The 47,259-nt window shown below is 40.6% G+C and carries 48 protein-coding genes; 12 read left to right on the top strand and 36 right to left on the bottom strand.

The annotated features are described in order from the left end of the window. Positions 1-84 precede the first annotated feature (84 nt). From NL42_RS13500 to NL42_RS13470, 7 genes are all read left to right on the top strand, one after another. Positions 85-432, top strand: coding sequence for a DUF4124 domain-containing protein (locus NL42_RS13500; protein ID WP_461313111.1), 348 nt, complete (start codon positions 85-87; stop codon positions 430-432). Between the two features lie 187 nt (positions 433-619). Next, on the top strand, positions 620-3,244 hold the full coding sequence (gene leuS / locus NL42_RS13495; RefSeq protein WP_461313110.1) for a leucine--tRNA ligase: 2,625 nt from the start codon (positions 620-622) through the stop codon (positions 3,242-3,244). Positions 3,245-3,271: 27 nt separating this feature from the next. Next, positions 3,272-3,781: an LPS-assembly lipoprotein LptE gene (locus tag NL42_RS13490; protein ID WP_086265027.1), complete on the top strand. Its 510-nt coding sequence runs from the start codon at positions 3,272-3,274 to the stop codon at positions 3,779-3,781. A gap of 18 nt (positions 3,782-3,799) precedes the next feature. Further along, positions 3,800-4,789 carry a DNA polymerase III subunit delta gene (holA, locus tag NL42_RS13485; RefSeq protein WP_461313109.1) on the top strand — a complete coding sequence of 330 codons (990 nt, stop codon included), beginning with the start codon at positions 3,800-3,802 and terminating at the stop codon, positions 4,787-4,789. Between the two features lie 107 nt (positions 4,790-4,896). Further along, positions 4,897-6,237 (top strand): MacA family efflux pump subunit, encoded by a 1,341-nt coding sequence (locus NL42_RS13480; RefSeq protein WP_461313108.1) that lies wholly within the window; start codon positions 4,897-4,899, stop codon positions 6,235-6,237. 2 nt (positions 6,238-6,239) lie between these two features. After that, positions 6,240-8,234 carry a MacB family efflux pump subunit gene (locus tag NL42_RS13475; RefSeq protein WP_461313107.1) on the top strand — a complete coding sequence of 665 codons (1,995 nt, stop codon included), beginning with the start codon at positions 6,240-6,242 and terminating at the stop codon, positions 8,232-8,234. Positions 8,235-8,256: 22 nt separating this feature from the next. Continuing rightward, positions 8,257-9,654 (top strand): efflux transporter outer membrane subunit, encoded by a 1,398-nt coding sequence (locus NL42_RS13470; RefSeq protein ID WP_461313115.1) that lies wholly within the window; start codon positions 8,257-8,259, stop codon positions 9,652-9,654. Positions 9,655-9,722: 68 nt separating this feature from the next. Here NL42_RS13470 and NL42_RS13465 read toward each other — a convergent pair whose 3' ends face one another. The 3 genes from NL42_RS13465 to orn all read right to left on the bottom strand — a co-directional run bounded on the left by NL42_RS13465 (position 9,723) and on the right by orn (position 12,116). Then, positions 9,723-10,526: an enoyl-ACP reductase FabI gene (locus NL42_RS13465; RefSeq protein WP_035366526.1), complete on the bottom strand. Its 804-nt coding sequence runs from the start codon at positions 10,524-10,526 to the stop codon at positions 9,723-9,725. A 137-nt stretch (positions 10,527-10,663) separates the two neighbouring features. Next, entirely contained in the window at positions 10,664-11,395 is a 732-nt protein-coding gene (locus NL42_RS13460; protein ID WP_009390706.1) for a Bax inhibitor-1/YccA family protein, read from the bottom strand. Positions 11,396-11,549: 154 nt separating this feature from the next. Continuing rightward, positions 11,550-12,116: an oligoribonuclease gene (gene orn, locus NL42_RS13455; protein WP_003654932.1), complete on the bottom strand. Its 567-nt coding sequence runs from the start codon at positions 12,114-12,116 to the stop codon at positions 11,550-11,552. A 124-nt stretch (positions 12,117-12,240) separates the two neighbouring features. On the opposite strand from orn, the gene rsgA reads away from it, so the two are divergent. The 4 genes from rsgA to secB all read left to right on the top strand — a co-directional run bounded on the left by rsgA (position 12,241) and on the right by secB (position 14,567). After that, positions 12,241-13,302: a small ribosomal subunit biogenesis GTPase RsgA gene (gene rsgA, locus NL42_RS13450; protein WP_461313106.1), complete on the top strand. Its 1,062-nt coding sequence runs from the start codon at positions 12,241-12,243 to the stop codon at positions 13,300-13,302. 99 nt (positions 13,303-13,401) lie between these two features. Next, positions 13,402-13,818, top strand: coding sequence for a rhodanese-like domain-containing protein (locus NL42_RS13445; RefSeq protein WP_003654928.1), 417 nt, complete (start codon positions 13,402-13,404; stop codon positions 13,816-13,818). Positions 13,819-13,829: 11 nt separating this feature from the next. Further along, a complete protein-coding gene (gene grxC / locus NL42_RS13440) occupies positions 13,830-14,087 on the top strand; it encodes a glutaredoxin 3 (RefSeq protein ID WP_016139274.1) in 258 nt (85 codons plus the stop codon). A gap of 27 nt (positions 14,088-14,114) precedes the next feature. After that, entirely contained in the window at positions 14,115-14,567 is a 453-nt protein-coding gene (gene secB, locus NL42_RS13435; RefSeq protein WP_016139275.1) for a protein-export chaperone SecB, read from the top strand. 56 nt (positions 14,568-14,623) lie between these two features. Here secB and NL42_RS13430 read toward each other — a convergent pair whose 3' ends face one another. From NL42_RS13430 to NL42_RS13270, 33 genes are all read right to left on the bottom strand, one after another. Then, a complete protein-coding gene (locus NL42_RS13430) occupies positions 14,624-15,292 on the bottom strand; it encodes a 4'-phosphopantetheinyl transferase family protein (RefSeq protein ID WP_461313105.1) in 669 nt (222 codons plus the stop codon). Positions 15,293-15,316: 24 nt separating this feature from the next. Beyond that, positions 15,317-15,751 (bottom strand): hypothetical protein, encoded by a 435-nt coding sequence (locus tag NL42_RS13425; RefSeq protein ID WP_004794675.1) that lies wholly within the window; start codon positions 15,749-15,751, stop codon positions 15,317-15,319. Positions 15,752-15,762: 11 nt separating this feature from the next. Then, the gene (locus NL42_RS13420) at positions 15,763-16,989 is read right to left on the bottom strand and encodes a beta-ketoacyl-ACP synthase (RefSeq protein ID WP_461313104.1); all 1,227 of its coding nucleotides are present in this window, start codon (positions 16,987-16,989) and stop codon (positions 15,763-15,765) included. Next, positions 16,989-17,714, bottom strand: a complete 726-nt coding sequence (locus tag NL42_RS13415; protein ID WP_461313103.1) for a 3-ketoacyl-ACP reductase FabG2 — start codon at positions 17,712-17,714, stop codon at positions 16,989-16,991. The genes NL42_RS13420 and NL42_RS13415 overlap by 1 nt, the downstream gene beginning before the upstream one ends. Before the next feature lie 23 nt (positions 17,715-17,737). After that, a complete protein-coding gene (locus NL42_RS13410) occupies positions 17,738-18,163 on the bottom strand; it encodes an ApeP family dehydratase (protein WP_461313102.1) in 426 nt (141 codons plus the stop codon). Next, entirely contained in the window at positions 18,163-19,365 is a 1,203-nt protein-coding gene (locus NL42_RS13405; RefSeq protein WP_461313101.1) for a beta-ketoacyl-[acyl-carrier-protein] synthase family protein, read from the bottom strand. The genes NL42_RS13410 and NL42_RS13405 overlap by 1 nt, the downstream gene beginning before the upstream one ends. Continuing rightward, positions 19,362-19,907: a DUF3261 domain-containing protein gene (locus NL42_RS13400; protein ID WP_461313100.1), complete on the bottom strand. Its 546-nt coding sequence runs from the start codon at positions 19,905-19,907 to the stop codon at positions 19,362-19,364. Before NL42_RS13400 ends, NL42_RS13405 begins: the two co-directional genes overlap by 4 nt. Positions 19,908-19,909: 2 nt before the next feature. Then, a complete protein-coding gene (locus tag NL42_RS13395) occupies positions 19,910-21,205 on the bottom strand; it encodes an NAD(P)/FAD-dependent oxidoreductase (RefSeq protein WP_461313099.1) in 1,296 nt (431 codons plus the stop codon). A 29-nt stretch (positions 21,206-21,234) separates the two neighbouring features. Further along, positions 21,235-23,550 carry an MMPL family transporter gene (locus tag NL42_RS13390; RefSeq protein ID WP_461313098.1) on the bottom strand — a complete coding sequence of 772 codons (2,316 nt, stop codon included), beginning with the start codon at positions 23,548-23,550 and terminating at the stop codon, positions 21,235-21,237. After that, a complete protein-coding gene (locus tag NL42_RS13385) occupies positions 23,525-24,154 on the bottom strand; it encodes a LolA family protein (protein ID WP_461313097.1) in 630 nt (209 codons plus the stop codon). Before NL42_RS13385 ends, NL42_RS13390 begins: the two co-directional genes overlap by 26 nt. Continuing rightward, entirely contained in the window at positions 24,154-24,582 is a 429-nt protein-coding gene (locus tag NL42_RS13380) for an acyl-CoA thioesterase (protein WP_000542808.1), read from the bottom strand. The genes NL42_RS13385 and NL42_RS13380 overlap by 1 nt, the downstream gene beginning before the upstream one ends. Positions 24,583-24,591: 9 nt before the next feature. Continuing rightward, complete coding sequence (locus NL42_RS13375; protein WP_461313096.1) at positions 24,592-26,127, bottom strand: HAL/PAL/TAL family ammonia-lyase; 1,536 nt, start codon at positions 26,125-26,127, stop codon at positions 24,592-24,594. A 1-nt stretch (position 26,128) separates the two neighbouring features. Then, positions 26,129-27,055, bottom strand: a complete 927-nt coding sequence (locus tag NL42_RS13370; RefSeq protein ID WP_461313095.1) for an LpxL/LpxP family acyltransferase — start codon at positions 27,053-27,055, stop codon at positions 26,129-26,131. A gap of 2 nt (positions 27,056-27,057) precedes the next feature. Then, on the bottom strand, positions 27,058-27,798 hold the full coding sequence (locus NL42_RS13365; RefSeq protein WP_461313094.1) for a glycosyltransferase family 2 protein: 741 nt from the start codon (positions 27,796-27,798) through the stop codon (positions 27,058-27,060). Between the two features lie 2 nt (positions 27,799-27,800). Next, a complete protein-coding gene (locus tag NL42_RS13360; RefSeq protein ID WP_461313093.1) occupies positions 27,801-29,459 on the bottom strand; it encodes an AMP-binding protein in 1,659 nt (552 codons plus the stop codon). Between the two features lie 9 nt (positions 29,460-29,468). Continuing rightward, entirely contained in the window at positions 29,469-30,023 is a 555-nt protein-coding gene (locus NL42_RS13355) for a COG4648 family protein (RefSeq protein WP_461313092.1), read from the bottom strand. After that, on the bottom strand, positions 30,020-30,274 hold the full coding sequence (locus NL42_RS13350) for an acyl carrier protein (RefSeq protein WP_080649511.1): 255 nt from the start codon (positions 30,272-30,274) through the stop codon (positions 30,020-30,022). Before NL42_RS13350 ends, NL42_RS13355 begins: the two co-directional genes overlap by 4 nt. Positions 30,275-30,279: 5 nt before the next feature. Beyond that, a complete protein-coding gene (locus tag NL42_RS13345; protein WP_000067033.1) occupies positions 30,280-30,540 on the bottom strand; it encodes a phosphopantetheine-binding protein in 261 nt (86 codons plus the stop codon). 1 nt (position 30,541) lies between these two features. Beyond that, positions 30,542-31,345 (bottom strand): lysophospholipid acyltransferase family protein, encoded by an 804-nt coding sequence (locus NL42_RS13340; RefSeq protein ID WP_252610394.1) that lies wholly within the window; start codon positions 31,343-31,345, stop codon positions 30,542-30,544. Next, positions 31,330-31,944: a beta-ketoacyl synthase chain length factor gene (locus tag NL42_RS13335; RefSeq protein ID WP_461313091.1), complete on the bottom strand. Its 615-nt coding sequence runs from the start codon at positions 31,942-31,944 to the stop codon at positions 31,330-31,332. Before NL42_RS13335 ends, NL42_RS13340 begins: the two co-directional genes overlap by 16 nt. 196 nt (positions 31,945-32,140) lie before the next feature. Further along, a complete protein-coding gene (der, locus tag NL42_RS13330; protein ID WP_003654885.1) occupies positions 32,141-33,550 on the bottom strand; it encodes a ribosome biogenesis GTPase Der in 1,410 nt (469 codons plus the stop codon). 187 nt (positions 33,551-33,737) lie between these two features. Beyond that, positions 33,738-34,883, bottom strand: coding sequence for an outer membrane protein assembly factor BamB (gene bamB / locus NL42_RS13325; protein WP_461313090.1), 1,146 nt, complete (start codon positions 34,881-34,883; stop codon positions 33,738-33,740). Then, positions 34,883-35,581, bottom strand: coding sequence for a YfgM family protein (locus tag NL42_RS13320; protein WP_461313089.1), 699 nt, complete (start codon positions 35,579-35,581; stop codon positions 34,883-34,885). Before NL42_RS13320 ends, bamB begins: the two co-directional genes overlap by 1 nt. 28 nt (positions 35,582-35,609) lie before the next feature. Further along, positions 35,610-36,902: a histidine--tRNA ligase gene (gene hisS, locus NL42_RS13315; protein WP_461313088.1), complete on the bottom strand. Its 1,293-nt coding sequence runs from the start codon at positions 36,900-36,902 to the stop codon at positions 35,610-35,612. Then, positions 36,899-38,014: a flavodoxin-dependent (E)-4-hydroxy-3-methylbut-2-enyl-diphosphate synthase gene (gene ispG / locus NL42_RS13310; protein ID WP_199965884.1), complete on the bottom strand. Its 1,116-nt coding sequence runs from the start codon at positions 38,012-38,014 to the stop codon at positions 36,899-36,901. Before ispG ends, hisS begins: the two co-directional genes overlap by 4 nt. Positions 38,015-38,035: 21 nt before the next feature. Beyond that, the gene (locus NL42_RS13305; protein WP_461313087.1) at positions 38,036-38,827 is read right to left on the bottom strand and encodes a helix-turn-helix domain-containing protein; all 792 of its coding nucleotides are present in this window, start codon (positions 38,825-38,827) and stop codon (positions 38,036-38,038) included. Then, positions 38,818-39,615, bottom strand: a complete 798-nt coding sequence (pilW, locus tag NL42_RS13300; RefSeq protein WP_461313086.1) for a type IV pilus biogenesis/stability protein PilW — start codon at positions 39,613-39,615, stop codon at positions 38,818-38,820. Before pilW ends, NL42_RS13305 begins: the two co-directional genes overlap by 10 nt. Positions 39,616-39,629: 14 nt before the next feature. Then, on the bottom strand, positions 39,630-40,865 hold the full coding sequence (rlmN, locus tag NL42_RS13295; RefSeq protein WP_461313085.1) for a dual-specificity RNA methyltransferase RlmN: 1,236 nt from the start codon (positions 40,863-40,865) through the stop codon (positions 39,630-39,632). Positions 40,866-40,988: 123 nt separating this feature from the next. Further along, complete coding sequence (gene ndk / locus NL42_RS13290; protein ID WP_003654870.1) at positions 40,989-41,420, bottom strand: nucleoside-diphosphate kinase; 432 nt, start codon at positions 41,418-41,420, stop codon at positions 40,989-40,991. A gap of 113 nt (positions 41,421-41,533) precedes the next feature. Continuing rightward, positions 41,534-41,734: a Fe-S cluster assembly protein IscX gene (gene iscX, locus NL42_RS13285; protein WP_003654869.1), complete on the bottom strand. Its 201-nt coding sequence runs from the start codon at positions 41,732-41,734 to the stop codon at positions 41,534-41,536. A gap of 99 nt (positions 41,735-41,833) precedes the next feature. After that, entirely contained in the window at positions 41,834-42,385 is a 552-nt protein-coding gene (locus tag NL42_RS13280; RefSeq protein WP_289781517.1) for a phosphatase PAP2 family protein, read from the bottom strand. 24 nt (positions 42,386-42,409) lie between these two features. Next, the gene (locus NL42_RS13275) at positions 42,410-43,699 is read right to left on the bottom strand and encodes a glycosyltransferase family 4 protein (RefSeq protein WP_461313114.1); all 1,290 of its coding nucleotides are present in this window, start codon (positions 43,697-43,699) and stop codon (positions 42,410-42,412) included. Positions 43,700-43,836: 137 nt separating this feature from the next. Then, on the bottom strand, positions 43,837-46,020 hold the full coding sequence (locus NL42_RS13270; protein ID WP_461313084.1) for a carboxy terminal-processing peptidase: 2,184 nt from the start codon (positions 46,018-46,020) through the stop codon (positions 43,837-43,839). 192 nt (positions 46,021-46,212) lie between these two features. Between NL42_RS13270 and nagZ the strand changes: the two genes are divergently transcribed. After that, positions 46,213-47,232, top strand: a complete 1,020-nt coding sequence (gene nagZ, locus NL42_RS13265) for a beta-N-acetylhexosaminidase (protein ID WP_461313083.1) — start codon at positions 46,213-46,215, stop codon at positions 47,230-47,232. Positions 47,233-47,259: the final 27 nt, after the last annotated feature.

Below are 47,259 nucleotides of genomic sequence, written 5' to 3'. Positions count from 1 at the left end.
TTTTTATATAAAACCATACATTGTAAATTGCTTATTTATGAACTTTATTTAAATATAGTCAGCTTTCTTTGGGGAAGATCTAATATGAATTTATCTTATTTAAAAACAAGCTTATATACAGCAGTTACAACAGCGATTCTAGTTTGCTCAAGCCAAAGTCAGGCACAGCAATATTATAAATGGATGGATAAAAGTGGCTCCACCCATTACACCACAACTCCCCCACCTAAGAGTGCAAAACATTTGAACAAAGTTTCGACTTACGGCAGTCAACCATCCGTAAAAAATTCGACACCGACCTCAGAACAACAACCTCAAGATAAAAAAGATCAAGTAGTGCAAGAGGCAACTAACGTCGCACAGGAAAAAAATGCACCCGCAGCAGCTGTTCCAGCTGCTACACCTATCCCACCCGCTACAGCACCACGATAAGTAAAATGAGAGTGGTGAATATTTTCATCACTCCTCTATTATTTAAAATAAAGAAGAATAGATTGAGAAATGTTTATTGCTCATATTAAAAGATAAAATCCTGATCTAAAAACTGACATTTCCTGTTATTTTGCGCTATGCTGTGCAGCAATCTTTCATTTCAATTTTCGTTGTATAGCTTACGTCTATGACTATTTCTCACATTGACCCCGAATATCAAGCAAATACGATTGAACCATCAGTTCAACAAGATTGGGAAAATCGTAAAGTCTTTAAAGTTGCCGACACTGTCGAAGGTAAACATCGCTACATCCTGTCAATGTTTCCTTACCCAAGTGGCAAGCTGCATATGGGGCATGTGCGTAACTATACAATTGGCGATGTAATTAGCCGTTTTTACCGTTTAAAAGGTGAAACTGTATTACAACCTATGGGTTGGGATGCATTCGGTTTACCTGCTGAAAACGCAGCAATTGCCCATAAAGTTGCTCCAGCAAAATGGACATTTGAAAACATCGCTTACATGCGTGATCAATTAAAAAAATTAGGTCTATCTGTAGACTGGGATCGCGAATTCGCGACTTGTACACCAGAGTATTATCACTGGGAACAATGGTTATTTGTTCAGCTTTATAAAAAAGGCCTGATCTACCGTAAACTTTCAACAGTAAACTGGGATCCGGTTGACCAAACAGTTTTAGCAAACGAGCAAGTTGAAAATGGTCGTGGTTGGCGCTCAGGTGCATTGGTTGAAAAACGTGATATTCCAATGTACTACTTCCGTATTACGGACTATGCACAAGAATTATTAGACGATCTTGATACTTTACAAGACGGCTGGCCTCAACAAGTGTTGACCATGCAACGTAACTGGATTGGTCGCTCTACAGGCATGGAAATTACTTTCCCGTCGAGCAATACAGAAATCTACGCAGATGCATTAACAGTTTATACAACACGTGCTGACACGCTTATGGGTGTGACTTATGTTGCCGTTGCAGCAGAACACCCTCTTGCGCTTAAAGCTGCTGAAAATAACCCTGAATTGGCTGCATTCATTGAAGAATGCCGCATGGGTTCAGTTGCAGAAGCGGACTTGGCGACAGCTGAGAAAAAAGGCATGGCAACAGGCTTGTTTGTAAAACATCCTGTAACTGGTGAAGAGCTTCCTGTCTGGATCGCAAACTACGTATTAATGTCTTATGGTTCTGGCGCAGTAATGGCTGTACCAGCACATGACGAACGTGATTTTGAATTTGCTAACAAGTTCAATTTACCAATTAAACAAGTGATTGATGCCAAAGGTGCTGACGATGCAGATTACTCTGCAACTGAATGGCAAGAATGGTACGGTTCTAAAGAAGGTAAACTTGTTAACTCTGGCGAGTTTGACGGCTTAGAATTCCAAGCTGCTTTTGATGCTTTCCTTACAAAATTAGAACCACACAATTTAGCAAATTCTAAAGTTCAATTCCGCTTACGTGACTGGGGTGTTTCTCGTCAACGTTACTGGGGTTGTCCAATTCCAATGATTAACTGTGATACTTGTGGTCAAGTCACAGTTCCTGAAGATCAGCTTCCAGTTGTATTACCAACAGACGTTGTTCCAGATGGTTCAGGTAACCCGCTTAATAAAATGCCTGAATTCTACGAAACTAAATGTCCTTGTTGTGGTGGCGATGCTCGTCGTGAAACAGATACTTTAGATACTTTCGTAGAGTCATCTTGGTACTATGCACGCTATGCATCTCCAGACTTTACTGGCGGTATGGTTAAACCTGAAGCTGCTCAAAACTGGCTTCCTGTAAACCAATACATTGGTGGTGTTGAGCACGCAATTCTTCACTTACTTTATGCACGTTTCTTCCACAAATTAATGCGTGACGAAGGCGTTGTACAAGGTAACGAACCATTTACCAACTTGTTAACGCAAGGCATGGTGCTTGCAGATACGTTCTACCGTGAAGCAGAAAATGGTAAGAAAACTTGGTTTAACCCAGCTGATATTGAGCTAGAGCGCGATGAAAAAGGTCGTATTCTTTCTGCAAAATATTCAGGTGACGGCCAAGAAGTTGTAATCGGCGGACAAGAGAAAATGTCTAAGTCGAAAAATAACGGTATTGACCCACAAGCGATTATTGATCAATACGGTGCAGATACTGCTCGTGTATTCATGATGTTTGCTGCACCACCAGATCAATCTTTAGAATGGTCTGATGCAGGTGTTGAAGGTGCAAACCGCTTCTTGAAACGTGTATGGCGCCTTGTTGCTGGCTTCCTTGAAAAAGGCAACTCAGCTTCTACGATTGATGCAGCTAATTTATCTAAAGACGCTCAAGATTTACGTCGTAAAACACACGAAACCATTCAAAAAGTAAGTGATGATATTGAACGTCGTCATGCATTCAATACTGCCATTGCTGCTTTAATGGAGTTGTTAAACGCAAGCAATAAGTTTGAAGCAAAAGATGACAATGACATTGCTGTAGAACGTGAAGCGATCACCACACTTTTAACTTTGCTCGAACCTTTTGCACCGCATTTAAGCCAAACTTTATTGGCTCAATTCGGCACAGACGTTACGGAAGCAACTTTCCCTGAAGTTGATGCTTCTGCGTTAACACGTAATACACAAACGATTGTTGTACAGGTTAACGGTAAACTTCGCGGTAAACTTGAAGTTTCTGTTGATATTTCTAAGGAAGATCTCTTAGCTCAAGCTAAAGCTCTACCAGAAGTTCAACAATTCTTAACCGGACCAACAAAAAAAGAAATTGTGGTTCCAAATAAACTCGTTAACCTCGTGGTTTAATTAAAGTTATTAATGAGAGGATCAAGCATGCACTTTGCCAAACGTTTAGCCGCTGTTGTTTTAACCTTAGGCCTTAGTGCAGGCTTAGTCGGGTGTGGATTTCATTTAAAAGGAACCAACCCGACTGCGACTCCGCTTGTTTATAAAAAATTAAGCCTTGAGTTACCAGCTAAAACTGATGATTTGGAAACGCAGTTAAAAGTGTATTTAGCTGCCAATGGTGTTCAACTCAGCAATGATAATGACGCCTATGTACTTCGTGTTTTAGAGTACACACCACGTCGTCAGCTTTTAAATGGAAAACTAACTGAAGTATTATTACGTTTGACCGTAACCTTCCAGATTGAAGATCGTCAGGGTAATAAAATTACTGAGCCACGCTCATTAACTGCATCTCGTAGTTATCAATATGACTTGGCAACAGTCAACACTGAAAATCAGCAAGAAAGTTACTTACAACGCATTGTAATTGATGATATTGCACAGCAAATTACTCGTCAGATTTCAGCAAATCGCTTACCAAAAGCTCAGCCTTAATCTGTATTTTTGCCAGCAATGAAAATTGACTATTTACAAGCCTTAAAACGTACTCCGGAAGCTCGGGGTGCGTGGATTTTGCATGGGCAAGAGCCTTTATTAGAACAAAATTTATTAGATGCCTTTCGCAAAAGCTGGCAACAACAAGAAGTTGAAAGACAGCGCTATGATATTAGTAGCGTAAGCGACTGGAAAAATGTGTTTAACGCACTTAATAGTTTATCTTTATTTTCTCAGCAGCTTGCTATTGAAGTACACGGCAATATAAAACCTGATGCGAATGGCTTAAAACAACTCAAAAGCTATATACAACATAATGAACATAACCTGCTCTTAATTGTTTTACCCAAACAAGATAGTAGTAGTTTAAAGTCTGCTTTTTTTCAAGTTGTTGAGGCAAATGGGGTTGTAGTCGCCCTAACGGCAAATTATCCACAAGACCGTCAACGTATTTTAAATGTAGAAGCAGAAAAGCTTGAGATCCAGCTCGACAACGATGCTTGGCAATGGTTAATGCAGCATCATGAGCACAATTTGCTTGCAGCTAAAAATAGCTTAATGCGTGTAAGAGATACCTTCCCAGACCAAAAACTGATTCAAATTGAACAATTATATGCCTGCCTACAAGATCAATCACGCTATACCACTTATGATTTAAGTGATGCGTTATTAGAAGGTAACCTTGGACAATCTATTAAGATTTTTCAATATTTAATTGCAGCAGGCGAACCAGATAGTCTGATTTTATGGACTTTAAGTAAAGAAATGCGTTTGTTGATGCAATTGTTTGAACAACCCCATAATGCCTTACAGCTCGGTATCTGGAAAACAAAAGTCAGCTTATATCAACAAGCATTAAGAAGACTAAATCCACAACAGTTTTTAGGCTGGTCTACCCTTCTATTGCAAATTGATGCAGCAATTAAAGGAATGTCGAACGAAAATGCAGAACATCTAATGCAGCAAGCGATTGCTGAATTATGTGGGAAAACATTATTTATACAGTAATTCGGCTGAATCATTTTTCTTCATTCCTGAAATATCATAAAAATTCACGTTTTATCCTCATTTCGCTTTTATACTAAATTAAATTTTAAACTTTTCGACCTCTCGCCATGCCAAAAATAAAGCCAATCAAACTTGTTATTATCATCATCTGTATAGTCATTATCGCTCTATTAGCTTGGAAGTTTTTCAAGCCAAAACAGCAACAGCCACAATATATTACTGCCGAGGTAACACGCGGGGATATTGAAAATAATGTACTTGCAACGGGTACACTTGATGCAACCAAACTGATTAGTGTTGGTGCGCAGGTATCTGGTCAGGTTAAAAAGATGTATGTGCAGCTTGGCGATCAAGTTAAGCAAGGTCAACTCATTGCACAGATTGATTCAACGACCCAAGAAAATAGTTTAAAAACATCTGATGCAAATATTAAAAATTTAGAAGCACAGCGCCTTCAACAAGTTGCTTCTTTGAATGAAAAACAACTTGAATACCGCCGTCAGCAACAAATGTATGCCCAAGATGCAACACCACGCGCAGATTTAGAATCGGCTGAGGCAAGCTATAAAACAGCTCAAGCACAAATCAAAGCGTTAGATGCACAAATCGAATCTGCAAAAGTCACAAAATCTACGGCGCAAACCAATATTGGTTATACGCGTATTGTTGCTCCAACAGATGGTACGGTTGTCGCAATTGTGACTGAAGAAGGTCAAACAGTAAACGCCAATCAAAGTGCACCAACAATTGTCAAAATTGCAAAACTACAAAATATGACGATCAAGGCTCAAGTCAGTGAAGCTGACATTATGAAAGTTGAGAAAGGACAACAGGTTTATTTCACTACATTAGGTGAAGACACTAAGCGTTATGCAACTTTACGTCAGATTGAACCTGCTCCAGATTCTATTTCTAGCGAATCAACAAGTACGACAAGCTCAACAACGAGTTCAGCTGTTTACTATAATGCCTTATTCGATGTGCCAAATACCGATGGTAAATTGCGTATTGATATGACTGCACAAGTTTATATCGTATTAAACTCAGCTAAAAATGCCCTACTCGTTCCATCATCAGCACTGAGCTCTAAACAATTTTCAGGTCAAAGAAAATCAGGCCAATCATCTGATAAAGCAAGCTCTACACCTGAAGCTGCTAAAAAATCTCAAGGAAATGGAGCTCGTCTGGAGCGTCTTAACCTGACTGCTGAGCAAAAACAGTTAATTGAACAAGGTAAATTAACGTTAAGTGTTGTACGCATATTACAAGCCGATGGCTCAACTAAACCAACTCAAATTTTGGTTGGCATCAACAACCGTGTAAATGCGCAAGTTCTTGCGGGCTTAAAACAAGGTGATCAAGTTGTCATTGCCGATAGTGCAGATACTTCTGCTGCATCAGCAAATAGTAGTAATAACCGTCGCCGTAGTGGCCCAATGGGAATGTAAGCATGACAAAACAAGCTTTGCTTGAAGTCAGCAATCTGGTCCGGGAATTCCCTGCTGGCGAAAGCACAATACAAATTTTAAAAGGGATTGACCTTACCATTTATGAAGGCGAACTGGTTGCCATTGTCGGCCAGTCTGGTTCAGGTAAGTCAACGCTCATGAACATTTTGGGCTGCTTAGACCGCCCTACCAGTGGTAGTTACAAAGTCAGTGGACAAGAGACTGGTAAGTTAGAGCCAGATCAGCTCGCTCGATTACGCCGTGAATATTTTGGTTTTATTTTCCAGCGCTACCATTTGCTTGGTGACTTATCGGCTGAAGGCAACGTTGAGGTTCCAGCAGTTTATGCAGGTGTTACGCCTTCTGAGCGTAAACAACGCGCAACAGCTCTACTTACCGAATTAGGGTTAGGCACTAAAACACTTAATAGACCAAGTCAGCTTTCTGGTGGTCAGCAGCAACGTGTTTCTATTGCTCGTGCCCTCATGAATGGCGGTGACGTTATTCTGGCAGATGAACCGACGGGGGCACTCGACTCTCATAGTGGTGTTGAGGTAATGCGTATTTTGCGTGAACTCAATGCCGCTGGTCACACTATTATTTTAGTCACCCACGATATGCAAGTTGCAAAAAATGCGACGCGTATTATCGAAATCAGTGACGGAGAAATTATTAGCGACCGTCCTAATGTTCCGGATCAAGCAGCAGAACCAGTCAAGTCCGATCCTGATGCCGCTCCTGCTTTACAAGGTAAACAGAAGAAAGGTAAAAGTATTTCTGCATGGCGTTCTACTTTAGACCGTTTATCAGAAGCCTTCCAAATGGCTTTACTGTCAATGAATGCCCATCGCATGCGTACTTTTTTAACCATGCTTGGGATCATTATTGGTATCGCATCTGTTGTTACAGTGGTCGCTCTAGGTAAAGGTTCTCAACAACAAATTTTAAGCAATATTAGCGGCCTCGGCACCAATACGATTACGGTGTTTCAGGGGAAAGGATTTGGTGATAACTCTAAAACAGCCAATTTTAAAACATTGGTGCCTGCTGATGCAGATGCATTAATGACGCAGCCTTATGTGAGTGCGGTCAGTCCAATGGTCAGCACATCCAAAACCATTCGTTATCAACAAAATGAAGCAAACGCGACCATTAACGGTGTGAGTAACGATTATTTCGATGTAAAAGGTCTAGTCTTTAAAGATGGCCAAACTTTTGACCAACGCAGTGTTCGCGATCGTTCACAAGATGTGGTGATTGATACCAATACTCAAAAACAATTCTTTAGTGATGGCACTAACCCAATTGGACAAGTGGTGTTACTTGGTAGTGTACCTGCTCGAATTATCGGAATTGTAGAACCGCAAACCAGTGGTATGGGTTCAGATGACACGCTCAATGTATATATGCCTTATACAACCGTAATGAGCCGTATGTTAGGTCAAGCCCATGTCCGCAATATTGTGGTTCGTATTAATGATAAATATTCAACTACAGCCGCAGAAAATGCGATTGTAAACTTATTAACCCAGCGCCATGGTGCACAAGATATTTTCACTATGAACAGTGACAGTATCCGTCAAACCATTGAGAAAACAACCAGTACGATGACTCTTCTGGTTTCAGCAATTGCCGTAATTTCATTGGTCGTTGGCGGTATCGGGGTAATGAATATTATGTTGGTTTCTGTGACTGAACGTACTCAGGAAATTGGTGTGCGTATGGCTGTAGGTGCTCGTCAAAGTGATATTTTGCAGCAATTCCTTATTGAGGCAATTTTAGTGTGTTTAATTGGTGGTGTGCTTGGCGTCTTGCTGTCGCTCGGCCTTGGACAACTCATTAATAAATTTGCCGGCGGAAACTTTAGCGTGGCTTATTCAAGCACTTCTATTATTGCAGCATTTGTGTGTTCAACACTGATTGGTGTCGTTTTTGGTTTCTTACCAGCCAAGAATGCCGCAAAACTCGACCCAGTTGCAGCACTATCACGAGAATAAGGAAAATTGCATGTCTTTCTCTATGACTAAACTCAGCACAGCACTTCTCCTCACAAGCTCCCTTGTTGGATGTGCTGCTGTGGTAAAAACACCTTATGAAACACCTGTGGTACAAGTTCCGGGTAGTTTTCAGTATGACGCCACAAAAGCAAAAACCATGTCTGCCGATCAATATTCTGACCGTTGGTGGACACTTTTTGGTGATGCACAGCTTAATCAGCTCGTAAATAATGTATTAGAACGTAACAGTGACTTAGCTGTCGCAGGGATTACCTTAAAACAAGCCCGTCTACAAGCTGATCTAACTGCAAACCAACAAGGGCTTCGTGTTACAAACACGGGAATCTCAACAGGCCATTCTTTCGATTTAAATTCGGGAGATGACAGTTCTAAAGGCCTATCAATGAGTGCAGGCGTAAGCTATGAGATTGATTTGTTTGGTAAGCTTGCACGCCAAACTGAAGCAAGTAAATGGGAAGCTTTAGCGACTGAACAAGATCTACAAGCCACTGGACAAAGTTTAATTGCCACCACTGCCAAACTTTATTGGCAACTTGGTTATTTAAATGAGCGTTATACAACTGCACAGCAGAGTCTAGCAACTTCTCAGAAGCTTTATGACTTGGTACAGATTCAATATAAAGCTGGCGCAGTTTCAGGTGTAGATCTAACTCAAGCAGAACAATCGGTACAAAGCCAAAAAGCGAGCTTAAGTCAAATTGAGCAACAACTGGTTGAAACACGAACTGCCATTGCCGTGCTCTTACATGAACCATTGCAACAGTTAAACATTCAAGAGCCCAAACGTTTGCCACGCAATGCACTACCAGCAATTGGTGCAGGTTTACCTGCCGATATTTTATCGCGCCGTCCCGATTTACAAGCCTCTGAGCTTCGTTTGAAAAAGGCGCTCGCGACTAAAGATGCTACTAAGGCGAGCTACTATCCATCGATTAGCTTAACCAGTAGTTTGGGTTCAACAAGTACATCGTTGACAGAACTGTTACGTAACCCTGCCCTAACTTTAGGTGCAAGTTTAAGCTTACCGTTTTTGCAATATAACGATATGAAGAAAGATATTGCGATTAGCAATCTGGATTATGAAAAAGCGATTATTCAATATCGCCAGACGCTTTATCAGGCTTTTGCTGATGTAGAAAATGCTTTATCAAGTCGTACAGAACTCGACAAACAAGTAGCGTTACAAGAGCGTAATGTTGAACTTGCGGAAAAGACCGAACGGCTAACTGAAGTCCGTTATCGTTATGGTGCTGTCGCATTAAAAACACTTCTTGATGCTCAGCAAACTACACGTACTGCACGTTTAAGCCTCGTTGAAACTAAGCAAAACCAATACAATGCTTATGTCACCCTCATGCAAGCTTTAGGTGGTTCACCTGTAAAAGAACTTCCTCAATAACTTGCACCAATTAAAAAAGCCGTAGTCCTTCAACTACGGCTTTTTTATGTCCGAATAAATTTTAAAACTTATTCATCATCCATCATAGATTGGCTCATACCTACAGTATTGAAACCAGCATCTACATATAGAATTTCACCAGTAATACCTGAAGCCCATGGCGAACAAAGGAATAATGCTGCATTACCCACTTCGTCAATGGTCACATTACGTTTTAACGGAGCAACTTTTTCATTAGCATCTAACATCTTACGGAAAGATTTGATACCAGAAGCAGCCAATGTGCGAATTGGACCCGCAGAAATCGCATTTACACGAATACCGTCAACACCCAAGCTTGAGGCTAAGTAGCGAACACCTGCTTCTAAAGAAGCTTTTGCCATACCCATAACGTTATAGTTAGGCATTACACGCTCAGAACCTTGGTAAGTCAAAGTCAATAAACAGCCTTGGCGAGCTTGTAATAATGGTTTTGCAGCGCGAGCCATCGCAATAAAGCTGTATGCGCTGATGTCATGAGCAACTTTGAAACCATCACGGTCAGTCACGTCAGTAAAGTCACCATCAAGCGTATGTGCAGGAGCAAAGCCAATAGAGTGAACTACGCCATCTAGACCGTCCCAATGTTTTGCAAGTTCTGCAAATGCATTGTCAATTTCACTATCAACTGCTACATCACATGGAAACACAAGCTTAGAACCGAATTGCTCAGCAAAGTCATCCACACGTTTTTTTAATTTTTCGTTTGGATAAGTAAACGCAAGCTCTGCACCTTCGCGGTGTAATGCTTGGGCAATACCAAAAGCAATTGATAATTTACTAGCAACGCCTGCAATCAAAAAGCGCTTACCTGCTAAAAGTCCTTGTGTCATGCCGATCTCACTCAAAACAATTTAAAGCATAATGCCAATATTCAACGGTTTTCGAAATTGCATAATGCATCTTTTTTCAAAAATCGCACGAAAAAAAATCGCCCCTCATGAGGAGCGACTTCTAGATGAATATAATCTTAGTCGTCAGATAACAAACCAATCAAACGTAAAAAAGAGATATACATCCAAACTAAAGTTGAGAGCAATGCAATTCCACATAACCACTCCATAAACTTTGGAGCGCGGTAAGCTGCATTTGTTTCAATTAAATCGAAATCTAAAATCAGGTTAAGTGACGCAATCACAGCAATAAATGCAGCAAAGCCAATGCCTAACCAGTTACTTTCAAAAATATAAGGAATGCTTGAACCAAACGCTAAACGCATGATCATCTGAACAATAAATACAAGAAAAATAGCCAAAGACGCAGATATCACAACTGACTTGAATTTTTCAGTTGCACGTACAATCTTGAATTTATATAGACCAAACATGACCAATGTTGTCACAAAAGTTGCAAGTAATGCTTGTAAAGGCACACCTGGGTATTTCATTTGAAAAGTAAAAGAAATACCACCTAAAAATGCACCTTCAAATAGTGCATAAGGAATTGCCAAGGTTGGTGCAGTCGTCGGTTTAAATGTGGCAATTAAAGCTAAAACCAATCCACCAATTGCACCAACAATTGAAGCGGCGTAAGCAATACCAACATTTGCAGTAAAAGCTGCGTATAAAAATAAAGCAATGCCCACAGTCGCTGCAATGACTGTCAGCATAATAGATTTTTGAATCGCACCTTGCACAGTCATCGGTTGACTATAGTCACTGACCGTTTCAACACGGGTCAGTATCGGGTTATTACTTTGCATAAATGCTCTCTTTTTATAATAAAAATTTAAAACATCATTTTAAGCAAAATGAATATGAAAGCCAAATCAAGCGATCGGCATTATTGTAACAATCCCCTTTAAACAATAAAAAAGGAGGCAATAGCCTCCCTTTCATATCACTCGGGCAAAATTATTAATCTTTACCGTCAGTGTTCATAATAAAGAAATATTCACGGTAATATTTCAACTCCGAAATCGAGTCACGAATATCATCCATTGCCAAATGCGATGCATTCTTTTTCAGACCGCTCATGATTTCAGGACGCCAGCGTTTTGAAAGTTCTTTTACCGTAGATACATCAAGATTACGATAGTGGAAATATTGCTCAAGTTCAGGCATAAGACGATGTAAGAAACGACGATCCTGACAAATCGAATTACCGCACATTGGTGAAACTTTTGGATTAACCCATTTTTTTAGGAATTCTAAAGTCTGTAGCTCAGCATCACGAGCTGTCAATTTGCTACGACGAACTCGTTCAACTAACCCAGATTGTCCATGTTGGCGAGTATTCCACTCATCCATTGCATTTAAAATACGATCAGGTTGATGGACAGCCAAGACCGGACCTTCGGCAAGTACATTTAAATTATCATCTGTAATAATTGTTGCGATTTCAATAATTTGGTCATTATCGGTATCTAAACCAGTCATTTCCAGATCAATCCAAATTAATCGTGTATTTAAAGTACTGCTCATGTATGTACGTTCTAAATGCCGTAAAAACATCAATAGTAGCAAATTTCTTGCATCTGCGCTGTAATTCTATAGCCGCTTCATGCTATTTTTGCCATCTTCAAACAGTGGTTTTTTTGGGATATGAATGGCTTTAATTCGTAAGCGTCGTTTAACTGAACAACAGCAACGTCGTATTGAAAAACAGCACAAAACTCGCCAAGAAGAGGCAGATACTTCACAAGATCTGGACGGACTCGTTGTACAACATTATGGCCGCCAACTCGAAGTACAGGCACTCTCTGTACCTGAGCATCACCCAGAAAAACCTCAAGTTGCCGAAGGAGAGCCAGAACCATTCTGGAAACCTATCGAGCTCAAAAGCGTATGGCGCTGTCATACTCGAACTAACCTTGAGTTACTTGTGACTGGTGACCGAGTTAAATGGCAGGCTGACCCAAACACGGGTTTAGGCATTATTACTGCCATTCATCCACGCAACTCGTTACTTACCCGTCCAGACCGTTATCACAAGGTTAAACCCGTTGCAGCAAATATCAGTTTGATTGTAATTGTATTTTCTCCCCTTCCTGAGCCAGCTCCGACATTAATCGACCGTTATTTAGTGGCTTGCGCAGACGCTAACATTCCTGCACTTTTAGTCTTAAATAAATCAGATTTACTCACTGAAAATGACCCAATTCTCACGCTATTAGAAGAATATAAAACTTTGGGTTATGAGGTGATGATTTGTCAGTCTAAAAAGGGAGATATCTCTGCTTTATCTGAACGTTTAGATGGCGAAACGGTAGCTTTCGTTGGTCAATCGGGTGTAGGGAAAAGTTCTTTAATTAATGTATTAATTCCAGATGCAGAGCAGAAAACAAATATTATTTCTGAAAACTCTGCGCTCGGTCAGCACACAACAACGTCTACACGTTTAATGAATTTCGGTAAAAATGGTGCGTTAATCGATTCACCGGGAATTCGTGAGTTTGGACTTTGGCATCTTGATTTAGAAAAAATTCGTATGGGCTTTCCAGAAATTGAAGCACATTTGGGTTCTTGCCAATTCCGTAATTGTACCCATACTCATGAAAAGAACTGTGGGTTAAAACAAGCTGTAGAATCTGGTGAAATTTTACCACGGCGCCTAGATAGCTTTTTGCGTTTAAATGATGAGATTCAAGAAGCACAGCAAAAAAACTAATTTTCTGTCCGCTTTGCCCTTGAAGTGGTGATTTTGATCACCATCTATATACGCTATACTCTAGGTCAATTTTGTTTTTAATTTTTTTTTAGGTGACTTGTGGAACGCTGGTTAGAGTTTATGGGGAATCACCCCATTTTGTTTGGTACGCTCGGAGTCTTGGTCGTGTTGTTCTTCATTTTTGAAGGTCAACGTAACGGTCGTAAAATTTCACCACAGTCGCTTGGTATTTTAGTGAAAGCGAAAAATGCCATACTCATCGACTTGCGCGATAGTAAAGACTTCCGTGAAGGTCATATTAGTGGCAGCCGCAATATTCCTTTCAGCCAAATTGCAAGTCATGCTGATGAATTAAAAGCAAGTGAGCGTCCATTAGTATTTATTTGCAACCTCGGGCAAGTTGCTGGTAGTGCTTTGCAAAAAGTTGCTCACCATGACAGCTATCGTCTTGATGGTGGTATTAGTAACTGGAAAGCACAAGGCTTACCTCTTGTTAAAAGCAAACCAAAAGCTTAAGGAGAATTATTATGACTGCAAATGTCATTGTTTACTCAACTTCTGTATGCCCGTATTGCGTTCGTGCTAAACAGTTACTTGAGCGTAAAGGTGTTGCTTACAAAGAAGTAAATCTTTCTGTTGAAGCACCAGAAGTACGTGTTGAATTAATGCAACGTACTAATCATCGTACTGTCCCACAAATTTTTATTAACGATCAGTTTATTGGCGGTTTTGACCAACTTTATGCTTTAGAGCGTGAAGGTAAACTTGACGAATTATTGGCTTAATCTCGCATCCATATTAAGGAAAAAACAATGAGCGAAGAACAACAAGTTCAACCACAATTAGCTTTAGAGCGTATTTATACAAAAGATATTTCTTTTGAGGTTCCTGGGGCGCAGGTTTTTACTAAACAATGGCAACCTGAACTCAATATCAATCTTTCTTCTGCTGCAGAAAAAATTGATCCAACTCATTTTGAAGTTTCTTTAAAAGTTGTGGTACAAGCCGATAACGACAACGAAACAGCGTTCATTGTAGATATCACTCAATCAGGTATTTTCTTGATTGATAACGTTGAAGAAGATCGTTTACCTTATATTTTAGGCGCTTATTGCCCAAATATTTTGTTCCCGTTCTTACGTGAAGCGGTAAATGATTTAGTGACTAAAGGTAGCTTCCCACAGTTACTTCTTACTCCAATCAATTTTGATGCAGAGTTCGAAGCGAATATGCAACGTGCTCAAGCTGTTGAAGGTCAAGCTTAATTTTTTAGCTTGCTCTAAACTAAAAAACCGCGTAATTCGCGGTTTTTTTATGTGTGCTATTTGGTGAATTCACCATCAAGTGAATGAAGCTGAATTGTAGGAAACTGAAAACCACGGCACGATAATTCTGAACGCCATGCCACTGTTAGAATCATATTGCCTACAACGAAGTTTTGATAAGCAAATGTCCCAATAAGTTCATGCGAGCATATTCCGCCACGGTCTGTAGGATGTGCTTGAGTATTTAAAGTATTTAAATCTAGGCGGATGCCGAGACCTGAAGCTTTTAGAACAGCCTCTTTAGTCGTCCAGACTTTAAACCAATATTCTCTATCTTGTTCTAGACTTTGCCATGTTGCATATTCATCAGGATGAAATGCATGCTGGGCTAAAGCTTCCAAACGAACTTTACGGTCTAATTCTTCAACGTCTACGCCTATATCTTTAACCTGCTGACTCATCGCTAAAGCATAATATTGTTGGCTATGAGAGTGATTAAAATCTAAATTATGATTCAATAAATATGGCTTACCATGCTCATGCTTTGCAAACTCCAAATCCGTTATTGTAATTTGTAATTTCTGTGCTAGCAGCTCATTTCTAATATTATGTATTTGCTGTTTTTTATAATGATTAAATGTACGGAAATCTGGAAAATCTTGTTTAGATTTTAAAAGAAGCTGGGACAATGTCTGTGTATAGACTTCGATATTACGTTTAGACATTATCCCGACCTTATTTAAAATTAATTAGAATTTAACCACGTCGCCTTTTAAGGTAACACCCGCCATCATGGCACCTTTATAGCAATCGTAAGTTGTCGTACTTGTAGTTTCATTAGCTTTAAAATAGCTCACAATGTTGGTAACAGCGTTTGCACCTTGTGCTTTAGCATTGTTTTGCATTTGGATCAGTGCTGAACGCAAAACCCAGTCACAAGACGTTGCTGCTGACTTACCAAAACCATTGGTCTTTTTATTAGTCACCGCATCTTTTTGAATAATTTTACCGCCAGACTTTGTACCCTTTAAATAAAACTTTACTGAACCATCTAAAGTACCATCTGCAACTGCACGGTCTACAGCTTCTTTAAAGTTTAACTGATGTACTTCATCTCCAGCCTGAACAGTGGCAGTAAAACCCGCACTTAGCATTGCTACAAATAAAAGTTTTTTATTTAACATTGTTGTGTTCCTTATTGTTTAACACGTTTAAAAATAAGTGAAGTATTAATTCCGCCAAAAGCAAAGTTATTGCTCATAATAATGTCAGCATCCAAAGTTCTCGGTTGCTGAACGATATAATCCAGATCGCCGCACAGTGGATCGACTTCATCTAGATTTAAAGTTGGAATAAAACGGCCACGATTCATCATTTCAATGCTCAGCCAAGCTTCAATAGCTCCACACGCCCCCAGCGTATGTCCAAAGTAACTTTTTAAAGAGCTGATCGGCTTACGTCCCAAAACTGCTGCTGTCGCCTGACTTTCAGCCACATCACCTTGATCAGTTGAGGTGCCGTGCGCATTCACATAAGCAATGTCTTTAGCTTCTACAGATGCATCTTTAAGTGCCAATTGCATACAGCGCCCCATCATTTCTGCCTCGGGGCGAGTTACATGTTGACCATCGGTATTGCTACCGTAACCAATCACTTCTGCATATATATGAGCCCCTCGAGCTTTGGCATGTTCATATTCTTCTAAAATTAAACAGCCTGCGCCTTCGCCAATTACCAATCCATCTCGCTTAGCATCAAATGGCCGTGGTGTTTTTTCTGGTTGGTCATTCATTCCACTGGTCGCGAACAATACATCAAAAACCGCAGCACCTGCTGCACTGAGTTCTTCTGCACCACCAGCAATCATGACCTGTTGTTTGCCATACTTAATCGCTTCATAGGCCTGCCCAATAGCCATAGAACCAGAGGTACACGCACTTGATGTCGGTAAAGTTAACCCTTTTAGACCAAAATATACGGTCATGTTCACCGCACTTGTGTGGGCCATCATGCGAATATAGGTTGTTGCATTAATCTTACTCATGCTCTGATGAAGCAACATGCTGGCAAACTCACCCACGGCCTCTACGCTCCCCGCAGAAGAACCAAAGGCAACACCCGCTTCGCCACTAGATAAAATTTCGTGTCCAAGCAATCCTGCATTTTCTAAAGCAGTTTCCGCACAAACCACAGACATGAGCGCAACACGCCCCATACCACGGGTGACTTTACGGTTAAAGTGTTTTGGAACTTGAAAATTTTCAACAGGTCCAGCAAGCTTGGTCCGAAGGTCAACATATTGCTCCCACTCCGGCATGTAGCGTATACCGCTTTTGGCAGCTTCAAATCGAGCAAAGATCTCATCGGAGGTTTCACCTAAAGAGGTAATTCCTGCCATTCCCGTTACAACCACACGTTTCATTAGATGAGCCCCCCATTCACAGAGATAACCTGCCGGGTTATATAAGAGGCTTCATCTGAACATAAGAATTTTACTACGCTCGCCACTTCATCGACCTGTCCCATGCGTTGCAATGGAATCATTTTAAGCGCATGCTCTTTGACTTCATCAGTAACCATTTCAGTTTCAATCAGTCCAGGTGCTACACAGTTCACGGTAATTTTTCGCTTCGCCAACTCGAGTGCCAAAGCCTTGGTCGCACCAATCAACCCTGCTTTTGCAGCACTATAGTTGACCTGTCCACGGTTACCCATAATCCCAGAAACCGAAGATAAAGTGACAATACGACCACCTTTACGCAAATGAATCATTGGCATAATGAGCGGTTTTAAAACGTTATAAAAACCATCTAAGGACGTCGAAATAACTTCATCCCAATCTTGATCGGTTAATGCTGGAAAAGCACCATCATGGGTAAGACCTGCATTGAGTACAACACCATAGAATCCGCCGTGCTGTTCTACATCTTGTTCTAAAATTTGCTGAACCGTCTGGCGTTCAGTGACATCAAACATTAAATAATGGCTATTTTGCCCTAAAGCTTGAATCTCTTGTACGACTTGTTCTGCATCTGCCTGACGCGAACGGGCATGCACAGTTACATCAAAACCAGCCTTTGCAAGTTGTAATGCAATCGCTTTCCCAATTCCTCGACTTGAACCCGTTACTAAAATTCGTCTTGTCACAATGTATTCCTAATTCTTTGTGGTTATTCAAATGGTGTTTCTGTTGGCTCAAATACACTTAACGTTGCCTGAATGCAGTGTTCAGCATATTTGATTTCACAGGAAAATTGCCCAAGTCCTTCATGAAAATATTGTTGTTCTATTTGAATGATCAATCGTGAACCTAAAGCGAAATAAGGAATCGGTAAATTTAACTTACGCGTTCCCAATAAAAAACCGACTTTTGGCGCTTGTTTTGACTGCTCGCCTTGCCAGCCTGAATAAGCACTAATCGTTTGTGCCATAATTTCAATGCTTGCCCATGTCGGCAAACCTTCTGCTTCACAAAACATCAGCTCAGGTGTAATCGTGAGTTCTGCTTGCGCCCGCCCTTCTGCAACAGCTGTTAAATGGTCAATAAATACCATCGGTTGCTCATGAGGAATATATTGAATTGCATCCAGTTTCATCAGGGCTTCACTCCAAAAACAAGACTAATATTACTTCCCCCAAAAGCGAAAGAATTACTCATGACATAGCGGATGGGCTGTTTTAACTCGGCATCTTGCACATAGTTTTGGTCAGCCAAATCTGGTTCAACCTCAACATTTTGATGCACTGGCAACCAACTTTGATCTTTTAAAACTTGCTCACAAATAAAAGCTTCTATAGCGCCAGCTGCACCGAGGCAATGTCCGGTTTTATGTTTGGTGCTACTTAAAGCAACTTGATAATCACCAAAAACTTGTCGTACAGCTTTAATTTCCATTGCGTCATTTTGTGGAGTTGCTGTGCCATGCAAGTTGATATAACCAACCTCTTGAGCTGAAATATGAGCCATCTCTAATGCACGCTGCATAGCTAAAGCTGCACCTTTGCCTTCTGGATGTGGAGCCGAAATATGCCATGCATCCATCGATTCACCCGCGCCCATTAACATCACAGGAGCCGAGGCTTTACTTAAAACAAAAAACGCAGCGGCTTCACCAATATTAATACCATCACGATTTACACCGCAGGGTTGGCAAACATGTTCAGATAAACTTTCTAGGCTATTAAATCCATTTAGGGTCAACTTGCACAAGGTGTCGACGCCACCAACCAGCACAACATCTGCTAAATCTGCGTGAAGTAATCTCTGCCCTGCAGCTAATGCTTTAGCGCTTGAAGAACAAGCTGTTGAAATCGTATAAGCTGGCCCTTCCCATCCTAAATACTGTTGTAATGCTTTCGCTAAACAGCTCATTTCTTGGGGATAATGAGATATCGATAGATCGGTTTGCCCTTGAAAATATTGCTTAAGTAAGAGTTCATTATCTGCAATACCAGAGGTAGATGTACCTACCACAATGGCTAAACGTTTATTTTCAAAGGATGCCGTATAGGCTTTTAACTCTGTTTCAATTTTAGATAATGCGGTCAATGCAAAACGTAGATTACGTGAATCTACAGACTGTAAAGCATCGGATACTTGCGGACATAATGGATGCGTATATTGTCCCACCCAAACATCACGATCAGCGATTAAATCATTACGCAAACTCAAGGTTTGCTGTGGCTGTTGTAATGCTTGTTTTATTTGATTAAGTTCGCAGCCTAATGCAGATAAACCAACACTAAATTGTATGCCTACTGCCATTGGAGCTGCATTTTCTGAAGGTAGATGTTTCATGGCGTAGGACTTTCTTCTGTCTGTAAGGTGTTCTCAATCGAACTCAACGTCATGGTATAAGGGACTTGTTCATTAATCAATTCAATGCTTCCTTGCCCTTGTTTAAGCTGCAACACAGGTTGCTTTTCCATATAAACAATCTGCATGTCTGCTTGTTGTTTCATCTCTACAGCTTGCTGTCCTAAATGCGAAAATTGAGGGTATGTCGCAAATAAAAGGTCACGTACCACAAATTCAAAAGGCAATAAACGCATTTGATCAATACGTTGTTCAACATGAACCCGATGCCCATCAAACTGTAACTTAAATAATTGTTGACCTGTCAGGCTCAAAGCGACCATATCCAGTACAGCACCCTTTTGCTGTTGATATAACAAGAAGCTAAAACTTTGCTGCTTCCACTGAACTTCAACCTGATCTTGCCGCTGATAAGTCTGAGCCTGCCATAGTGGACTTTGCAGTCCTTTGGCATGTGGCATGACCTGACAACCATTTAAAAATATAAAGCTACTGAGTAATATCGTTGCCCATTTGCGTTGCATGGTTATCCCTCAAGTACCTGTTCTTGCGCCAAGCCTTCACGACAATATTCTGCCAAAGTATTAAGTCTACGTTTGGCATTTTTATGGATCGGATTTTTTTCATCCCACGCATAACCAGCCAATAATGAAGAAATCATACGGCGAATACCTTCATTCTGATTTTGCGAGAACACCACATCTTGGAACTCGCCTTCGTACCATGACTCAACATAGGCACGAAATACCTGAATACCGCGGCGTAATGGTTTTTCATATTCCTCTAACCAGTCGACTTGCTGACCTTGCAAAACTCGCTCAACCAAAGGAACAGCCAAACTGGAAGATTTAAGAGCAATCGTCACACCAGATGAAAAGACTGGATCAAGGAACTCACCCGCATTACCTAATAGTGCATAGTTGCGGTCTGCTAAGTGTTTTACATTCGCTGAGTAGCCTACCAAGGTACGTACAGGTGTATCAAACTTAGCTTGACGTAGTACATGAGACAAACTTGGTTCATCGGCTAAAATGCGTTTAAACATTGCCTCTGGTTCATTATCTTCAGCACGTCCAACTATGTATTTATCAAAAAAATCTTGTTCTGCAACGATACCAAAAGATGCTCGACCATCTGCAAATGGAATGAGCCAATACCATGCACGGTGATCTTTTTCATGCACCGTGATTAAAATTTTATTACGATCAAACTCTGGGTCATCTGTAATTCCATCTTCAATATGGGTGAATAGTGCACGTCGTACTGGAAAATTTGATGGACTCTCTAAATCTAATAACTTTGGCAAAATTCGCCCAAAGCCACTCGCATCTAACAAGAATTTAGTTTGAATCTGATAACGCTGTTGGTCTTCATCAATTACAGTAAGTACAGGCTGTTCAGATGCAACATTAACATCTAAGACTTCATGTCCAAAGCGTATGTCTGCGCCATAAACTTGAGCTTGTTTGGCAAGTAAATTGTCAAAATCGGCACGGCGAACCTGCCAAGTAGTCCCCGGACCATCCGTAAATTTTTCAGTAAAGTTATAAAAGCTATGTTGTTTACCACGTAAAAAAGCGGCCCCATTTTTAAATTGAAAAGCATATTGCTCGACATGCTCACGGACTGTTTCTAATAAACCAGCTTCTTCTAAAAATGCCATAGATTGTGGTAGCAATGACTCACCAATCGAAAAACGAGGAAAATGCTGTTTTTCAATGACCGTAACGGTATAGCCTTTTTTTCGAAGAAGTGCCGCAGCAGAACTACCTGATGGCCCAGCCCCAATAATCACGACGTCAATTTTTTCTATAGTGCTCATAGCACAATTTCCTTTTTAATTTATTCAAATTATGAATGGTCTTGTAAATTTACAATATGTTTTTCATCTGCGGGGGTTAACAAAGTCGCATAGATAAATGAGAAAATAACCCCGAATAAAACCGTTAAACCAAAACAATGGATTGCATAAGTATGGCTAAATGAAAGTAATCCAAAGCCAAGTAAAGTCGACATCATACATAAAAATAATGCCATTCCAACCACTTGCGGGTGATCATGTCCATGTCGATAGAAAATTGCATAATCAACGCCAATCCCAATAATCAGAAAAGTCGCCATAATACTAAACAGGTTAATCTCCACACCTAACCATGCCTGAACAGCAAAAGTGCTCAGTAATGCTAAACTTACTGGCAAAACCAAAGGCACTATTGAACTTAATCCATAAATAAGCGCCAAACCAACTGCCAGACCAATTAAGGCATAAATCAGAAGATGTTGAGCCTGCACTCGATGTTCAGCAAACATTTCCGACATTGCAGTAATGGGTTGCTGGAAATGTACATGATCATTATGAAGCTGCTTTAACACGTCAGGTTGTTTCACTCCTGTCACCATCACTAATCGTTCATTGGCTTGAGGCTGTAAAAAAGCTAAAGGGTGATCTTTAAATACTGAAAAATCTAATAGTGGTTGTGTTGCCAGTTGCTGTTGCCACTTTAAAACGTCATTAACATTTAGCCCCATACTTTGGGCATATTGCTGCAAAGTCGCTTTTGGAATATTTATTAATAGTTGTACATTGTGTTGCTGCTCTGCCAATGGTGGAATCCATTGTCCCAGAGCTTGAAATGCACTAATTTTCCCTTGTGACTGTAACTGTTGCAAGTATCCAATCAGTTGCTGCTCTTGTTGCTGCATTTCATTTGCAGAAGCTGCTCGTACTACAAAATAATCACTGCTTTGTTGCTGGCCAAATTGTTCACGAACCGCTTGATCCTGCTGCTTTAAACTCGCGTCCATACCTTGTAAGTTACGAATATCATCGTTACTTTTAAGATAGAAAAGACTCGCCGTACCTACTGCTAAAATGGTTGCAATCAAGCCATAACGAACTTTAGTTCGTTGCTGAAACCATAACCGTGCTTGTCCAATCCAAGACAATGCTTTTATTGCTGGCTGGGCATTGAGTGCAGGTAATCTTGGTAATAGCAGTACACTACTGATCCACGCAGCAGTTAATCCTACAATTGAAAAGACTGCAATCTGCTTGAACCCCGGAAATGGAGTAAAACTCAAAAAGATGTAAGCAACTAATGTGGTCATTAGGCCCATGAACAAGCTTGGCAATAATGGTTTTAAAATCTGGAACCCACCAAGCTTTCTATGCTGCGATTGCATCGCCATAAAATAAAATGAAAAATCGACACAAACACCAATTAGACTCGCACCGAATACCAACGTCATCAGGTGAATTTCACCAAACACCCAATGTGTGACCGCAAATGCTACAAAACTTCCAGTCGAAACTGCAATAAACTCGGTCGCCAAAGGTCGCAGTGAACGAAAGCCGAACCAAACCAGAAAAATTAAGCCCAATGTCGAGCCAACACCAATGGTTGATATTTCCTGTTTAGCCGATTGCGTCCCAAAATTTGAAAATAAAATAGTTCCAGTCCAATGAGATTTTAATCCCATTGCAGCTAACTTTTGCTTAGTTTGCTCAATCCAAGTAGAGGTCTTTTCTTGATAATCAATATTGTATGGGCTTTGCGTCAACTGTAATACGAAAAGCCGAGAGATACCTTGCTCATGATGAATGGTGGCAAAGCCCTGCTCCATTTCAATATCTTGTTGTGACGGCGTTGCCAAGTGCATGGCATAGCGAGGGAATAATAAGAGCGGGTCTTGCTTAAGTGACTCAGCAGTGACAAGCATACCTGGACTCATCATCTGCATCAGACTTTGTTCAGTCAGCGCCTGGTAATCCTGCTTTTGTAATAAGGCTTGATCTTGCGCACTCAACAAACCTGTTCGATGTTGATACAACTGTTTTGCAAATTGATCAAAATCAAGTTGTGGTTTGAGCGGTTGCCATAATGCACTTTGCTTAGCTTGTGCTGTTAGAAACTCGGTGGCGTGTTGTATCGCAGCTTCATCTTTGGCATCTACCACCACAAATACTTTATTGTTGAGTTGCTCATTCATGTACTGCTGAGTACGTGCAAGTTCTGGGTCTTGCTGAACTTTAGGCAATAACGCAAAAATATTAGTTTGAATCTGAATATCTTTATTCAGCCACGTCACGCCAAGCCCCACTGCAATGAGCAGCAGAGCAATTAACCAAAGCGCGGTGAACTTATTTTGCCAGTTGGAAAATCGCATGCTCAGCAGCCGTTAGAGTCGTCGGTTGAGAAGTCTGGTGACTAAAGCGAATGGTCGTTAAATTATTCGCTTTCTCGGTAATCACGATTTGGCTGACGTACTGTTGCCCTTGAGCATCAACACGCACAAATAACTTTTTAAACAAGCTACTTTTCGGAGTTAAGCTCATGCTCCAACCCGCTGGACTATAATTCGCACTTACCACATTAAAATTCTTTGCTAAGGCCTGTTCATTACCAGACATGAGCTGTAAGAATAAAGTCGCGACCGAACTATATGGCGATTGATCAACTTGTATTTGGCTAAATGTACGCTGAGTTTTCTGTACCAATTTGGTTGGAGTAACAATGAGGTCCGCCTGTACTGGGCGTTTGATTTGCCATGCCACACCATAAGATTTTGCAAATAACAAAGACCCGTTCGATACAAAAGTTTTATTCAACGATGGCAGCTTTTTTTGCTGTTCAAAATCAGCACGGACGGTTGGAGACTGTGACAATTGCTGAAAAATTTGCGTGATCTGTGTGGGCGCTGCATAGACCGCACTTAAACTGCTCATCCAAACAGCAGCACCTAAACCTAAAGTTTTGATGAATTGAGACATCACGCATTCCTCTTTGGTTGAAACTCAGACCATGCATTCAAGCGATCAAACAAAACCTGTGGCGATTGAAAACACATTTCACGAGCTTCAATATTCACCGCCACCTGTGTGGTATAACCCTTGGTTAAACGTTTCCCTGACTCAGCATCAAAAATCAAGTAATCAATTTTCAAACGGTTTTCCCATTCTTTTAAAATGGCCCGAACCCGAATCTTTTGTTCAAACTCAATACCGTATGCATAGCGAACATGGCTTTCAATCACAGGCCATGCATAGCCTGATTCTTTCATCTGCATATAGTTGTAATGAAATTGATCGAGCAACTTACAGCGCGCAATCTCAAAATATTTTAAATAGTGCCCATGCCAAACCACATTCATGGTATCGACATCATGAAATGGAATTTCAATGATTACATCTGCATGCATTGGCTCACCTTATCCCATAAATTCTGGTTGATTAAACAATTCAAGTTGGTCTAAACGATCAACAATCTGTTGTAATTCGGTTTGTAATGGTCGGTCTTCTTCGACAAATGCAAAGCTTTGTAAGGTCCATTGCATAAATGCCTGCAATGTTGGGCTTAACTGTGCTGTTAAACCTTTTAAATGAATTGCCTGCACACTAGCGCAGCAAAGTGCTGCAATGACTTGCTGGGTTAAGGTGATCACGCGGCTCGCATCACGTGCAGCAATAGTACCCATACTGACTTTGTCTTGGTTATGACATTCGGTTGAGCGTGAAAAAATCGATGCTGCCAAAGTATTTTTCAAAGCTTCTGCCGTCCATGCCGATACCCCAATTTGTACAGCCTTAAAGCCGTGATTGAGTGGTAAACGTTCAGCCGTTGCGCCCGTTAAATTACGTGGTAAACCATGATTCATTTTATGATCGACCAATTGTGCAATCTGTCTATCCATCAAGTCAGCAATATTGGCAATCATAATTTTTAAGCTATCCATTGCTTGTGCAATGTGCCCACCGTAAAAATGCCCGCCATGCAACACACGCATGCCTACAGGATCAATCAATGGATTATCGTTACTTGAATTCAGCTCATTTTCAATAAACTGACGTAACCATACTTTTGAGTCTTCAAACACACCAATAATATGCGGCGCACAGCGCAATGAATAACGATCTTGCAAACGCGGACTTTGATGTGCTGTTTGTACTTCACTGTTGAGCCAATCACGTAATTGTTTGGCAATCTGTTGCTGCCCCGGATGAGGTTTCTGAGCAAACAATACTTCATCAAAATGGCTTGGATTACCTTCCAGTGCCAATACATTTAGAGCTGTAATCAAAGTACTTGCGAGTGCAATCTGCTCTGCTTTTTTATAATTTAAACAAGCAATCGCCGTCATCACGGCAGTGCCGTTCATAAGCGCCAAACCTTCTTTTGGTCTGAGCGTTAATGGTTGTATACCTTTTTCGGCATACACTTGAGCAACAGGAGTAATTTTTCCATCAATATAGACATCACGCTCCCCGATTAACGTTCCAGCAATGTAAGACAACGGCGTTAAATCACCGCTTGCCCCGACTGAACCTTCAGATGGAATGACTGGAATCACATTTTCATTGAGTAGCCAAACCAATCGTTCAAGCAATGCCAAAGACACACCTGAATAACCACGAGCCAACGAACATAAACGCGTCACCACTACTGCACGTGCAGTGATCACATCTAGGTTTTCACCTAAACCACAACCATGAAAACGTGAAAGATGCAGTGGTAGTTCATTAACCTGATGTAATGGCACTTCAACTAAACACGAGTCACCATAACCCGTGGTTACACCATAGATAACACCTTCTTCTTCAAGTAACTGATCGAGAAAATCAGCACCTTTTTGAATCAGTTCACGCCACGAAGATGATTCAGGTAAAGCAACCTGACATTCGCCTCTTGCTACAGAAACGACATCTTCAATACTCAGTGGCTGTTCACCTACGGTTAACACACGCATGTTATTTCGTCCAAAAATTATAAAAATTAAACCATTGATAAGGGGCACGCAGACAATGCTGTTCTAATATAGCAACATAGGTTTTAGTTAAAGTTTGCATACCTTCAACCCGATTAGCGCGGGGTAAATTTACCTGCTCGGCAATTGAATGAATATGTACTTGAAACTGCTGCTGCATGCGGTAGCAAAAAACTGCAATAACAGGCACTTTGAGTAAATTTGCTAAGATCCATGCCCCTTGCGGGAAAGCTGCTGACTCCCCTAAAAAATCAACATGCTGTACACGATCTGACTGCACAGGGACTCGATCTGCCGCCACAATGACCCACTCACCTTGCTCCATTTTATCTTGCAGCAACATCGCGGTTTCAATACCCAACTCATCGACTGATAAAAGACAGACATCCGCCTTATCATTTAGTTTTTTCAAAAAATCATTAAATTTTGTCGCGTGCTTTTGATAAACCAGTACGTTAATTTTCTGTGGATGCTCTGACTTAATTGCCCGAAGTAATTCAATATTGCCAAAGTGAGAGACAACAATAAGAGCGCCTTTTTGATAATGCTGTGAAAAGTTTTCATGTCCAAAAACTTCTAGATTTTGCTCGGAGATATGACCTAGCCAACCTTCAATCTTATCTAAAATACATTCGCCAAATTGCATAAAATGCGCATAGCTATTTGCCCACGTTGGCTGGTGGTTAAACGGCGACTGTGCTCCAGAAAAATGATGCAGTTTACTTAAATAAAGTAAGGAAGCTTGTCGTGCTGTGGCTGCAAATAACCAGTACCACATAATGACAAAGTACATCACCAACTTGCATAACCAACGTCCACCAAAACGGTAAAACCACAACACGAGCATAAGGGGCAACATGCCTCCTCGCTCTTTAATATCGTTCCATTTTGGAGAAGCTGAATCTGTCATAATTAACCTTGAAGCTTTTGCTTTAAAAGCTTAGGTAAACGAATCAACATGCCCATAAACAAAGTTGCGTGTGCTTTACTCAGGCCTAGGTTATCTCGCCAAGCATGAAAATGAGAGATACCCTGCTCTGGATAAACCACAGGTGTAGGTACATTAATAAAAGGGGTATTTTCCCATTTTAAACGCACTAAAATTTCACTATCAAAGCCCATACGTGGCTGGAATTTAGCGCTATTCAATACCTTCACTGTGCTTTCAAGCGGGTACACGCGAAACCCACACATACTGTCTTTAATTTCAAAAGACAAACTATTAAGCCACACCCAAAAATGGGTAATGTAACGACCATACAACCGTTTTTTAGGAATAGATTCATCAAAGTATGGCTGACCAATTACCATGGCCTCAGGATGTTGTTGGGACTGCTCAATAAATTTAGGAATGTCATCCCAGTGGTGTTGCCCATCTGAATCGAGTTGTAATGCATGGCTTAAACCAAGCTCATAGGCTGCACGTAAACCAGTCATTACGGCTTGCCCTTTCCCTTTATTCCCATCATGTTCAATTAAGTGAATTTGGGAATATTGCTCTGCCAATGCTTTTAAAATTTGGCTACAAGCATCGTCACTTCCATCATTGACCAACACAATCGGTAGATCAAAACTGTCCAGATAAGAAATCAAATCTGCTAAATAATGTGGATGGTTATAAACTGGGATAACAAAGCCATAGTTGGTCTGCATTTTTAACCCTCTACTTCCGTTTGCAAAGCGAATAATAAACGCCCAGAAGCCAAAATCTGTTCTGAATCGCGTAGCTCAAAACTCACTTTATGCTCTTTTCGAGAAAGCTTAAGTTGTACAATTGCATAAGGACGGATCAGATTTTGAAATTTTAGCTGTTCATAACCCTGACACCAATTTAAGTCCGACCAAATTGATTTAGCAAAATGTTGTAAAAAACCTATTTGCCCGACCCCAGGATAAATAGGTTGTGTTGGGAAATGCCCTTTAAAACACGCTAACTCTGGTGGAAATTCAAGGCTAAAAATATAGTCATCTGAACTTTGAGACTGCGACAAAACCACAGGTTGTAACATAGGCTTAAATAGAGTCTGTAAATAGCTTTTATTGAGTTTAGACTGAGAATTTTGCGGTAGCTGACTGAGGAAACGCCATTGACGTGGAATCGCGATCGTTTCCAAGTTGTCTTTCAACTGTTGTTTTAAATGACCAACAAAAGCCGACTTACCTAATTGCTGTAACTGTTCCCGTGCATCTTCTTTTAAAACAACAATACATCCCAATATTTGACGATGATCATGTTCAAGTACCAGTACATGACATTGCTGTACTGCATCTAAAGCTTGAATGCTTTGCTCGATCGCATCTAGACTCAAACGCTTTTCTTCAAGTTTAATAATTCGATCTGTACGTCCTAAAAGCTTAAAGGTCTGACACGTTGCATCTGACCATGCTGCGCCATCACCTGTGGTAATCCAGTCATCCTCATAGGCATGATTACTCTTCACCATGAGCTGTTGGTCTTTAATACGAATAGCCACATTGCTAAAAGCAGTCCAAGCATCTTCATCTTGAGCACGATGGGCAATACCACCTGTTTCAGAGCTTCCCAAAACTTCAATAATCGGACGATTTAATAAAGGACGAACACCACTTTCCAGTTTGCCACCCGAACTAAAGACCATCTGGCATTGTTGTAAAATTACATCTGTAGTCCAGCGTTTTAATAATGCAGGACTTGAGATCAAATAATTGCTTAATCCCAACATTTCTAATTGTTTTTGAGCTTGTACCACATCTTCTGGGAATGCCATTTGAGGCACATAAAAACTTCGACCCGTCGCTAGAGGTAGCAGTAATTTAAACAGTAATCCATAAATATGTTGATGACTAACCGTTGCAATCGCGATTGCATGTTCATCAAAACTAAAGCTTTGACTCAACCCTTGGACTTCGTTGAGTAATTGTTTGAGTGTCCTTGGAATTTTTTTAGGTTCACCTGTTGAACCTGACGTATAAAAATAGAGTTGCGCCTGCTCTAAAAAAGCATCATCTAAGGTTAAAGATAAAGGAACAACTTTTTCAACATCTTGACGCTTTAAAAAATAAATCCGCTGTGCTGCAAAATCCTGTTCTAATTCGCGTACCCGATTTGGTGGTAAAAGTACCTGCTTTTCCGCTAACAAAGCGGCAAATAATAAAACCAGAAATTCATAGCTGTCTGCTTCCCATAATGCCCAAGTTAAATTTTCCATTTGAGCAATTGCAGCAGCTTGTAAGGCAACGTCCTGCCAAAATTGAGTAAAACTGGTCGAATGTAGAGCAGCATCTATACAAAGTGGATGAGCTGAATCGATGAATTTTTGAAAATGACAGTGCATAGTTTTTAATTAATGATTTGTAGAATGTAAACGCTGATGTCGCTTACGCAAAATAAATTCACCAACGAACAAAATGCCCATCAGCACATAAGAAATAAAGCCATTATAAATGACCCAAAGCTGAGTCGATGTAAAAAGTACGGTGCTTAAAGCAATCAATGCATTACAGAAAAAGAAAATGCACCATACCTTAGTCACCTGTCTGGTCCACTGCACACCAGAAGGAGGTAAATCAGGTTCAACGAGTCGGGCAAAGCGTTCAATCATAGACGGTGGTTTTATCAGTGTCAGTGCAAAAATAACCAATGCACCCAAACTCATGCCAACCGGATATAACTTTAACCAAGCATGATTATGTGACAACAAGCTAAGACTGCCACAAACAATGGCAAAACCAGTTAAAGGCCATAATAATGAGTTGCCTTTACTAAAAAGTCTGACCACACCTAATCCGATGAGTAATAGGCTCACCCAAATGAATTGTCCGTGTGTCAGACTCCAACCCACAATAAAGGGATACAGCACAAAAAGTGCTGCAACTATCCCTTTAAGAATAAATTTCATTCAGCAGTCATGTTCTGGATTACCGTTACAACATCCAGTACGGTTCTCACATTTTTAAAGTCTTCAGGCTTTACTTGTTTGCCCGTTAACTCTTTAATTTTTACAACTAAATCAACCGCATCAATACTGTCGACATCAAGGTCTGAATAAAGATTCGAATCGAGTTGAACAGACTCCGGCTCAATTTCAAACAAATCTTCCATCCATTCGCGGAGTTTAGTTAATACTTGTTCTTGAGATAACATCATCACGCTCCTTATGACTTCTGTTGTGCTTCAACTAAAGCAACCAAACTCTGGATGGATTTAAAATGCTGTTTGGTTTCATCCGACTCTGCATTTAAATGAATGTTGTAACGCTTTTTTAAAGCCAGTCCCAACTCAAGTGCATCAATCGAGTCTAATCCTAAGCCCTCTCCAAATAATGGAGCTTCTGTATCAATATCCGCAATAGTGATATCTTCTAGTGCTAAAACATCAATAATCATTTGCTTTAGTTCATCAGCAAGATTGCTCATTTCAAGATAACTCTTCATCAAAAATTTTATAAAAACTACGACTTAACTGACGAACTTGTTTAGGTCCTACTGTTAAATCATCTAACAAATCTGATACCTGTACAGCATCTAAAACCTTGACCTCGATATGAAAGGGTTGAGATGGTACGTGGTACCATTTTTCATTCTTGGTTAATGTCGATGGTGTGCAGGTAATAATTACTGGGCGAATTGGTACATTTGCACGAATGGCAATATTGGCTGCGCCGCGCTGAAATTCGTTTAGGGTCATCCCTTTTTCAGTACGCGTTCCTTCCGGAAAAATTAAAAGAGAAGCCGAATTATTTTCTTTCAGACGCGTCACACAGTCTTCAACAAATTGCTGAGAGCCAGCGTTCAAAATATAACCCGCACTTTGTACAGGTCCTTTGGTAAAAGGGTTTGACCAAAGAGACTGCTTCACCACACAATTAGCCTGCTGCATCATACCAATTAGTACTACAACATCAATCAAACTCGGATGATTGGCGATAACTAGCTCTTGACGACTATTCTGTAGCTTTTCCAAACCTTCTACCGAATAAGTCATAATGCCCAGTTTGACCATCATTTCGGTAAAGCCTTTAAAGCTATACTTAATCACATTCTGTGCACGTTGCTGACGCTTTTCAGAGTCAGAGGTTGTGGCATTCAGTACTGGTGCAATGACGGTGGCAATTGCCATACCGCCCAAACCGAAACTGGCAAAACTAAAACCAGTTGCAGCTACACGCCAGCAATAATTACCTTTTTGTTTCAGATTTTTAAGATTTAGCATTTGTTCCACCCAAATGCAGATATTAACTGGTCAGCATCCTGCCAAAAATGAGCAAAAGTAGGACCATCTGCTTCAACTGTATGTGTCCACGCAGTAATTTGTAAATTAGGTTGCTCTAGAGTAACGACCGCAGCCATAGCATAAGCAGGGAAATCGACTGCCTCAGCATAAATTGGGGGTAAAGGTTCATCATAAGCAACGACTAATACCCGCTGGATATCTTTCATTGACTTTAAAAGTGCATAGGCTTCAATTAAACTTTCAGTCCATGAACAGCTTAGGCTGGTAGATGGCGTATCATCCTGACATAAAATAGAATAAAGCCCAGAAATTGCATTATGGACAGACGTTGAAAATTGTGTGGGTGATGGAGTTTGCTCACTTAAAACGTCTTTCAATATATTCAACGTTTTAGACTCGTCACCATATCGTGACACCCAAACAATATAATCAGCTCTACTACCATTTAATGCACCAAGCGCACTGTTTAAAGCAAGTTTAGCCAATGGCGATAACCGTCTACGTTGCATAGCTGGAATACAGTCAAGCGCTGTATATGAGGGCTGAGCATGTGTAAATGCAAGCTGAGCAAGATGTAATGTTACCATGCTAAAAGTGAACCCTAAGCAGCGTTATTCTGTCGGAATATAAATTATTTTATAAAGATGCTGATTATAGCATTCGTTATGAAATTTACAAAAAATTACGTTTATCATTCACATTTTTTCATAACTCTTGGCACATGCTCATTTATTTGCAATAAAAAACCCAAAGAAAACTTTGGGTTTTTGAACTTTAGAAAGCTTAACGTTTAAACTTTTTCTCAGCTTTTTTGAATTTCTGTACATAACGACGTTTACGTGCTGCAACGCGTTCGTCCACTTGTGACTTACGTCCTTCAAATGGGTTTTCCGAAGTTTTAAAATCAACACGTACTGGCGTTCCTTCCAGTTTGTAAACTTTACGGAACACATTCTCAAGGTAACGACGATAATCCGCTGGGGTTTTGTCGACCTTATTACCGTGAATTACGATCGTTGGTGGATTTTGTCCACCCATATGCGCATAACGCATTTTAATACGTTTACCACCCACCATTGGTGGCTGATGTGCATCTGTAGCATCATTCAAAATTTGAGTTAATTTTGCAGGTGAAACTTTTAAATGTGATGAATCATAAGCACGATGGATGGTTGGGTACATTTCACCTACGCCAGTGCCATGCAATGCCGAGATTAAATGGACTTTCGCCCAAGGAATAAAGTCAAAACGACGATCAACATCCAACTTACACTGTTTACGATCGTATTCAGTCATGTTGTCCCATTTGTTAATGGCGATCACCATGGCACGACCAGCTTCAAGCGCGTAACCAATCAAATGTAGATCTTGTTCAACTACGCCTTCACGGGCATCCAACACCACCACAATCACATGTGCATCTTTAATTGCTTGTAGTGTTTTCACGATTGAGAATTTCTCAATCATTTCATCAACTTTACCTTTACGACGCACACCCGCTGTATCAATGAGGGTATATTGACGACCATCACGTTCAAATGGAATGTAAATCGAGTCACGCGTTGTGCCTGGTTGGTCAAATGCAACTACACGGTCTTCACCCAGTAAACGATTGACCAAAGTCGATTTACCCACATTCGGACGACCAATAATCGCTAAACGTAAGCCTGTTGCTTTGTCATGTTCTTCTGGATTTTCATCTTCAGGTACGTCTACTAAGACATCCTCAAGCATTTGCTGTACACCACGACCATGGCTGGCAGCAACTTGTAAGGGTTCACCCATACCAAGTTTGTAGAACTCAACCAACGCAGCTTCTGCATGAACACCATCAACTTTATTGGCAACCAAGTAAACTTTTTTACCCAAAGTACGTAGTTCACGTGCAATTTGTTCATCTGAAGCCAATAAGCCAGCACGCGCATCAACCACGAAAATGATGATATCTGCTTCATTAATCGCCGTTTTTGACTGCTCGGCCATGTAGTTATCAATACCGCCTTCATTTTCACCAATACCGCCAGTATCAACAACAATGAAAGACTTATTCTGATAAGTTGCATCACCATATTTACGGTCACGAGTCAGGCCCGCGAAGTCGGCTACAAGTGCATCACGACTCTTGGTAATCTGGTTAAATAACGTTGATTTTCCGACATTCGGACGACCAATGAGCGCAATAACGGGTTTCATACAATAACCTTAATTCAAGACCTGCCATATCTCATGGCATGAGCATTAAAAACAGTACAGGAGATATATTTTAAGGTCAGAGATGACCATAATAAAAGACGGGGCTTTGAACTGATTTAATTCAAACACCCCGATATTTTTAACAGCATAATTTGTTAAGCGCTTATTTTAGCACAAGCGAACGAAATTAACGATTCTGCCAAATACTTAAATCGCCTTTTCTGGTCGAAACATAAAGTTGATTCTCGATAACACGTAATGTATTAACTTCACCACTTGTTTTTGAACGACCAATTAATTTACCTGTTGCTGGTTCAACAAGATGCAATACGCCATCTAAATCACCTACAACAAGATCTTGTCCTAGCACAACAGGATTACTTAAATGACGGTTTAATAAACTATCATTTTCCCAGATTTTTTCACCAGATGCTAAATCGTAAGCTGTTAACTTACCATCTGTTGAAGAGACAAATACTTTGTTGTCATAAACTTCTGGACGTTTGGTACTGCTCGAATCTTCACTCCAAACTACACGTTGAGAAGCAAGATCCGTTACAGTCACTTGACCTTGGAAACTAGTCGTTACCATAAACTGTCCAGCTACAGTTGGATCGCCATCGATATCAATTAAACGTTGAATATCAGAACGACCTTCGCTCACTGCAACACGACGTTGGAAACGTGGAATACCACTAATCGTATCAATTGCATAAACATACGCATTGGCAGATGCAATTAATACAGTACGAGGATCAAGGCTTACCGGTGATGCCTGACCACGTAAACTAAATTGTACATTTGGTAATTTATAAGCCCAAACTTGTTGGCCCGAAGTAGCATCATGCGCAAATACAGTACCATCATTCGCAATGGTAATAACGCGTCCAGATTGAACCAATGACGGGCTTAACAATGCACCAGATAACTGCGCAGTCCACTTCTGTTCGCCTGTTGCCTGATCTAGTGCAAAAAGTTGCCCTTTACTATTACCAACAACAACAATTCCTTCAGCAGCTTCAACACCAGAGCTCAAGCCTAATTTGCTGACTTTCTTTTCCCAAATACGTTGTTTACCACGATATGCAGCGACTTCACCTTTTGGATCAAGAGTGAAAACTACACCGTCGTTTGCATCAAGTTGCAAACGTAATGGATCAGCCTTATCAGTAGAAGAAACACTACGCGAAAACACTGGCGTTAAGGTCTTTTTCGACTCGGTCAATTTCGGTAGCGGATTAGGTTTTACTTCTTTTACTTTATTACTCGAACATCCCACCAGTACAGCCGATGCGATTGCAATTGCCAAAGGCAGTTTGAATTTCTGATTCATTAAGACTCTTCCACCTGTGTTTCCAAAATTGGGCGCTCAATCTGTGGATCTTCAACTAAAACGCCAACACTTTCGAGTTTAATTTGTAAAATTTGACGCTCTTGTTTACGTTCTAGTAACGAATTCCAAGCTGCCTGATACGCTTTTTTAGCAGAATCAACATCTTTCTTAGCAACAAAGATATCACCACGTAACTCTTCTACCGTTGCTTTAAATGCAGGATCGACGTTACCAGATAAGGTTTTTAATGCTTCATCATATTTGTTTTGTGCCAATTGTGCATCTGCTAAACGCAATTTCACAACCTGCATTAAACCTTCATCTTTTACTTTTGAATTTTCAACTTTTTTTAATGCTTTTTCAGCAGCAGCATAATCCTGTTTTTCATAGGCTAATTTTGCTAATACAAACTGAGTCTGTATAGCCTGAACAGAATCGATATCATCTTTTACAATTTTATCTGCCGATGCAGTTACTGAGCTTAAGGCATTAGGATTGTCGGCACTCGCATTTGCATCATCCATTAACTGCTGTACTTTTGCAGTTTCGACTTGGCTAGTTGCCAAATTCTTTTTTTGCCAGTATGTCCACCCAAAAAAGGCAATCAACGCAATGAGAATTCCGCTAATCATGGCAGAACCATATTTTTTGGCGAACGACTTTAAGCTGTCGAATTGTTCTTCATCACTTACGCTCATGTGATTGTCCTTTTCCAGATGTTTCAGTTTATTTTGTAAATTTTTGGATTAAAAATGGTACGAGGTCAGCAATTGCGACTTGTGACTGCTCAGCTGTTGCCAACTCTTTGATAGCAAGCTGCTGCGCTTCCCACTCTCGTTCCCCTAAAATCAAAGCAAAGATTGCTCCAGCCTGATCAGCTTTTTTCATCTGGCTTTTCATGCTGCCTTGCGAACCTGTTTTGATTCGAATACTGCTATTTGCAGCTTCTAACTGGTCACGTAATTGTTCTGCCAAAATCAAAGCGTTCGTTTGATAAGCAGGTTCTGCAACCAAAAAGACTTCACAATCACGAATAACTTCTGCCTGTTCAACCTGCTCAAGCAGAAGCAATAAACGCTCCATACCCATTGCAAAACCAACAGCTGGGACAGATTGATCTGGCTTACCTTTTAATTGGCCAACCAAACCATCATAACGTCCACCAGCACATACTGTGCCTTGTGAACCAAGTGCCGTAGTCGTCCATTCAAAAACAGTCTTGTTGTAATAGTCCAGACCACGTACTAACTTCTGGTTAATTACAAACTGGATACCAGCAGCAGTCAAATAATCTTGTAACTGCTTAAAATGATCCAAACTATCTTCTTTTAAGAAATCGTGTAATTTCGGCGCATTTTCCAGAATTTTCTGGGTAGATTCAGTTTTAGAATCTAAAATACGTAACGGGTTTGTCGTTAAACGACGCTGAGAATCCTCATCCAACGCATCTTTATGTTCATTTAAGAACGCAACCAATGCATTGCGGTATTCAGCACGCTCATCAACCTCACCTAAAGTATTCAACTCAAGTTGAACCTTATCAGCAACACCCATACGTTTCCATAAGCGTGCAGTCAACAAAATCAATTCTGCATCAATATCAGGTGTTGCTACGCCAAAAGTTTCCACACCAAACTGGTGAAACTGACGATAACGGCCTTTTTGTGGCTTTTCATAACGGAACATAGGTCCCATATACCACACACGTGGTGTAGCACCACGCAACAAATTATGTTCAAGCATAGCGCGAACACAACCAGCCGTACCTTCTGGACGTAAGGTTAACGACTCAGGTGGATTGCCTTTGTCAAAAAAGGTATACATTTCTTTTTCAACAATATCAGTGGCATCACCAATAGTACGTTTAAACAATCCCGTTTGTTCAATAATCGGCAAACGAATTTGTTGATAACCATAAGCATCCATTAACGATGCTAAATATTTCTCGAGACGTCTCCACGCTACTGTTTGCGTTGGCAAAACGTCATTAAAACCTTTGATTGCGACTATTGAACTCATGATGAACTACGAATAATTTCTTTAGATTTAGCTTCTTCAAGCTCTTGGACACGTTGACGAACCATTGTTTCGATTTCATCAACCAATTGATCGGTATCGATTAAATGGCTTTTCTCACCATTACGATAAACCAATGAGCGAGGCGCGGCCCCCACAACCCCGATATCGGCTTCTTTTGCTTCACCCGGGCCATTTACCTTACAACCAATCACTGACACATCCATTGGAGTACGAATATCTTCTAAACGTTCTTCCAAAGCTTGCATCACTTGAATAACGTTAAATTCTTGGCGCGAACAACTCGGACAAGCAATAAAGTTAATTCCGTTAGAGCGAAGCCCCAATGATTTTAAGATATCAAAACCAATCTTGATTTCATCTTCTGGTTCGGCAGCAAGCGAAATACGCATCGTATCGCCAATACCTTCCATCAATAATCCGCCAAGGGCAATCGCTGATTTCACAGTACCAGTACGGTAAATACCCGCTTCAGTAACACCAAGATGTAATGGATTATCAATTTGTTTTGAAAGTAAACGGTAAGCATCCATCGTTAAAAACACATTAGATGCTTTTACACTGACTTTAAATTCATGGAAATTGAGTCGATCTAAAATATCAATATGGCGTAACGCTGACTCAAGCAGCGCCTCACCTGTAGGTTCGCCATATTTCTTTTGTAAATCTTTTTCTAGAGAACCGCCATTAACGCCAATACGCATTGAAATGCCATGATGACGTGCCGCAGCAACGACTTCACGAACTTTCTGGTCTGACCCGATATTCCCCGGATTAATACGTAAACAGTCTGCACCATAATCTGCAACTGCCAAGGCAATTCTATGGTCAAAATGAATATCGGCAACTAATGGTACTGAAACGCGCTTACGAATGGCGCCAAATGCCTCAGCAGCTTCCATAGATGGGACCGAAACACGCATAATATCAGCACCTGCATCAACGCAACGCTCAATCTGAGCAACGGTTGCATCAACATCGCAAGTTTCAGTGTTTGTCATACTTTGCACACTAATAGGTGCATCGCCACCGACATACACCGACCCAACACGGATTTTTCGTGTTGGTCGACGTTTAATTGGGTTCTCTATCATTGTATCGCTCAACTCATGGTATTAGCGGGATAAACGGAATTCAGCTTTACCGTTTACCGTATATGGAGACAATGAAATCTGTTCTTGGTTTAAACTTAATGACACAGCAGTTGCATCATCAAGACGAATCTGGAATGGAGACTCACCATTTAGGTTTAAAGTTGATGACTGACGACCTGTCGCCAAAACTTTACCTGTTGCATCAACAATATGAACAGAAGTTGGTCGGTTAAAGTTTAACACCAATTGATCGCCCACTGTTGAGGTGGCATTTCCTTTCATAGGTAAAACTTCAACATTAGATTGATTTACTTTAGGTAAATCAGCATCTTCTTTCTTTGAAGTCCATTTTTGAATACCCATGACAATCAATGACACAACAGCAATAACCACGATTGCAAGAAGTGCACGCTTCAACCATTTCTTATTACGGTCACTATTAGAACCAGGGAGTTTACCCATGATTTTAATTGGTGAATTATTTAAGGCATGGTTTGGTAAAAGCCCAGTATCATTTGCATAAATCTCATCGAAGCGCTGAATAATTGCCGTCGCATCTGTTTTTAGATATTTTGCATATGAACGGTAATAACCCTTGATAAAAGTCGCTTCTGGCAATGACTTGTAATCATCTTGCTCTAAAGCTGTTAGAGTTTTGACTGGCATGTTTAAATCTGAAGAAACTTGCCCTAACTCTTTATTCTGAGCCACTCGAATTTGACGTAAATACTCACCAGGACGTTGAATATTTCCTAAAGCAGAAGTCGGTAAGCTTGAGCCAGTTGGCTGCTGTGAATTAGGATTTATTTCCATACGGCCTCAGTACTATACTGTAATTGCAAATAACGTTGATATTCTGGACTTTCCGGGAACAAAGCACGTAACTGGTTTACTAAGACTTGCATTCCCATTTTATCCGCATTGGCTCGAGCCACTCTTACACCAATCCAAAGTGCTCTTGCACCCTGATTTTTCTGCCCCACTATATGAACATATTGCTCATACATTTGTGTAGCAGCCGGAATCTGCTGCTGCAAATAAAAAATTTCCGCTAACTCTAACATTGAAATATAAGAGTCGCGGTTAGCAAGGAGTGATTGTTTGAATGTTTTTTCAGCATTCGCAACATCACCCAATTTTAAATAAATACGCCCCAGATTTTCTAATGCCTGATAGCGTTGGTCATAGCCTAATGTTGTTCCAGCAATGCGAAATTGCTCGATCGCATCATTATAGCGTTCCATTTGGTATAAATAAGTACCATAGTTATTATGTGCTTGAGCATTATCTGGTTCAGATGAAATTGCTCGTTTAAAATAATGTTCAGCTTTTTCTAAGTTAGGCTTACTACCTTCTTGCTGTAGTAAAATACCCATCATCATATTTGCCGTTGCGTCACGGCTATCTACACTTAAAGCTTGATCAAGAGCTCGCTTTGCCGAATCCAAGTCACCCGAACGGATATGTTCAGCAGCAAGTTGTGTACGTACTTTTACCGCTTTTTCTGGGTCTTTTTTTTGCAGATGCGTTGTCTGGCAACCACTTACCAAAAGTGCAACTGCAACCCCCATTAATACCGCTTTTAACTTTGGAGTACTCAAAGCCTGCCCTCAATTTATCCTTGTGTACGCAAAATCTCTTGACGCTGTGTGACTTTTTTCTGCCACTGTTCAGCACGACGAGTTCTATCAGCCACTTGACCGACTAACTGTCCACATGCAGCGTCAATATCATCACCACGTGTTTGACGAATCGTACACACAAATCCAGCATCAGACAAAGTTTTTTGGAACGAGATAATTCGATTTCGGCTTGAGCGACCATATGGTGCATGCGGGAACGGATTAAATGGAATTAAATTAATTTTACTTGGTAAGTTTTTTAACAATTTAATCATTTGCTGTGCATGTTCAGGATGATCATTCACACCCTCTAACATCACATATTCAATAGTCACATGTTTACGCGAACTTTCATTACCATCTTTGGCAATATAACGTTGACATGCAGCAATTAACTGAGCCAATGGATATTTCTTATTAATTGGCACTAATTCGTTACGTAATTCATCGTTTGGCGCATGTAAAGAAATTGCTAAAGCAACATCAATGTCTTTTGCAAGTTGATCAATTTTCGGTACAACACCTGATGTTGATAAAGTCACACGGCGCTTAGACATGCCATAGGCGAAGTCATCAAGCATAATGCGCATTGAGCTTAATACAGCATCATAGTTGAGCAATGGCTCTCCCATACCCATCATCACGACATTAGTCACTGAACGCTCGCGCTCGGCAACGGGCACTTCTTCCATATAAGAATAGTTTGCCATCCAGAGTTGTCCAATGATTTCATCTGGCGTTAAATCACGTTGGAAACCTTGTTTGCCTGTTGAACAAAATGAACAGTCCAATGCACAACCGACTTGTGAAGAAATACACAAAGTTTTGCGCAAGCCTGTTTTATCTTCAGCAGGAATTAATACAGTTTCAACTAAAGAACCTACACCATCACCTACACGAAAAACCCACTTACGTGTACCGTCTTTTGAATAGTGACGGTGAACAACTTCAGGAGCCTTGACTTCACAAATCTGTTCAAGCTTCGCACGTAATTTGCCTGAAATATTGGTCATTTCAGCAAAATCAGTAATGAAGTATTGATGTATCCATTTCATGACCTGTCCGGCACGAAACTTTTTCTCGCCAATATCTTCAAAGAATTTTTCTAATTCAGTACGAGACATGCCGAGTAAATTCACTTTATTTTCGGCAGCAGGCATTGCCAGCCTGGACGAAGATTGCTGCTGTCCATCAAGATTTTCAGATGAAACGACCTCTGCAGAACTCATGTGTATTTACCTAAACCATGTCAAAAAACTGAAGATATTGTTCAAGAATCAAACAATATTCTCTTGAGAGAATAAAAAAACCAGATAAGTAGTATACCACTTATCTGGTTTGAATGCTTTCGATTAACGAGTGCGTGGGCAGATCTCGTTGTCAGCAAAGAAGTAAGCAATTTCACGCTCTGCAGAAGCAACTGAGTCAGAACCGTGAGCAGCATTTTCGTCGATGCTTACAGCAAAGTCAGCACGGATAGTGCCAGGAGCTGCTTCTTTAGGGTTTGTAGCGCCTAAGATTTCACGGTGTGCAAGAACTGCATTTTCGCCTTCAAGTACAGATACTACAACTGGACCAGAAGTCATGAATGCAACTAAGTCACCAAAGAAACCACGTTCTTTATGCTCAGCATAGAAACCTTCAGCATCAGCTTGAGAAAGGTGTTTCATTTTAGTCGCAACAATTTTTAAACCCGCTTTTTCAAAACGAGCAAAAATATCACCGATGTGGTTTTTAGACACTGCATCAGGTTTTACGATAGACAAAGTACGTTCAATAGCCATGAGTGGCTCCTTTATTTTAAGATTTAAACTTTAAAAAATTTGCCGCATTATACCGATGTCATAGGCAATAATCAGCTTTGAATGTGTAAAAGTTGCGATTATTTCTACTGTTTTTAGCGAACTTCGTCTATCCAGGCCATTTGAATCCCTTCTAGCAATCCTTCTGTCGATTTATTTGGGTCATCATTGAAGTCTGGTAAAGCACATACCCATGCATGTAAATCGGTAAAACGAATCCATTGCGGATCAACTTCTGGATGTGCTTCTGACAATTCAATGGCAATATCAATCGTATCTGTCCAACGCAAGCCCATAGCGGCTCCTATCTGTTTAATCTGCTAAATCAAGAACTGTGTACTTTAGCAAATCCACAAACCTAATCGATAGCTTAAGCTGATAAAAATTACCGATGCTTATAAAGCGATGTTCAAGAGTGGCGCCATAAAGATAATCATACTCGCGACCGCCGCACCAATGAGTGCACCGACAATCACATCACTTGGGTAATGAAGACCAAGTACCATACGAGACAATGCTACAAGCACCATGAAAGGAAACATCGCCGCAAGCAGAGCGGGCTGGATATAACCCAAAACGATTGTGACCATCACAGCATGAAGCGTGTGACCCGATGGAAAACTGAAATGATCAAGTGGTCTTTCACCGAGCACAATCACTTGATGTACCTGATAAGGCCGAGGTCGTGTTGTTTTATGTTTTAAGAATTTATAAATTGCGGTACCAATAGAACCACCTAATAACAAGTAGATGATTTGCAGGCTATAAGTGATGCCTTGCATCCCCCACACAATTGCCAGCATTAGATACCAAAATGGACCGTCACCGACACGACTAATGATTTTGAAAAAAAGGGCAACACGCTGTGAGTGAGAGAAATTATTAAGATATAAACAGCCTCTTAAATCTAAATCGAGTATTTTTATTTTTGCATTCTTAAATTTCATGGTCATTCTCCTATTTTAGGATACTTAGGTGAAGTCCACCGAGGGCTCCTTCACTACCTGATAAAATGCCTGCTCCAATTGCTGAACCGGAAGTTGCCAACCGCTTTGCTGTACTTTCTGACAGGCTTGTACGCCCATTTCTCTAAGTTGTTGTAATGAAGGAAGCTGATAAATTTGTTGTATAAAGTGGCTTTTTTGTCCAAGTGGGCTTAACCAGCCATTCACACCATGGGTTAAATATTGATGTGCACATGCATAATCATACGCGATAACTGGTAAACCGCTTGCCATCGCCTCTAAAACTACGTTACCAAACGTTTCAACTTGACTCGCAAATACGAATACATCTGCACTCGCATAGGCAGCTGCCAAATCTTGACCTCTCAGACTTCCAGTAAAGATAACGCCCTTCGCTTCAGGCAATGACTTTAAGCGAGCAAAATCTGGGCCATCTCCCACAATAACTAACTTAGTTCTATGGGACTGAACAGTTTGTAAGTTTGCATAACTTTCAATGAGCACTTGCACTTCTTTTTCTGGAGACAAACGTCCCACATAAAGCATAACGCGAGTATTCTCATCGGCGTCCCATTGTTTTCGTAAATTCTCAGAGCGATGCTTTGGTGAAAATCTTGTTGTGTCTACACCGCGTCCAACAACAACCAACGGGCAAGTAATACCGAAACCGCGTAATGCTTCTTGTGTATCTTTACTTGGCACACAAGTCACTTGAGTATTGTTATGAAACCAGCACAGGTATTTTTGAATCGGTTTGACTAAAAAAGCCAAATCGAAGAACCGGCTAAAATCTTGAAACGGTGAATGAAAGCCGCTAGAAACTGGAATAGCTTTTGCTTTGGCAGCTTGCATGGCAGTTAAACCTAATGGTCCTTCGGTCACAATGTGAACCACATCGGGTACAAACTTTTCAAAAGCTTTCGATACTTTTAAATATTGTGGCCAACCAAACTGCAAAGTCGGATATTTTGGAATAGCCTGCGACATCACCAGACATTCTTGCTCTGGGGTAAAGTCATGGCATTTTGCTTTTTGTTCTGGGCGAATCAGTAAAATCTTATGCCCCAGTTTTTGCAAACCTTGGCATAGTTGTAATAATGAAAGTGCCACACCATTGATTTCGGGTGGCCAAGTTTCAGTAACAATCGCAATCTTTAAACGTGGGCGTACCAAATCATGCAATGAATGCGTATTGGATAGCTGCTGCTTGTGTTTAAAAAAGAATTGGAAGCTTTCAGGAAGTTGCTGTTCTTTTAATAGTGCTGTCGCGTATGAGCTTTGCATAGCGCCATCCATCAATGTATTTATTTTCATGCTTAAAGATTAAGCAGTTTTTTTGACATTTTGATGATGAATGCATGACAGTTTACTGACATGAAAAATAAAAAAAGCACACTGATAACAGCATGCTTTTTCTTAAGACTTAGTAATACTTAGCGATTTTGCAATTTTGCATAATCCATAAGTACGTTTGCAGCTTCAGTCACAAAAGTTTCTTCTTCTGGCAACGCAGGACGTTGTGATGCTTTCATTTTAGCGCGAGATTCAGCTAGAGCATCTAGTGAAGCTTGATAGCTTTCCCAATTTGCAAAAGGCTTTTGACCACTTGCTGCACGGCGTTCATTTTCTGCATCTAAAGTCTGTTTCTCTAGACCAAGTAATTCTGCACGGCGTTTATCAATATCCAGTACTACTTGTTTTTGGTCGCTCGTCACTTTAGCAATCGCAGTACGTTTATTTAGATATTTAAACTGAGCATCATTGCTAACACGTTGTTCAGAGAACTGAGACAACTTTGTGACATACGGCTGAACAGAACCTTCACGTTTAAATGGTGCAGTAGGAATTGTGTCCCACTTCAATGCATTCTTCGATTTACGTTCACCAAACTCTTCGTTATAGATATCGACGAGTTTGATGTCTGGCACTACACCTTTATTTTGTGTACTACCACCCGTAATACGGTAGAACTTACGCTGAGTTAGAGTCGCTTGACCATATGCCAGAGTGTCAAGTTGTACCTGAGCTGTACCCTTACCAGTCGTTGTGCTACCAATAATAATACCGCGCTCATAGTCTTGGATTGCAGCAGAGTAAATTTCACTTGCAGACGCAGATGCCAAGTTCACCATTACAGCAAGGGGGCCAGTGTAAATTTGTTGACCACCATCGTTGTCTTCAAAAACACTTACGTTGCCATTGCCATCACGAATTTGTACCACTGGGCCCGACTTAATCACTTGACCGAGCATACGTGCAACTTCTTCTAATGAACCACCTGGGTCATTACGCAAGTCAATAATGATACCTTCTACTTTCTTCGCTTTTAACGCTTCAAAAGCATTTGCAGTATCTTCAGAAACTGAACGGTATTGTTGACCCGCACGACGTGAACGATAGTCAAAATAGAATGACGGAATTTCAATTACGCCTAATAGGTGCTTTTTACCATCGCGGTTAACTTCAACTGTACGTGAACGAACACCAGCGTCTTCTTCTTGAATCACATCACGTACTAAGGTCACATTACGTGCTTGACTCATTGATGCACCAGCACCAAGAAGTTTTAACGTAACTTTGGTTCCGCGCTTACCACGAATAAGTCCAACAATTTCAGAACTTGACCAACCAACCACATCAATCATTTTCTCGCCTTCTTGGGCGACACCAACGATTCGATCTCCTGATTTCACTTGGCCAGACTTACTTGCAGGACCACCTTCTACAATGGTTTCAATCTTGGTGTAATCTTCATTACCACGTTCTGGACGAATCGATACACCAATACCTTCTAGTTGCAAAGTCGTTTGGCGATTCAATTCGATCGCATCAATTGGCGGGTAATAGTTACTGTGTGGATCATAGGTCGCCAACATGGCATTTAATGTTTTGTCCAACACATCATCGCTTTTCACACGACTAATTCTTTCAAGCTGACGCGTATAACGTTTAGTTAAGGTCTGAGCTGGTGTTAAATCTTCTGGGCCAGTTAAGTCTTGACCATCAGCAAGTGAAGGATTTTCTTTAAGCGCTTTTTGTTTCGCCTGCTCTTCTTCACGGCTAATTGTTAAATTGATTAACTGCGAAACCAACATTTTGCGCCAATGATTTTGTTGATCAGCCGCAGTTTTAAAATACGGTGCTTTTTCACGATCAACTTCAATATAGCTGTTTGGCTGTTTTAAATTTTGCTGCTGCTTCAACTCAGTCAACATGAACTCATAAAATTGTTTTAAGCGCTCACGATATTGCTGATGAATTGCAAACGGTCCTGTTAAATTCCCCGCTTTTAATGAAGCACCAAAATTTGAACCATATAGTTTTTTATAATTTTGAACTTCTGCGTCTAAAAATAGTGAGTGATCCGGATCAAGACTATCTAAATACATATCGAGAATACGATTTGATGTCGTCGCATCCAGACGCATATTCAAATAATGTTGGCGATCAACTAAAGTTGCCAGTTGGCGAGCCACCAAAGCCTGTTCTTGCGTTGGCTGGATCGATTGAGAAACTACAGCAGTATTCGTTGCTGCTCTCGCTTCATTCATCGTATGAGAGAAGAATAAACCGCCAGTCGCGATCGCTACTGCACAAGCTATAGTTTGAAGTTTCATAAATTTTTAATACTTCCTTGGGTATTCCTATCTTACACGCTCTGTTTTCGATATGAACTAAGCAGATTCAAAATCTTAACCAACTAAATTGTTTATACCGTGTAGTTTTATCATATTCTGTACTGACAAAATGTAGCAAAACATTGCAAAATTCGCTTATTGTTTTTCAATCAAAATTCAAATGGAACCAATATGATTGGCGCATTGATGCTGGACATCGCCGGCACAGAACTTACTCAAGAAGATATTGAACTATTACGCGCTCCGCAAGTCGGTGGCATGATTTTATTTGCACGAAATATTGAATCTCCACCACAAGTCCGTGCATTAACGGACCATATGCGTCAAATTCGTCCAGATATTTTAATTGCTGTCGACCAAGAAGGTGGTCGAGTTCAGCGCCTAAGATCAGGTTTTACCTTATTACCGGCCATGGGTCGTTTTGGTGAACTCTATATTACTCAACCTCAAAAAGCACTGGAACTGGCTGAACAGTGCGGTTGGTTAATGGCAACCGAAGTCTTGGCTGTAGGTATCGATTTTAGTTTTGCACCCGTTTTAGACCTCAATGCAATTAGTGATGTGATCGGTGATCGTGGTTTCTCTAAAAATATTGAGGATATTGCCCCGCTTGCTGGTGCATTTATGCAAGGCATGAAAAAAGCTGGAATGGCAAACACGGGCAAACACTTCCCGGGCCACGGTTCAGTGAAAGCCGACTCTCATGTTGCAGCTGCAATCGATAGCCGTAGCTATGATGAAATTTACAACCATGACATGCAAAGCTTTATTAAGCTCATGCCACAGCTTGATGCACTCATGCCTGCACATGTGATTTATGATCAGATCGATCCAAATCCAGCAGGTTTTTCACCGTTCTGGATTCAAGAAGTTCTACGCAACCGTTTGAAGTTTGATGGTGTACTTTTCTCTGATGACTTAAGCATGCAAGCTGCTTGTGTAGCAGGTGGCGCAGATGCACGTATTCAAGCTGCTTTAACCGCGTGTTGTGATATGGGGCTGGTGTGTAATGACCGTAGTGCGGCATGTACAGCACTTGAAGGTATTGCAAACTTAGAGCTACCAAATCAAGAACGTTTAGAACGCATGCGTGGTCAAATTCCACAAATTCAGATTGGTGAAACCTTATCGCTTGGAGATGAGTGGCAAGCTGTCAGAACAGCCATTGAAGAGTTTAAGAATTCGATTTAAATTATGGATACGTGGAAGCGTCATCTG

Source organism: Acinetobacter sp. GN11, assembly GCF_054823985.1.
The sequence above is the reverse complement of the archived record's forward strand: the minus strand, read 5'-3'. Positions and strand labels throughout refer to the sequence as shown.

Coding starts and splice junctions, on each gene's coding strand:
- secB (WP_016139275.1), top strand. CDS start 14,115: ATGAGCGAAGAACAACAAGTTCAACCACAATTAGCTTTAGAGCGTATT.
- NL42_RS13470 (WP_461313115.1), top strand. CDS start 8,257: ATGACTAAACTCAGCACAGCACTTCTCCTCACAAGCTCCCTTGTTGGA.
- der (WP_003654885.1), bottom strand. CDS start 33,550: ATGAAACCCGTTATTGCGCTCATTGGTCGTCCGAATGTCGGAAAATCA.
- NL42_RS13365 (WP_461313094.1), bottom strand. CDS start 27,798: ATGCAGACCAACTATGGCTTTGTTATCCCAGTTTATAACCATCCACAT.
- bamB (WP_461313090.1), bottom strand. CDS start 34,883: ATGAATCAGAAATTCAAACTGCCTTTGGCAATTGCAATCGCATCGGCT.
- NL42_RS13270 (WP_461313084.1), bottom strand. CDS start 46,020: ATGAAACTTCAAACTATAGCTTGTGCAGTAGCGATCGCGACTGGCGGT.
- NL42_RS13370 (WP_461313095.1), bottom strand. CDS start 27,055: ATGACAGATTCAGCTTCTCCAAAATGGAACGATATTAAAGAGCGAGGA.
- NL42_RS13395 (WP_461313099.1), bottom strand. CDS start 21,205: ATGAGCACTATAGAAAAAATTGACGTCGTGATTATTGGGGCTGGGCCA.
- NL42_RS13390 (WP_461313098.1), bottom strand. CDS start 23,550: ATGCGATTTTCCAACTGGCAAAATAAGTTCACCGCGCTTTGGTTAATT.
- NL42_RS13420 (WP_461313104.1), bottom strand. CDS start 16,989: ATGAAACGTGTGGTTGTAACGGGAATGGCAGGAATTACCTCTTTAGGT.
- hisS (WP_461313088.1), bottom strand. CDS start 36,902: ATGAGTTCAATAGTCGCAATCAAAGGTTTTAATGACGTTTTGCCAACG.
- NL42_RS13425 (WP_004794675.1), bottom strand. CDS start 15,751: ATGTTAAATAAAAAACTTTTATTTGTAGCAATGCTAAGTGCGGGTTTT.
- NL42_RS13430 (WP_461313105.1), bottom strand. CDS start 15,292: ATGTCTAAACGTAATATCGAAGTCTATACACAGACATTGTCCCAGCTT.
- ndk (WP_003654870.1), bottom strand. CDS start 41,420: ATGGCTATTGAACGTACTTTGTCTATCGTAAAACCTGATGCAGTGTCT.
- NL42_RS13380 (WP_000542808.1), bottom strand. CDS start 24,582: ATGCATGCAGATGTAATCATTGAAATTCCATTTCATGATGTCGATACC.
- iscX (WP_003654869.1), bottom strand. CDS start 41,734: ATGGGCTTGCGTTGGACAGATACGATTGATATTGCCATTGAATTGTCA.
- NL42_RS13280 (WP_289781517.1), bottom strand. CDS start 42,385: ATGAAATTTAAGAATGCAAAAATAAAAATACTCGATTTAGATTTAAGA.
- NL42_RS13320 (WP_461313089.1), bottom strand. CDS start 35,581: ATGAGCGTAAGTGATGAAGAACAATTCGACAGCTTAAAGTCGTTCGCC.
- rsgA (WP_461313106.1), top strand. CDS start 12,241: ATGGCTTTAATTCGTAAGCGTCGTTTAACTGAACAACAGCAACGTCGT.
- NL42_RS13335 (WP_461313091.1), bottom strand. CDS start 31,944: ATGGTAACATTACATCTTGCTCAGCTTGCATTTACACATGCTCAGCCC.
- nagZ (WP_461313083.1), top strand. CDS start 46,213: ATGATTGGCGCATTGATGCTGGACATCGCCGGCACAGAACTTACTCAA.
- NL42_RS13305 (WP_461313087.1), bottom strand. CDS start 38,827: ATGGAAATAAATCCTAATTCACAGCAGCCAACTGGCTCAAGCTTACCG.
- NL42_RS13410 (WP_461313102.1), bottom strand. CDS start 18,163: ATGAAACTGGATGCAATTCAATATATTCCTCATGAGCAACCGATGGTA.
- NL42_RS13405 (WP_461313101.1), bottom strand. CDS start 19,365: ATGAAACATCTACCTTCAGAAAATGCAGCTCCAATGGCAGTAGGCATA.
- rlmN (WP_461313085.1), bottom strand. CDS start 40,865: ATGAGTTCTGCAGAGGTCGTTTCATCTGAAAATCTTGATGGACAGCAG.
- NL42_RS13480 (WP_461313108.1), top strand. CDS start 4,897: ATGCCAAAAATAAAGCCAATCAAACTTGTTATTATCATCATCTGTATA.
- NL42_RS13375 (WP_461313096.1), bottom strand. CDS start 26,127: ATGCGTGTGTTAACCGTAGGTGAACAGCCACTGAGTATTGAAGATGTC.
- NL42_RS13400 (WP_461313100.1), bottom strand. CDS start 19,907: ATGCAACGCAAATGGGCAACGATATTACTCAGTAGCTTTATATTTTTA.
- orn (WP_003654932.1), bottom strand. CDS start 12,116: ATGAGCAGTACTTTAAATACACGATTAATTTGGATTGATCTGGAAATG.
- NL42_RS13355 (WP_461313092.1), bottom strand. CDS start 30,023: ATGAAATTTATTCTTAAAGGGATAGTTGCAGCACTTTTTGTGCTGTAT.
- leuS (WP_461313110.1), top strand. CDS start 620: ATGACTATTTCTCACATTGACCCCGAATATCAAGCAAATACGATTGAA.
- NL42_RS13465 (WP_035366526.1), bottom strand. CDS start 10,526: ATGACACAAGGACTTTTAGCAGGTAAGCGCTTTTTGATTGCAGGCGTT.
- NL42_RS13475 (WP_461313107.1), top strand. CDS start 6,240: ATGACAAAACAAGCTTTGCTTGAAGTCAGCAATCTGGTCCGGGAATTC.
- NL42_RS13360 (WP_461313093.1), bottom strand. CDS start 29,459: ATGCACTGTCATTTTCAAAAATTCATCGATTCAGCTCATCCACTTTGT.
- holA (WP_461313109.1), top strand. CDS start 3,800: ATGAAAATTGACTATTTACAAGCCTTAAAACGTACTCCGGAAGCTCGG.
- NL42_RS13500 (WP_461313111.1), top strand. CDS start 85: ATGAATTTATCTTATTTAAAAACAAGCTTATATACAGCAGTTACAACA.
- NL42_RS13460 (WP_009390706.1), bottom strand. CDS start 11,395: ATGCAAAGTAATAACCCGATACTGACCCGTGTTGAAACGGTCAGTGAC.
- NL42_RS13490 (WP_086265027.1), top strand. CDS start 3,272: ATGCACTTTGCCAAACGTTTAGCCGCTGTTGTTTTAACCTTAGGCCTT.
- ispG (WP_199965884.1), bottom strand. CDS start 38,014: ATGATAGAGAACCCAATTAAACGTCGACCAACACGAAAAATCCGTGTT.
- NL42_RS13345 (WP_000067033.1), bottom strand. CDS start 30,540: ATGAGCAATCTTGCTGATGAACTAAAGCAAATGATTATTGATGTTTTA.
- NL42_RS13385 (WP_461313097.1), bottom strand. CDS start 24,154: ATGTCTCAATTCATCAAAACTTTAGGTTTAGGTGCTGCTGTTTGGATG.
- NL42_RS13275 (WP_461313114.1), bottom strand. CDS start 43,699: ATGGATGGCGCTATGCAAAGCTCATACGCGACAGCACTATTAAAAGAA.
- grxC (WP_016139274.1), top strand. CDS start 13,830: ATGACTGCAAATGTCATTGTTTACTCAACTTCTGTATGCCCGTATTGC.